Genomic DNA, 55,763 nt, shown 5'->3' with positions numbered 1-55,763 from the left:
CCACGGGGGGATCGAGATCGCGCAGCACCCGGGACGCGGGGCGGCCCCAGGCGAGGTGCCGGCCCTGCTCGCCGGCGCCCCACAGCGCCATCCGGCGGGTGAACCCGCGCAGCGCCGCCCGGCGCCGGCCGGGCACCGGGGCGGGGGGTGCCGGGGTGCGCCAGGCCAGGTTCTGGCCCTGCTCGCCGGCGCCCCACAGCGCCATCCGGCGGGTGAGCCCACGGACCCCGCCCAGGGGCTCGCGGACCCGCTCGGGGACCACGATCACCCGGGGGGTGAACACCGGCGGTGCGGGCACGTGCGCGGCACGGGCGGCAGGTGCCGGCTGGACCGACCGCAGCGGGGCGGGGCGGGCCGCCGCGCGGTGCGTGGCCGGCCGGGGGCGCTGGCGGGGACGGACCTGCTCCGCCCGGTCCAGGACGTCGATGAGACCCATCAGCGTGCTGCCCGGCTCGCGGGGGGATCGGTCGGCGCGCATGGCTGACTCCGCCGGCCCGAGGGCCTGCCGGCTGCTGCTCATGTCGCCTCCTGAAGTCGTGTCCGCAGCAGGGGAAGGTGCCGCGAACAAGGAGAAAGGTAGGGATCGGCGGGCCCGGGAGCCGGCTCCTCCGACGACTCCCCGGAGCCGCGTGACCGAACCGTTGCCCGACCCCTGCGCGCCGGTCGGTGACCCCTCTTCCGGCGCATGCCCTTGTCGATTCGACGGCGCTCCGCGAGCGTGGCAGGGCCGATCCGGGCCGTCGGTCACTTCCGGACGGCTCCGGCACGCCCGGCGTGTCGGGCACCCGCCGGACCGCGGCCGGCTCGTGCGGACCGGCTTGCGAGGATGCGGCGGTGACCGACCGCATCCCGCTGGTGATCGACACCGACCCCGGCATCGACGATGCCCTCGCCATCCTGCTGGCCCTGGCCAGTCCCGAGGTGGACCTGCGGCTGGTCACCACGGTGCACGGCAACGTGGAGCTCGCGCAGGTCACCGAGAACGCCCTGCGGGTGCTGCACCTGGCCGGGCGCTCCGACGTGCCGGTGGCCGCCGGCGCCCGGGCCTCGTTGGTCCACCCGCAGCCGGAGCGGGCCGGGCACGTGCACGGCGACGCCGGGCTCGGCGGCGTCGAGCTGGCGCCCTCCCCCGCGGCCGTCGATCCCCGCCCCGCGGTCGTCGCCCTGGCCGAGACGCTGCTGGCCGAGAGCACGCCGGTGACGGTGGCCGCGATCGGCCCGCTCACCAACATCGCGCTGCTGCTGGCCGTCCACCCGGAGGCCGCCGAGCGCATCGGGCGGCTCGTCGTCATGGGCGGCTCCGCCTCCCGCGGGGGAAACGTCACCGCCGCCGCGGAGTTCAACGTCTGGTCCGATCCCGAGGCGGCGCAGGTCGTGCTCTCCTCCTCGGTGCCCGCCGTCCTGGTCGGCCTGGACGTCACGCTGCTCACCGTGCTCACCGAGGAGGGCATCGCCCGCTTCGCCGCCGCCGGCCCGATCGGCCGCAGCGCGGCGGCGATCCTCCAGCAGTACGTGGACCACGCCCGCGACGCCTACGGCACCGCGGGCGTCGTGGTCCACGACGCCCTCGCGCTCACCGAGGCGATCGCGCCGGGCACCCTGGGCACGGTGCGGCGCGACGTCGTCGTCGACACCACGCCGGGCCCCGGCCGCGGGCAGACCCTGGTCGACCGGCGGGCGGTCTCGCGCGCGGCGAGCGCGGTCGAGGTGGCCGAGACGGTCGACAGCGGCGCCGCCGTGGAGTTCCTGGTCTCCCGGCTGGCGCGGCTGGACGGCTGATCAGCGGGGCGTCCGGGTTCCCGCCACGATGCCGACGGCGATGTCGCGCAGCTTGCGGTTGTAGCGCTGCGATGCCTGGCGCAGCACCTCGAAGGCCCGATCGGCGTCGATCCCCTGCTGGGCCATGAGCACGCCCTTGGCCTGCTCGATGACCGCGCGCGACTCCATGGCGATCCGCATGTTGCGGGCCTGCTCGGTCAGCTGGGCGTGCGCGTCGGCGTTGGCGACCGCGACCGCGATGCTCTCGGCCACCCCGAGAGCGGCGGCCAGCGACTCGGGGCGGGCGAACGCCGCGGGCCGGGACGAGTACACGTTCAGCGCGCCGATGCTCGACCCCTGGTAGGGCAACGGCACCGACAGCGAGCTGCGGACACCGGTCGCGCGCACGCGTGCCATGTAGGCGGGCCACCGCTCCTCGGTACGCACGTCGTCGATCCGCAGGACGACGCCGCCACGGCCGGCGTCCAGGCAGGGACCGCTGCCTTCGGCGTACTGCAGCTCGTCGGCCGCCAGCGCCATGTCGCCGCGGTAGCCGGCCGTGAAGGCCTTGTCACCGCGGACCAGCGTCGTGGACACCGCGTCCGCACCCGGGACGGCCCGGGCCGCGATCGTGGTGATCTCGGTGAGCACCTCGGTCAGCTCCCGGCCGCCCAGGGTCACCCGGGCGAGCTCGCGCAGGACGTCGTCCACCGGCCCAGTCTGCCTGGCGGGGCCCGCACCGTTCGCCCCCCTTCGCGCGCCGCGTCCCCATCGGTCAGGATGGTGCGATCCGGGCCGGGTCCCGGGGTACCCGCGGAGCAGACGCGAGAGGACGAGATGGCCGACGAGCTGGCCCCCGACGCGTGGCCGAGCGCGCCCGTCCCGTCCGTCCCCGGTGATGTCTGGCACTGGCAGCTGGAGGCCATGCACGTGGTGTCCCGCGTGCGCACCGATCTGCGCGCGCGGATCGCCCACCCGTCGGTCTCCGCCGCCTCGACCGAGGACGCCCGCGACGGGCTGCTCCTGGTGTTCGAGGAGCTGGCGTCCAACGCGCTGCGGCACGGCGGGGGGGACGTACGGGCCCTGGTCGTCGCCGGCCCCGCCGGCTGGCTGCTCGACCTCAGCGACGAGGCACCCGACCGCCCGCCCGTGCCGGCCGTCGACCGGGATCCGGCGCTGGGCGGGATGGGCCTGCACCTCGTCGCGCAGCTCTCCACCGCCTACGGCTGGGAGGAGCGGCCGGGCCGCAAGCACGTCTGGGCGCTGCTGCCCTCGGGACGGGAGGCCGTCGAGGGGCTGCGCGACCGGCTGCCCGAACAGCGCTCACCCGGGCTCAACCGGGACTGAGGGAGCCGGCCGGGCCACCACCGCCCTGTCCGACCCACCCGGCTGACCTGCGGAGACTGTCGGTGGTCGGCTCTACCGTGCAGGTGTGTTCCCCGGTGAGCCTCCCCGCGCGCCGGACGAGGGCGTGCCGATCCCCTGGGTGCCCGACACCGACACCCCCGGGCTGAGCGATCTGGAACTGGTCGCCGACATCTGGGCCGCCGATGCCCGCGAAGCCCGGTACGCCGCCCAGCGCGCCGAAGCGATCACCGCGCTCGCCCGCCGCCGTTCCATCGACGGCGACCGCGACTTCGGCCCGCTCGGCGGCCTGGGGCTCGACAGCCGGCTCCACCGCTCCGAGGTGCTCGCCCTGGTCAGCGAGACGTTCGTGACCGAGCTGGCGATGATCCGCGGCTGCACCGAGGCAGAGGCCGAAGCCCTCGCCGTCGAGTCGATCCTGCTCACCACCCTGCTCACCGGCACCTGGGACGCCCTCTACGCCGGCCGCATCGACGTGCGGAAGATGCGGGCCCTGGTCGACCTGCTGGCCACAGCCAAGCCGGCCGTCATCGCCGAGGTCGAACGCCGCGTCCTGCCCGACGCCGGCCGGCTCACCGTCCCCCAGCTGCGCGCCCGGGTACGCCGGACACTGGCCCGCCTCGACGCCGACGCCCTCGACAAACGCCGCACCGAAGCGGCCGAGCGGGCCGACGTCACCACCCGCCGCACCGGCGACGGGATGAGCCAGCTCGTCGCCGACCTGCCCGTCCACCTCGCCGCCGCCTGCGCCGACGCCATCGACCAGTACGCCCAGCTGCTGCGCGCCGACGGCGACTCCCGGCCCATCGGCGTCCTCCGGGCCGCCGTCGCCGCCGACCTGATCCTCCGCCCTGGGACACCTCCCGGCCGCCGGTCACCGCCCAGCTGACCATCCACGCCCCACTGCCCTCCCTGCACGACCCCGACGGCGAGGGAGGCACGCAGCCGGCCGCCGAGGTCGCCGGTGAGGTCGTCACCGCCGCCCACTGCCGGGAGATCCTGCGCGAACTGGACCTGCTCGGCATCGGCGCCGCACCCACCGGCGGATGCGTGCAGGTGGCCATCGGCAACCCCGCCGACGGCCGGCTCATCGCCGTCGCCACCCGCCGTCAACTCCGCCGCGCCGCCGGGCACCAGCGCCCCTCCCGCACGCGCGGCAAGGCCCCGACCAGCCGACCCACCCCAACCGGGCAACAGCCCCGGAGCGGACCGGGCCTCGGCCCACCGGCACCGACCACCACCTACGGCCCCACCGCCGGGCAACGCCGCTTCCTCCACGTCCGCGACCGGCACTGCCGCATGCCCGGCTGCCGACGGCGCCCCGGCCGCTGCGACATCGACCACGGCATCGCACACGCCGACGGCGGCCCGACCGACTGCTGGAACCTCTGCTGCCTGTGCCGCCGGCACCACCGCATCAAAACCTTCGCCCGCGGCTGGCGCTTCCAACTACTCGCCGACGGACGCCTGATCGTGCGAACCCCCAGCGGTATCTCCCGGACCACCCGACCACCGGGCTGGTGCCACGAACCCGAACCCGACCCACCCTGGCTCGACGAGGACGCCCCACCCGATCCACTGCTCCACTGACCGGCGGAACGCACCCGTCACCGGGCCCTGGCCACCGCCGTGCAGAAGCGGGCGGCATCGGCCTGCACCGCGGTCATCGGTGCCAGCAGCTCCTCCTCCGCCACCGCGCGCACGGCCGCGCGCAACCGGCGGTCGGCCGCCCGCCCCCGCCGGCGCGCCCGCATCGCCACGAGCGGCCGGCACACCAGCGCGAGCAGCAGGCCGGCGAGCAGCCCACCCACCAGCAGCAGCGTGGGCAGCGGGATGCCCTCGACCCGGGGCAGCGGGACGACGTCGTCGAGCTGGAGGAACCCGAGCACGACGAGCGCCAGCAGCCACAGCGCCCCGACCAGCGCGGTCGCCAGCAGCAGCCACTGCAGCCCGGCCGCCGCCCGCTGCCAGAGCGGCACCCGGTCGGGCCCCAGGTCGGCACCCCCCACCGCCCGGTCCAGGGCGTCGGCCAGCCGCTCCTCGGACACCTCGGCGGTGCGCCGCAGCTCGTCGCGCCAGGCCGGCGCCAGGCCCTCCCCGACGGCGTCACGCGCCTCCCGGACGGCGGTCGCCATGCGGGCCCGCTCCACCGCACCCGCCGGCGGGAGGGACGTGCGGGCGCGCTCGTCGCCCAGGTGCAGCCGCTCCAGCGGGTCCGCGCGGAGCCGGCGCGTCCACCGGACCGGCGGCCAGCCGGTGCGCCCGGTGCCCTCCCGCCGGGTCGACCGCTCCACCGCGCCGACCACGGTCGGGACGCCGGCCGCCGCGGCGAGGGCGTCGGTGAGGTCGTCGGCCGGCTCCCGAGCCTGGTCGTCGGCGGCACCGGCCCGCCCCCACCACCGCGACCCGCCGGCCGGGGCGGGAGGGCAGTGCGCCGCCAGCTCCGCGGCGCTGCCCCGCACGTCGGCGAGCAACCGCTCGCCGGCCGCCCGGCGGGCGCGGACCCGCCGGGCCAGCTCACCGCGCAGCTCGGCCAGCCCGGCTCCCGTGCGCCCGGACACCGCCAGCAGCGGGGTCGCCGCAAGCCCCTCGCGGTCCAGCAGGCCCCGCAGGTCGGCCAGGCAGGCGCGGGCGGCGGCGTCGTCCAACCTGTCGACCTGGTTGAGCACCACCATCAGCACGCCGGCGTGGCCCGCCAGCGGCGCCAGGTACCGCTCGTGCACGGCGGCGTCGGCGTACTTCTGCGGGTCGAGCACCCAGACGAGGACGTCGACCAGCTCCACCAGCCGGTCGACCTCCAGCCGGTGCTCCAGCCGCACGCTGTCGTGGTCGGGGAGGTCCAGCAGGACCAGCCCGTCGAGCGCCGGCTCGGGCTCGTGGCGGTGCCGCCGCGGCACCTCGAGCCAGTCCAGCAACCGGTCGGCCCCGTCATCGGCCGTGCCCCACACGGTGGCGTGCGCGACGCCGGTCGTGGGGCGACGCACCCCCGGCGTGCTCACCTCGCTCCCCGACAGCGCGTTGAACAGGGTGGACTTGCCGCTGCCCGTCGCCCCGGCCAGCGCGACGACGGTGGCGTCCCCGAGCGCCTCGCGCGCTCCGGCCTTGGCCAGCACCGCCCTCGCCCGCGCCACCTCCGGCACCGCCAGCTGCCCGTCGGCCACCTCGACGGCCTCGCGCAGCGCGGCCAGCCGGTCGGCCAGCGCACCTCCCGCACCCCTCATGCCCGGCGTGCCTCGACGAGGGCACCGGCGGCCACCCGCAGGTCGTCGGCGGCCTGCGGCGCCGGTGCCACCGCGTCCAGGAGCGCGTCGAAACGGTCCTGCTCGTACCGCAGCAGCGCCTCGGCCCGCTCCTCCAGGTCGGCCCGCGCCCGCTCGGCCAGCGACCGCACCGCGGCGTCGCCGAACACCGCCTCCAGCACCCGCTGGCCGACCGCGGTGGTGCCGCCGGCGACCGCGACCTCCCCGCCGAGCAGCCCACCGGTCTGCGCGAAGACCGCCACCATCACCACCGCGCCGGTCCCGCTGACGCCCCAGGACAGCAGCCGGGCCCGCGAGCGCTTGTCGGCGCCTTCGTCGCGCACCAGGTCCAGCACCGCGCCCTGCCAGTCGCGCACCTGCGCCGCAGCGGCCTCCGGGAAGTCGGGCGACGCGGCGGCGAGCTCCTGCTCCCGGCCGCCCAGCAGCCCTGGTCCGGCCGGGAGCGCACGCCACGCCGTGACCGTCCGCTCCGCGGCCCGGTCCGCCTCGGCGCGGAGCAGGTGCTCGACGCTGCTCTCCAGCGCGCCCTGCAGGCTCTCGGCCGGCGCCGGGCGCCCGGTCAGCGCCGCGGCGACGCGGTCACGCACCCGGCCGACGCGGTTCTGCAGCGTGCGCATCCACTCCCCGGTGCCGACGAACTCCTGCCAGCGGGCCAGCACCTCGCCGCGCAGCAGGCTGCCGCTGCGGACCCCCTGGTCGATCCCGTCGCGCGCCCCGTCGTACGCCGCCGCGGCGGCGCCGTGCAGCGCCCCGGCGGCGGCCAGCTGCTCCTCCACGGCCAGGGCCACGGTCGCGGTGCGTTCCTGCAGGCTGTCCAGCGCCCCGGCGAGGGTCTGCCGGACGACGGCCGCGCGCTGCTCCTGGTCGGCAGCCAGCCCGTGCAACCAGCTCCGCAGCGGCGCCACCTGCTCCTCGGGCAGCCGGCCGTCCTGCAGCGGCCGCTCCTCGATCGCGAACAGCCGGGCGGCGGCGAGGCCGGCACCCCGCAGCATCGCCGCGAGGTCGTCGGCGACCTCGCCGGCGGCCTCCGGTGGCACCCGGTCCAGCACGACGGCCAGCGCCGTCCCCCGCTGCTCGGCGGTGCGCAGGAGGTCCCACGGCACCGCGTCGGCGTAGCGGGCGGCGGTGGTGACGAAGACCCACAGGTCGGCGGCGGCCAGCAGCTGGCCGGCGAGGTCGCGGTTGGCGGTCACCACCGAGTCGACGTCGGGCGCGTCGAGCACGGCCAGACCCGCCGGCACGTCGTCGCGGAGGACCAGCTGCAGCGTTCCGGGCCCACCGCTCCCGCCGGTGACCCGTGCCAGGCCGGGCAGCACCCGGTCACCGGAGAAGCTCGCGGCGTCGGCCCGGGCGCAGACGAGCACCGGGGCGCGGGTGGTGGGACGCAGCACGCCGGCGGTGGTGACCGGCGCACCGACCAGGCTGTTGACCAGCGTGGACTTGCCGGCCCCGGTGGAGCCGCCCACGACGACGAGCAGCGGGGCGTCCAGGTCGCGCAACCGGGGCAGCAGGTAGTCGTCGATCTGGTCGGTGACGCCCCGGGCGGTCCGGACGGCCTCGTCGCGGCTCGCCGTCGCCAGGGCCAGCGGTGCGGCGGCCACCTGGTCGCGGAGCGCCGTGAGGGCCTCGGTCAGACGCGGCGGCGACGGGGTCACGCCTGCTGCTCTGCCCCGGGAGGCGGTCGGCTACCCGCCGGTTTCCCCCCGGGTCACTCCGCCATCCGCGCGCGCTCCTCGCGCAGCGCCTGGAACACCCGCCGCCGGACCCGGTCCTGCTCCTTCTCGGCGATGTCGACGAACCGGATGCTCATCACCCAGCGCGCCCCCCGGGTCTGGATGCGGATGATCTCGCCGCGCGCCACCAGCGGGCCGTCCTCGAGGCGGACGGTCAGCCCCATCGTCGTCCCGGCGTCGGGCACCATGCCGAACCCCTCGAAGTGGACGCGCATGCCGGCCTCGCTGAGGTCCAGCGTCTCGCCCTTGAGGTCCACCCCGCCGAGGGAACCCTCCACGGGAACGGTCACGCGGCCGCGGACCGCCGCCCGCCGCTGGCTGTGCTCGGCGGGCCCGGTCGTGGTGAGCCGCCAGCGCACGACCGCGTCCGCCTGGACGTCCAGCACCTCGGCCGGCAGCATGCGGTGGCCGCTCTCGGTGCGCCAGTAGACCTCGACGACGTCGCCGGGGTTCACGACCGAGCCCTCCACGAAGTTGCTCGCGGACGGCCGGACGGAGATCACGCCGGCGTGGACGACCTCCACCCGGGCGCTGACGGCGATGTTGGTGCCGGCCAGCCGCACCTCGGCCTCGCTCTGCTCCGCCGGGTGGTCGACGCCGGGAACGCTGGTCATGGTCCTCTTTCGATCATCCGGTGCTCGGCCGACGACCTCCCGGTCGCCCGTCCGCCCGGGAACGGTAACCGCCGACGGCGGGCGCCGGGCGGCACGGGAGGCCGACGCGCCGGGGTGGACCGGTCCCGCTCAGCGGGCCGGCTGCCCCTCCGGCGCTCCGGGCGGCGCGAGCCCGGCCCCGACCGCGTTCCGGGTGGTCTTGGCCCGGTAGAGCTGCTCGTCGGCCCGGGACATGAGCTCGAGGGGATAGGCGTCGTCGCCGGCCGCCGCGGCCACCCCCAGGGAGAGGCTCAGCTCCGCGGCGCCGAAGCCGGTGGGCCGCAGCAGCTGGGCCTCGCACCGGAGCTGCTCGGCCAGCTCGGTCGCGCGCGCCTCGTCCGCCCCCGGCAGGAGGACGGCGAGCTCGTCGCCACCGAGCCGGGCGACGAGGTCCCCACCTCGCACGCGGGCCGACAGCAGCCCGGCGACCGCGCGCAGCGCGTCGTCCCCTCCGCCGTGCCCGTACCGGTCGTTGACGTCCTTGAAGTGGTCCAGGTCGACCAGCACCACGCTGAGCACGTCTCCCCGCTGGCGGGCACGCGTGCACAGCTCGGCCAGCTCGGCGTCCCACCGGCGGCGGTTGGCCAGGCCGGTGAGGGGGTCCTCGTGGCTGAGGCGCTCCAGCTGGGCCAGCAGCACGCCGGTCCGCTGCTGCTCGCGCTCCAGCCGGACCCTCGTGTGCAGCTCCCGGCTGTCGAGGGCGTAGCGCCGCAGGTGGGCGAGGACCGCGATCACCGATGCCGTGGCGAGGTAGACGGTCACGGCGAGCAGGTCACCGGGCGAGAGCCCGTCCTCGGCGGTGACGGAGGCCAGGCCCAGAGCCGCCCAGGAGACGGCGACCAGCGCGACCGTCCAGCGGGGGCGGGCGACCAGGACGCAGCCGCTGCCGTAGATGGCGAGGGTGAAGCCGAGCAGGTGGTACCGGGGGTCCTCGGAGCGCGTGACCATCCAGGCGACCTCGGCCTGCACGACGGCCAGCACCAGGAAGGTCAGCAGCTCGGGACGCCGACGGCCCAGCGGGAGTCGCCACAGCGCGACCAGGGCGAGCAGCATCGGGATCTCGCAGAGCAGCCGGACCACCAGGAAGGTGGCGGCGTTGCCGCGCTCGGTGACCAGGTCGACCAGCGACCACAGGGGCACGGTGACCAGGGCGACCCAGCCGACGAGGAGCCCGGCCGTGCGGGCCCGTTCGGTCCGCTCCTCGGCCAGCCCGGGCACGGCGCGCGCCAGCCGGCGCGTCTCGGCGACCCGGCCCCGGCGCGGCCCCGCATCATCGGCGGGCGCCGGTGACGGCAGCACGTCGCTGCGGCGGAGCGCGGCCACCAGGCGCTGCGAGAATGAGAACGGCACAGTTCTGCGATCGGCACCGCGCCGGGTTGCCTGAGCGGTTTCCGCGGCTACCACCCGTCCGGGTGATCCGGCCGCGAACACCGAGCTCAGCCGCGAGGTCAGCCGCCGCGGCGCGCGGTGAACCCGGCGACGAAGTCCCGGAGGCTGCGGGTGGGCCGCAGCCAGGCGCCGTCGGGCGGGAGCGCGTCGAGGCGGACCCGGTCGAGGGGCTCGACGAAGGCCCCCGGCACGTCCTCGATGTCGATGAAATCCAGCAGGTCCGAGCCGATCGCGTAACCGGCCACCTCGCTGAAGGCGACGACGACGACCTGCGTCCCCTGGCGGGCGAGATCTTCCAGCGGTTCGGCGAAGTTCCGGCCGTCACCGGAGAAGACCACCAGCCGCCGCAGGTGGTGGCTGTGCCGGCGGACGGCGATGTGGTCGAGCATGTCCTGGTCGATGTCGTCGTCCGGCTGCGTCTTCGGCCGGGCGAACACCGAGTAGCCGAATCCGCGCAGCGCCTCCACCCAGCGCTGCAGGGATCCCGGCTGCGGGGGGATGTTGGCGAAGACGCACGCCTCGACGTCGGACGAGTCGGGTGCGCCCGGATCGCCGGCGCCCTCGACGAACCACGCCGCGATCGCGTCGAACCGCGGTCGCGAGGCCGCCGTCGGCCGGGCCCCGATCACCGTCGACAGGGTCATGTCGATGTTCGGGGCGTCCCAGATGAGCAGGTCCAGGGCGGGGCGCGCCCGGCCGTCGTCGACGGGACCGGCCGGCCGCTCGGCGGGCTCGGGCACGGCCTCGGAGGTGTCCAGCACGGGAACAGTCTGCCCGGGTCCGGCGACGGGCGTCGCCGGGGGCGACGCCACGGACGTTCCGGCGGCGCGCGGCGGACCGGCCGGGGCCGTCGCCCGGCGGCCGGGACGGCGGAGGTTCACCCGGGTGCGGGGGCGGCGTGACCAGCGATCGCCAGGGCGCACAGGTCCCCGCCGGCCTGCTGCACCTCGCGCACCCAGCCGGGCAGCCGGTCGGCGGGCATCGGGTAGCCCAGCAGCCAGCCCTGCGCCAGGTCGCAGCCGGCCTCGCGCACCATCCGCAGGTGCTCGGGGGTCTCGATCCCCTCGGCCACGGAGCTGATGCCGAGCGTGCGGGTGAGCCCGACGATGGCCGCGAGCACCGCACCCGTGTCGCCGGCCGCCACCCGCTCGGCGGCGGCGAGCAGCGAGCGGTCGATCTTGAGCGTGCCGATGGGGAGCGCGAACAGCTGGGCCAGGGAGGACCATCCGGTGCCGAAGTCGTCGATCGCCACGCGGACGCCGAAACCGCGCAGCACCGACAGCTGGTCCTCCGCCCGCGTCGGGTCCTCGGCCACGCTCGTCTCGGTGAGCTCCAGCACCAGCTGGTCGGCCGGGAGGCCGGAGCTCTGCAGGGCCAGCCGCACGTCGCGCACCAGCGTCTCGGCGGAGAAGTGCCGGGCGCTGACGTTCACCGACATGCGCAGGGAGAGGCCCTCGGCGGCCCACTCCGCCGCCTTGCGGGTGGTCTCGCGGAGCAGCCAGCGGGTGATCGGGATGATCTGCCCGGTCTCCTCGGCCACGGACAGGAAGGTGTCCGGCGACAGCAGTCCGCGCTCGGGGTGCTGCCAGCGCACCAGCGCCTCGACGCCCTCGATCTGCCCGGTGTCCAGGCGCACGACGGGCTGGTAGTGCACCACCAGCTGGTCGATGGCGTCGCCCCGCAGCCGGGTGGCCACCTCCAGCCGCCACCGGGCCGCCTCCCGCAACGCGGGGGAGAACAGGTGCACCCGGTCCCGGCCCGAGCTCTTGGCGGCGAACATCGCGGCGTCCGCATCGCTGAGCAGGTGGTGGGCGTCGCGGACCTCCGGCCGGGCGACCGCCACGCCAACGCTGGCGCTGAGCGGCACGGAGATCTCCCCGGCGACGAAGGGGCGGCCGAACGCGGTCTGCAGCCGGAAGGCCAGGGCGGCGGCCTCCGAGGCGTCGCACCCGCGCGCCAGCACCACGAACTGGTCGGCGCCCAGGCGGGCCACGGCGTCACCCGGGCGGAGCTGCTGGGAGAGCCGGCCGCCCACCTGGCGCAGCAGTTCGTCACCGATCTGGTGGCCCAGGGAGTCGTTGACGGTCTTGAAGGCGTCGAGGTCGATGACGAGCAGCGCGACGCCGGCCTGGTGGTCGGCGGCCAGCGCCTCACCGGTGAGCTCGAGCAGCCGGGAGCGGTTGGGGAGCCCGGTGAGGTCGTCGTGCTGCGCCTTCCACACCAGGTCCTGCCGGGCGCGCACCTGGTCGGTGACGTCGTTGTGGGTGATGACGACCCGGCCCTCGCGGTCCACCCGCGTGGCCTGCAGGTGGAACCAGGCGACGCCGCGCGGCGTCTGGCAGGAGTAGTCGTAGGAGAACGTGCGCCCGTCCGACCGCGCGGTGTCGGTCATCAGCGCCCGCAGCCCCTCGACCAGCCCGGCGTGCTCCCCGGGGCCGAGCCCCCGGGTCATGATCGCCAGGTAGTCCTCGCCCTCCCGGCCCGGCCACGAGGCCGCCGGGAGCAGCTCCTCGCTGCTGCGCACCCACGCCCCGTTGGTGGACTGGATCCGCCCGTCCGGCCCGATCAGGACGGTGGGCGAGGGCAGGGCCTCCAGCACCGCGGTGAGGCCGCGGATCTGGGCGTCGCGTTCCTGGTCGGTGCGGCGGCGGACGTCGATGTCGCGGAAGAGGACGGCGGCGCCGGCCCGATCGGGGAACATCCGGACCTCGTACCAGCGCCCCGCCGGCTCGTAGTAGAAGTGGAACTCCCGCGCCCGGCCGTCCGCGAGCAGCTCGCGGTACCGCTCCTCGGCGAGCGAGCCGCGCAGCGCCGGGAAGGCGTCGCGGGCGTCCTTGCCCAGCAGTTCGTCGGCGCTGTGCCCCAGGAGCCGCTCGGCCGCCTGGTTCAGGTAGGCGAAGCAGCCCCGCGCATCCAGGCGGTAGACCGCATCGGGCACACCGCTCAACGGGTCGGGCCGGTCCTCGGGGGACCGGTCGTCGCCTGGTTGCACGCTGCCCGCTCTCGTCCAGTCGTCGTGGGGTCCGCTCACGCAGACGCCGGAGGCACCGACCGCTCGCGAAGAACACGGGCAGCACGTGAGCCGTCCCCGAGCGTAGTAGCCCCGAGCGCTCCTCAGACAGCGGCGACCCCGGACCGCCGGACGATCTCGGCGACGGCGGCGCCGGCGGGCAGGGTGCCGAGCACCGCGCCGGCCTCTCCGCCCAGGCGAGAGGCGCAGAAGGCGTCGGCGACCGGGGCCGGTGCGTGGCGCAGCAGCAGCGAGCCCTGCAGGCAGAGCGCCAGCGATCCGGCGATTCGCCGGGCGCGGAACGGCAGCCCGTCCCGGTCCCCCAGCTCGGCCGACAGCCGCTTGACCGCGTCGTCGTACCGGCGGTCCGCGCCCCGGGCCAGCTCGAGCTCGGCGGTGACGGCGGCCAGCGACTCCGAGGAGCGCCCCAGCGCCCGCAGGACGTCGAGGGCGATGACGTTGCCCGAGCCTTCCCAGATCGAGTTCAGCGGCGCCTGCCGGTAGAGGCGGGGCAACCCGGACTCCTCCACGTAGCCGTTGCCGCCCAGGACCTCCATCGCCTCCGCGACGACCCCGGGTGCGCGCTTGCACACCCAGTACTTGGCGGCCGCCCCCGCCAGCCGGAGGAAGGCCGCCTCACCCGCGTCCACCGCGGCGGCCAGCCGGACGGCCAGCGCCGTGGCGGCCTCGCTCTCGAGCGCGAGGTCGGCGAGCACGTTCTGCATCAGCGGCTGGTCGGCGAGCAGGGCGCCGAACGCGTGCCGGTGCCGGGCGTGGTGGCCCGCCTGCGTCAGCGCCGCCCGGATCGTGGCGGCCGAGCCGAGCACGCAGTCCAGCCGCGTCATGTTGACCATCTCGATGATGGCCGGGACGCCCCTCCCGGGCTCGCCGACCAGCCACCCCGTCGTCCCGTCGAACTCCACCTCGCTGGAGGCGTTGGCGCGGTCGCCCAGCTTGTCCTTGAGCCGCTGCAGCCGGAAGACGTTGCGGGTGCCGTCGGGGAGCACCCGGGGGACGAGGAAGCAGGAGACCCCCTCCTCGAGCCGGGCCAGGACGAGGAACAGGTCGCTCATCGGCGCGCTGGTGAACCACTTGTGCCCGGTGAGCCGGTAGGTGCCGTCGGGCTGCGCGACGGCCCGCGTCGTGTTGGCGCGGACGTCGGAACCGCCCTGCTTCTCGGTCATGCCCATCCCGGCCACGAGCCCCCGCTTGGCGGTGGGCTCGGTGAGCCCGAACTGGTACGCCCGCGCGGTGAGCCCGGGCTCGTAGCGGGCGGCGAGCTCCGGGGAACGGCGCAGCGCGGGGACCACCGCGTAGGTCATGGTCGTGGGGCACCCGTGCCCCATCTCGACCTGCGTCCACCCCAGGTAGCCGACGGCCCGCCGGACGTGGGCGTGCGGGCTCGGATCGGTCCACGGCGCGCCGGCCAGGCCGTGCTCGAACGCCGTGCGCATGAGCTCGTGCCAGGCCGGGTGGAACTCCACCTCGTCGACCCGGTGGCCGTAGCGGTCGTGGGTGCGCAGTCGCGGCGGGTTCTCGTTCGCCAACCGGCCCCACTCCTGGGCCGGCTCGCTGCCCGCGAGCCGGCCCAGCTCCGCCAGGGACGCGAGGGTGGCCTGGTCGGCGTGCCGGCGGCAGGCCTCGGCGAGGGCGGCGTCCCCGGCGATCGGGTCGTGCCCGACCAGCGGCGGGACCTGGTTGGTGACCTCGTGGGTGGCGGGCATGACGGCACGGTAATCCAGCCGGGCGCGCCCTCGTGGCCGGTTCCGCCCGCCGGTGGCGGCTCAGGCGCGCACGAGGCGGGCCAGGGCCAGGCGGGCGGCGGGGGCGTAGGCCAGGACGAGCGGAGCCGGCCCGGAGAGCCGCAACCCGGTGGTCGTCCCGCCGCCGGGACCCTCGGCGACCCAATGCAGCAGCCGCACGTGCAGCGGGCCGACCGCCACCCGCCACGACCACCGCCGGGCGGCCTCGTCGACCTCCTCCACGGTGAAGGGCACCGCCAGCCCGAGGGGGCCGAGGACGCGGCCGGAGACGCCCGCGGCCAGCCGGTCCGCCGGGAGCTCCACGCCGGTGATCTGCGGCGACCACCCCGACCAGCGAGCGGGGACGGCGTACCGCTCCCAGACCTCGGCCGGTGGGGCGGTGCCGGTCGCGTGCAGGGTCAGCGTCGTCACCGCCGGGAGGTGCCCCGGCAGGCTGGAGCGGACACGTGCGGCGTCAGGCCGGGGGGCCGCCCAGCAGCAGCCGGCGGAGCAGGTGCAGCGCCATCGTGACGGAGCGTTCCCGCACGGCCGACCGGCTGCCCGGAAGGGCGAGGGAGCGCGCCGCCGCCCCTTCGGGGCCGACGACGCACAGGTGGACCGTCCCGACGGGCTTGGTCTCCGTGCCACCTCCGGGGCCGGCGATGCCGGTGATGCCCACCCCGATGTCGGCGCCGAAGCGCCCGCGGGCGCCGTCGGCGAGAGCCCGCGCCACCTGCGGGCTGACCGCGCCGTGCTCGGCCAGCAGCGCGCCGGGGACCCCGAGGAGGGCCTCCTTCGCCCCGTCGGCGTAGGCCGTCACCCCGCCCAGCACGGCGGCGGAGGCGCCGGGCCGCTCGGTGAGGCGGGCGACGAGCAGCCCGCCGGTGCAGGACTCGGCGGCGGCGATCGTCAGACCCCGCTCGGTGAGCGCGGTGGCGACCAGCTCGTCGAGGGTGGGGCCGGTGGAGAAGAGCGTGTCGGCGTACCGCTCGCCCAGCCGGGCCGCGAACCGGTCGTAGGCCGGCTGGGCCGCAGCGGGGAAGCGGGTGACGATCTCCAGCTCCCCTTCACGGAGGCACGTGGTGATCTCCAGGCCGCTCAGCTCGGGTTCGAGCTCGCGCAGCGTGGCGGCCAGCTGGGCCTCGAGGGTGCCCCACAGCCGCAGGGTCTCCTGCCGGAGCTCCGCGGCGCCCGCCAGCGCCGCCCGGGTCGGCGCCGCGTCGACGGCCGCCGGCCACATGCCCCGCAGCTCGCCCGGAGGCCCGGGCAGCACGACCACCGGCGGCCCGGTCCGGCCCGGCGCGGGAGGGACGACCAGGCCCGGCGCGGTACCCACCGGCTCCAGCACGGTGGCCCCCTCGGGGACCAGGGCCTGCTTGCGCACCCCCGCCGCGGTGGACGCCGGGTCGGCGCGCCAGCCCCGGCGGGCCATCAGCCGTTCGACGATCCGGCCGATCCGCTGCTCCAGCGCGGCGTCCACCGCCGAGACGCGGCCCTGGAAGCCGCCCACCACCTGGGCGGTCAGGTCGTCGGCGGTGGGCCCCAGCCCACCGGTGGTGATCAGCAGGTCGGCGCCGGTGCCGGCCAGGAAGGACAGCGCGGCCACGAGGTCCTCGGGGCGGTCGCCGACCACGACGACGTGCCCGACGTCGACGCCGAGCCGGCGCAGCTGCTCGGCCAGCCAGGGACCGTTCCGGTCGGCCACCCGGCCGGTGAGGACCTCGGTCCCCGTGACGACGACTCCGGCGCGCGTGACCACGGATCGACCCTAGGCGCGCCGGATCGCTCCGGCAGGTGCGACCCGTCGGCCCCGGGTGGCGCGCGGACGGGCCGGCCCGGCGGCGCTAGCGTGCGGGACGCACCGCACCGACCGGTGGTCCCGCCGGAGCCGACCTGGAGGCACCCCGTGAGCACGCCGTCCGAACCGCAGTCCCCCACCCCGGGCACCGGTCCCGCCCAGTCGTCGACCCAGGAGATCCCGGTGGTCACGCCGGCGTCCGGCACGCCGACGACGGTGCAGCAGCTCCCGCCCCCCTCGGCTCCCGTCCACCCGCCCGCCGCGCCGGGGGGGCCGCCCACCACGCCGACCGCCACGCCGGCCGGGGAGGCCCAGCCCACCGGCCCGGTCGACTTCGTCCCCGGCCTGCCCGGCGCGGGCGCCTCACCCCCTCCCCCGGCGGCGGCCGACGCCGCCACGGAGCGCTCCCGTGCCCCCCGTGACCGGGCGGCGCTGATCGGCGCCGGCCTGGTGGTGCTGTCCCTGGTGCTGCTCCAGCTCGCCCTGTCACTGCGCTTCGGCACGGAGTCGGCGTGGTCCACCATCCCGCTGTGGTCGGCCTTCGCCACGGTCTGCGTCGTGCTGGGGCTGGCCGCGTTCGCGCGTCTGCTGCCCGTCGGCCGGCGGCTGGACCACCGGACCGGGTGGCGGGTGGCCGCCGGCGGGCTGGGCGGCCTGGCGGTCTTCTGGGTGCTGGTCGTGCTGCCCGACGCGGGCACCGACCGCGGTTTCCTGCACACGGCCGCGCTCGGCGCTCTCGGCGGGGCAGTGTGGCTGGCCGCGGGCCGGGCGGACCGGCCGACCGAGGACGCCGCACCCGCCCGCGGCTGATCCGCTAGCCGCGGCCCCGGCCGTTGGCGCCGGGGTTGCCGTTCCCGCCCGCGTTGCCGTTGCCGTTCCCGCCCGCGTTGCCGTTGCCGTTCCCGCCCGCGTTGCCGTTGCCGTTCCCGCCGCCTCCGGCGGGCGCGTCGTCGGCCTCGTCGCCGACCGGCACCGGGGCGGGGACCACCGGGCCAGGGTCGGCGGGCGCCGGGGCGGGCTGCGGCGCGGGGCCCGGCTCGGGTTCCGGCGGTGCGACCGCGTAGGTGACGGTGACGACGGTGCCCGGGGCGACCGCGCCCACCGGCGCGAGGGCCAGCACGTGGTCGGCGGGAACGGCGGCGCTCTCCCGGCCGAGGAGGTCGACGCCGAGGCCCGCGGCGGCCAGCTCCGCCTCCACCTCGGCGACCGGCCGGCCGACGAAGTCGGCGGCGGTGAGCACGACCGGCTCCGCGGCGTCGCTCGTGCCGACGCCGGGATCCGCCGGGGCGTCACCCCACACCTGCAGGGCGGCGATGCCCAGGCCGGCGCCGAGCACCAGCGCGGTCAGGGGGGCGAGGAGGCGCCGCAGCGGCCGTGGTGCGACCCCCGGCGCGGCCAGGGGCCGCGTGCCGGACGGCCGCGCGACCGGCGGCAGCGGCCGGCCGGCCCGCACGTCGTCGACGGCGTCCCGGAAGGCGCCCCCGTCGAGGAACCGCTCGTCCGGGTCCTTCAGCAGCGCACGGTCGATGAGGGTGCGCACCTGGTCGGGGACGTCGGCGGGCAGCGGGGGCGGCTGTTCCCGGAGCTGACGCAGCGCGATCTGCACCGGGTTGTCGCCGTCGAAGGCGCGGTGCCCGGCCAGGCACTCGTACCCGATCATGCCGAGCGCGTAGACGTCGCTGGCCGGGCCGGCCTTGCTGCCACCGGCCTGCTCCGGGGAGAGGTAGTGGGCGGTGCCGACCACCTGTCCGGTCTGGGTGAGCGGCGCGCTGGCCGCGGACCAGGCGATGCCGAAGTCGGTGATCCGCACGATCCCGTCGGTACCGACCAGCACGTTGCCCGGTTTCACGTCCCGGTGCACCAGACCGGCCGCGTGCGCCGCGGCCAGGCCGGCCGCCGCCTGGCGCAGCACGTCGAGCGTGCGGTCGACCCCGAGCCGTCCCTCCCGCGCGAGCACCTGGGCCAGCGACTCGCCCTCGACCAGCTCCATGACGAGGAAGGCCAGCGCCTCGCCGTCGGTTCCGGTGGACTCGCCGTAGTCGAACAGGGCAGCGATGTTGCGGTGGGTCAGCAGGGCGCTGTGCCGGGCCTCCGCGCGGAACCGGGCGAGGAACGTGGGGTCGCCGGTGTACTCGCTGCGCAGCACCTTCACCGCCACGGGCCGGCCGAGGACGACGTCCCGTCCTCGCCAGACCTGACCCATGCCGCCGGTGGCGAGCAGCGAGACCAGTTCGTAGCGGCCACCGAGGAGGCGTGGGGACAGCGGCCGCTGCCGCGGGGTCACGAATCCGGTGCGGGGCTCGTCGGGGTGGCGGTGGGGGACGCGCTCGTCTGGCTGGTCGACGTCGCCGTGGTCGTGGGCGTCGTCGTCGGTGTCGTCGGCGGCGTGCTCGTCTCCTCCGGCTGCCGGGTGGTCGTGGTGGGCGTCGCCGGGAGCGGAGGCGTCGTCGTCGCCGTCGGCGTCGAGGTGCTGGTCGGAGGTGCCGCCGGCTCCGTGCGCGGCGTGCTCGGCGGGACGGCCCGGTCGACGGCGGCGCCGGTCACCACCGGCGCCCGCGGGCCCTCCGGCTGCTCCGGGGCGGTGGCGTACCGCACGACCACCTGGTCACCGGCGCGGAGCGGGCGGCCGGCGGGCTCGACACCGGTCACCCGGCCCGCACGGACGTCGTCGCGCGTCTCGGCCCGGACGGTGACCGTGAGCCCGAGGCCGGCCAGCCGCTCGGCGACCTCACCCACCGGCCGGCCCAGAAAGTCCTCCGAGGCGAGCACGATGCTGCCGGCGATGCGCTCCTCGGCCGCCGCGGCCGTGCTCGGCGAGGTGCCCTGGGTGAGCGTGTGCAGCAGGGTCGCGGTGATGCCCGCGCCGGCCAGCAGCCCGATGAGGGGGAGCAGTACGACCGCCAGCCGGCCGCGCCGCCGCGCCGCCGGCGGGCGGGCGGCCCGCGGGCCGGGGCGCGACCCGGCGTGGCGGGCCGGTGCTGCCCGGTGACGTCGCGGCACCACGCCGACCTCGACCGTGCCCGGGTCCGGCTGCCGACCGGCGCGGACCTGGGCGACGGCGACGGCGAAGCTGGCGCCGTCGGGGAAGCGCGCCCCGGGATCCTTGACCAGCGCCCGGCCGATCAGCGTCCGGAGGCCGGGGGGCAGCGCCCCGGGCAGCGGTTCGGGTTCCTGCTGCACCTGCTTGAGGGCGATGGTGACGGCGTTGTCGCCGTCGAAGGCCGGGTGCCCGGTGAGGCACTCGTAGCCGATGAGGCCGAGGGCGTAGACGTCGCTGGCCGGGGTGGCGTGCCGCCCCTCGGCCTGCTCGGGGGAGAGGTACTGCGGTGTGCCGATGACCTGCCCGGTGCGGGTCAGCGCGACGCTGCGCGCGGACCAGGCGATCCCGAAGTCGGTGATCTTCACCGTCCCGTCGGGGCGGACCAGGATGTTGCCGGGTTTGACGTCACGGTGCACCAGACCCCGCCGGTGCGCCTCGGCCAGCGCCGCCGCGGTCTGCCCCAGCAGAGACAGCGTCGCCTCGGCGTCCAGCGCGCCCTCCCGCCGCAGCAGCGCCGAGAGCGGCTCGCCCTCCACCAGCTCCATCACCAGGTAGGCCAGGGTCTCCCCCGAACCGTCCCGGGCGGTCTCCTCGCCGTAGTCGAAGACGGCGGCGATGTTGGGGTGGTTCAGCGCGGCGGCGTGCTGGGCCTCCGCGCGGAACCGGGCGACGAAGGTGGGGTCCCCGGTGTACTCGCTGCGCAGGACCTTCACGGCGACCGGACGGTGCAGCGCCACGTCGAGACCCCGCCAGACCTGGCCCATCCCGCCGGTGGCGATCAACTGGTGCAGTTCGTAGCGGTCACCCAGGCACCGGCGTCCTGGTTCCACCACGGGGGTCACTCCTCGTCCGTCCGGCCCGTGCGCACGGGCCGTGGCGTCGCCGCACGGGGCCGGCGCGCCGCCCGCGCCTGCCTGTCCGCCCCGCGACCCACCTGACCGTCGCGAAACGGGCACCATCGTCCACCACCCGACCCGGTGCGCCGCGCCCGCCCCTCCCGCACCACCTGTCACGTCGGCGCGCCGGTTGCGTGGCGTGCACGGGGCACCACGGAACCCCCGGCGCCGGTCCGGGGCCGGGGGGCTGCCTCCGCCTGCCCGCGGCCTGGCAAGGTGACCGGCGACAGGGCCGCGCCGCGGCCGACCGCGAACCGGAAGGCGGGCGACGATGTCCGACACCGTGACCCGGGAGGACGCCGACGGCGTCGCCACCCTCACCCTGCTCCGCCCGGGGCTGACCCACGCCTCCCGCCGCGACCTCCTGGCCGCGGTGCAGGACGTCGCGGCGGACGACTCGGTGCGCGCCGTGCTGCTCACCGGCACGGGACGGGCGTTCTGCGTCGGGCAGGACCTCGGGGAGCACCTCGCGGAGATGCAGGGGGGCGCCGAGGCGCCGCTGTCGGTGGTGGAGCGGGAGTACAACCCGCTGGTGCTGGCGCTGGCCGGCCTGCGCGTACCCGTCGTGGTCGGGATCAACGGCGCCTGCGCCGGGGCGGGGCTGGGGCTGGCCCTCGCCGGTGACCTGCGGGTGGCCGCCGCCGGCGCCAAGTTCACCACCGCGTTCACGGGCATCGGGCTGTCCAGCGACTCGGCGCTGGCGGCGCGGCTGGTGCACAGCGTGGGCGGCTCACGCGCCGCGGAGCTGCTGCTGCTGCCGGAGCCGTTCCTGGCCGAGACCGCCGCGCAGTGGGGTCTGGTGCACCGGGTGGTGGCCCCCGAGCAGGTGCTCCCGGAGGCCCAGCAGCTGGCGGCCCGGCTGGCCGCGGGCCCGACCGCCGCCTACCGGGCGGTGAAGACGGTGCTCGCCACGGCCGCGACCGACTCGCTGGAGGAGACGCTGGCCCTGGAGGGGCGGCTGCAGACGCAGGTGGGGCAGTCCGCCGACCACCGCGAGGCCGTCGAGGCGTTCCTGGCCAAGCGCGCGCCCCGGTTCACCGGCCGCTGAGGCCGTTCCGGGAGGGGTGCACCTGCCGCCGGGGGGCGGGTCCGGGCCGGCGGCAGGGCGTCACGGGGTCGCCGTCGCCGGCGACGCGGTCACCGGGCGAGCGCGGCGCAGGTCGGGCAGACGTCGGAGGCCCGCAGCGGCCACTGCTGCTCCGGGGTGACCCGGGCCAGCGAGCCGCAGACGGTGAGCTCGCAGGCGCTGTCGACCTCGGCCGGCGGCCGGTGCAGCTCCACCGCGTGCCACAGCGCAGCGGTGGGGCCGTGCGCGCGGCTGCGGGCGGCGGCGAACGCGGTGGTCTGCAGCATCATGCGAAGGACGTCGGCAGGTCGGCGGGCGCGGGTGACGGGGGCGGGCCGAGCCCTCACCCCGAAGGGTGAGCCGCGGGTGCCGGGTGCAGGATCGGGGTCATGGAGCTCACCAAGTACGGGCACGCCTGCGTGGTCCTCTCCGACGGGGACCGGCGGCTGGTCATCGACCCCGGGGCCTTCACCGACCCGGTGGCCCTCGACGGCGCGACGGCGGTGCTGGTCACGCACGAGCACCCCGACCACTTCGTCGCCGACCGGTTGCGGGCTGCGCTGGAGGCGACCCCGTCGCTCGAGGTGTGGACCAACCGGGCGGTGGCGGCGGCGCTCGAAGGGGCCGGCGACCGCGTGCACGTGGTCGGGGCCGGCGACGCGGTCACGGTCGCCGGGTTCGAGGTGCAGGTGCACGGTGAGCTGCACGCCGAGATCCACCCGGAGCTCCCCCGGGTGGCCAACGTCGGTTTCCTCGTCGACGGGCAGGTCTTCCACCCCGGCGACGCCTTCACCGTGCCGGGGACGCCCGTCCCCACGCTGCTCCTGCCGCTGCACGCGCCCTGGTCGCGCACGGCCGAGGTCATCGACTACCTGCGGGAGGTGCGGGCCGACCAGGCCTACGCCGTGCACGACGGGCTGCTCAACGACACCGGGATCGGCGTGGTGAGCGGGCTGCTCGGGGAGCGGGGTCCGGGGACCCCGACGCCGGTCGCCCGGCTGACCCCCGGGGAGACGGTCGAGGTCTGAGCCCGACCGTCTCCGCCGGGGACGGCGGTCAGGTCAGCGGACGGCGCGGTCGTTGCGCCCGGTGAGCGTGGAGGCCGCCACCACCAGCACCGCCGCCAGGACGATGGAGATGATCCACCGCAGCCAGTCGATGCCGGCGGTGTCCTCCACGCCCAGCAGGCCGCTCACCCAGTACCCCAGGAGCACACCGCCGACGCCGCACAGCAGCGTGAGCCAGATGGGCGTGTTGTCCCGCGTGCTGGGCGCGACGAACTTCCCCAGCAGACCGATGATGAGCCCGGCGATGATCAGTCCGATGATTTCCATGGCAAGCTCCTCGGATCGCTTGACCGGCGGGCACGGTTCCCCCGGCACGGTGCCGAGCGTGCCGCCGGTGCACGACGAGGCTCCGTACCCCGGTCGACCACGACGAAGCGTGATTCCCCCGAACGACCGGCACGGCATCCCCGCTCAGGAGCCTGCGGCCGCCTGAGCCACGTGCGCCGGGACCTTGGCCAGCTCCGCGTCGACCGTCCGCTGCACCAGCCGTCGCACGGCGGTGCGGGTCAGCCGGCGGACCAGCCGGCTGCCGCCGGTGGGCTCGTGACCGATCGTGATCGAGACGCGCGTGCCGCCGGCGGCGGTGTCGGAGAGCTCGATCTCCGTCGTCCACGTCTCCGGGGTGAGCTCCAGGCGGGTGGCCACCCGCCTGCGCGGCTCCCACGCGACGATCTCCCCGCGCGGGGAGCCCTGGCGCGGCGCCGCACCGTCGAGCCGCCCCGGCGAGCAGACGAACGTCGTCCCGACCCCGGGGGCTCCGGCGCCGCCGAGCACGTAGGAGACGTCGCAGACGGCGCAGTAGGGTTCCAGCACCGCCAGCGCGCGCCAGACCTCCGCGCGGCGCTCCGGCACCTCCCGGGTCCCCGTCGCGGTCGTCCGCACGTCAGCGGCCGCCCACGGAGACCTCGAACTCCACCTGGCTGACATCGGGTCGCAGCCGGGAGAAGCTGTGCACCTGGGGGCGCCCCTCGCCGTCCCGCACCGTGGTCCGCACGACCAGCAGCGGGGAGCCGGCGACCACGCCGAGCGCCTCGGCCTCGTCGGGAGCGGCGGTGCCGACGTCCACGACGATGCGGGCGTGCGCCAGGTCGGCCGCGTACTCCCGGCGCAGGTAGTCGTAGAGGGAGCCTTCGCTGAAGTCCGCGTCGACCGCCCCGGGGTACGCGGCAGCCGGCAGGAAGCTGTGCGCGACGTGGTTGGGCGTGCCGTCGACGCTGCGCAGCCGCACCAGCTCCACCACCTCCGACGTCGGCTCCAGCTTCAGCTCGGTCGCCACGGGCGCCGGTACCGGCACGACCCGCTGGACGAGCACCGTCGTGCCGACCTGCGCACCCTGCTCGGTCATGACCGAGTTGAACCCCGCGATGCGGTGCACGAAGCTCTCGCGGTACTCGTGCCGGATGGCCGGGCGGGTCACGTAGGTGCCCCGGCCCTGCTCCCGCACGAGGTGGCCGTCGGCCACGAGCCCGTCGACCGCACGCCGCAGCGTGATGCGGCTGACGCCGTACTCGGCGCAGAGGACCGGCTCGGGCGGCAGCAGCGTGAGCTCGGGCAGCGCGGCGACCCGGCGGCGCAGGTGCTCACGGACCGACAGGTACTTCGGACCTGCTACGGGGCTCACCACGGGACCAAAGGTACTGCCCGAGGAGACGTCTGGTCGTCATGTCGTATGGGACGTCACATCACCCGTGCCGTGCCGCGGGTCACCTGGCCGACCGGGTGGTGCCCGGGACGGCGGCTGGCAGGGACCGCGCGATCGGCCGATGATCATCGCGTGACCGACTCACCCGACTGGCGGAGGCGCAGGTGGGAGGCCACCCACGAGCGCATCTTCGACGCGGCGGTGCGGCTGTTCCAGGCCGAGGGCTTCGACCAGGTGGGGGTCGGCCGCCTGGCCGCCGCCGCGGGTGTCTCGGTGCCCACGTTCTACGCGCACTACCCGAGCAAGGAACACCTCGTCATGCGGCTCATCGCGCCGGAGCAGGTGGCGGCGCTCATCGGCGCCCAGCCGGCCGAGCTGCCCCTCGGGGTGCGCATCCGCCGGGCGGCCATGGAGTCGCTCACCGGGATCGGTGCCGAGGTGCGCGCCCAGCTGCACGCGCGCTGGCAGATCATCGCCGGGAGCCCGTCGCTGCGGCACCGCACCGGAGAGTTCGACCGCATGACGGCCACCATGGTCGCCGAGGCGTGCGCCGACGGCGGTCCGCCCCGGCCGGCCGATCTCGTGGTGGCCAGCGCCTACCTCGCCGCCTACACCACCGGGTTGCTGACCTGGGCCGACAGCGGCGGCGAGCAGGGGCTCGAGGAGTGCATCGAGGCGGCGTTCGACGCCCTCGCCGGTGCCTGACGCCGGTCAGCGGCCCGGAGCGCGGAGCTCCACCACCGTGATCTCCGGACGCGCCCCGACCCGCATCGGCGGACCCCAGTACCCCGCCCCCGAGGTGACGTACAGCTGGGTGTCCCCGTACCGGGACCACCCCTCCACGGAGGGCTGGTCGAGCCGCACGGCGTAGTCGAACGGCCAGAGCTGCCCGCCGTGGGTGTGCCCGGACAGCTGCAGGTCGACGCCGGCCGCGGCCGCCTGCTCCACCATGGCCGGCTGGTGCGCGAGCAGGACCACCGGGGTGCCGTCGTCGCGCCCGTCCAGCGCGGCGTCCAGGTCGGCGCCGTGGCCCGGCACACCCGACGCCGCCGCGATGCGGTCGTCGATCCCGGCCAGGTCGAAGGAGGCGCCGCCCCGGCGGATCGCCACCCGCTCGTTGCGCAGCACGTCCACGCCCAGGGTCGGCAGGTGCCGCATCCAGGCCCGGGTGTCGACGAAGTACTCGTGGTTCCCGGTGACGAAGTAGACGCCCTGCTCGCTGACCAGGTCCGCCAGCGGGGCCACGTCCTCCCGCAGTTCGTCCACGTCGCCGTCGACCAGGTCGCCGACGATGGCCACGACGTCGGGCCGCTGCTCGTTGACCAGCTCCACCACCCGTTCGAACCGCCGGCCGCCGTAGGTGGCCGACAGGTGGCCGTCGGAGAAGGTCACGATCCGCAGCCCGTCCAGCGCCGGGTCCAGCCCCCGCAGGGTGACCGGGACCCGCCGCACCACCGGCGCGGAGTTGGCGAACCAGGCGCCCGTGCCGGCGGTGCCCAGCGCGACCGCGCCGGCGGTCACCGCGAGGCCGCGGGCCAGGAAGAGCCGCCGCCCGATGCCGCCGGCAGGGGCGTCCGCAGGGGCATCGGCGAGCACAACGCCGCCTGCCCGGACGGCACCGCTCTGCCCCTCGCCGTCCTGCCGGACGGCACCGCTCTGCCCCTCGCCGTCCTGCCGGACGGCACCGCGACCCGGTGCCGTCCCCCTGCCGGGCGGAGCCGCTTCGTCGTCCCTGCGGGGCCCGCTCGGGACGAGCATGCCCTCCGTCCGACGTATCCGGAGGTTGCCCACCCAGCGCACGGGTTCCAGGAGGATCAGCGCGAGCACGGAGTAGAGGGCGATGCCGAGCCAGCTGTAGCCGACCCAGCTGAGCGGGGTCGCGGAGTCCCCCGGCAGCACGCCGCGGGAGAGCACCGCCGCCACCGGCAACACCGCCAGGAGGACGGTGAGCAGGGTCAGCCGACGGCGCAGCCGGCCGGGCTCGGTGGTGCCCCGGACCAGCCGGAGCCACAGGTAGGCGTGCAGCAACCCCACGGCCAGCAGGACGACGGTCCCGAAGCCCAGCAGACCGATGAGGGACAGGGCGGACCTCCGGCGGGATCGAGGGGCACGGCGGGACGAGGTCGTCGCGCGCCGGTGCAGAGGATGGACGACGGAGCGCGCCGGTGCGTTCCCGGGGCCGGGTCAGGCGGTGCGGTCGAGCCGGGAGGAGAGCGCGGAGGCCAGCTTCGAGGCCCGCGGGGACGGGCGGGCGCCGGCGGCGACGAGCACGTCGCCCACCGCGGCCAGGACCGGCTCGGCACCGTCGACGAGCTCGACCTCCAGCTCCCGCCAGCGGCGCACCTCGGGCGCGTCACCGGGGGCGGACGCGGGCACCGTCGCCGTGACCGTGTCGTCGGCGAGCTCGGCCAGCACCCGGCCGGTGGCGTCCCGCAGCGCGGTGACCACCCGCCGGGTGCGCATCGTCACGACCGGCGCGGGCACCTCCCCGCCCAGGAGCCCGGCGACCACGTCCAGGAGCTCGGCCGGTGCCACGTCGGTGCCGAGCGCCAGCGGCGCGTGCAGCTCCCGGCGGGCGCCGTCCGCGGGGAGCTTGAGGTGCCAGCCCTCGTCCGGCCCCCCGGTGCGGCGGCGCAGGGTGACCCGGGCGCGCACCAGCCGGAGATCAGGGGTGTCGTGGTAGACCGCCGCCAGCTGGTGGACCACCGGGGGGTCCACGACCGCGACGCCGGGGACCGCGTCCAGGGACGGCGGTGCGAACGCCTCGTCCACGTCGAACTTCCGCTCGATCTCGAGCTGCTCGGCGACCACGGCCCGACCGTAGGGCACCGACCGGGGGGCGGCCCACCGGCGCCCTGGCTAGCGTGACCGCCATGGCCCGGACCGACCCCGATCCCCGGTGGGCCGTCGCGGTCGCCACGCCGTGGGCGGTGTGGGCGGTGCTGCGCCGCACCGGCGCCGAGCGGGGCTTCCCGCTGGTGCCCGCGCTGGCGTTCACCCCCTACGCGGCGGCCGCCGCCGTCGTGCCGCTGGCCGCGGCCGTGCGGGCCCGGTCACGGGCGGGGACCCTGCTCGCCGCGGCGGCGGGCGCCACGCTCGGTGCCGCCGTGCGCTCGCACCGGGGCAGGCCGCCCGCCGGCGCCCCGCCGACGGGGCGGCGGGTGCGCATCGCCACGGTGAGCCTGCGCCGCGGGCTGGTCCCCGCCGAGCCGGTCGTCGAGCTCGTCCGCCGGCACGGGGTCGACGTCCTGGCGGTGCAGGAGCTCACCCCGGAGGCCGAGGGGCGGTTGACCGCCGCCGGGCTGGCGGAGCTGCTGCCGCACGCCCACGTCATCCCTGCCCGGCCGGGCAGCGTCGCCTCGGCGGCCGGTGGCATCTGGAGCCGGTTGCCGGTCGACGGCCGCGGGGCCGTGCCGGGTGGCTTCGAGCAGCCGACGGTGCGGCTGCAGCTCGGCGCCGGGCCCGCGCTCGAGGTCACCGCGGTGCACGCCTTCCCCCCGGCGACGTCACCGGCCGCCGTCCGCGCCTGGACGGCCGACCTCGCCGCCCTGCCGGCGCCCGATCCGGCGGTGCTGCGGGTGCTGGCCGGTGACTTCAACGCCACGCTCGACCACGCGGCGCTGCGCGCAGTCCTGCGCCTGGGTTACCTGCACGCCGCCCGCGCCGTCGGCGTGGGGCACACCTGGACCTGGCGGCCGCTGCGGCTCCCGGCCCCCCGGCTGGGCCTCGACCACGTGCTGGTCGATCCGCGACTCGCCGTCGCCGGCTGCGGCTTCGTCCCGGTCCGGGGCAGCGATCACCGGTCGGTGGTGGTCGACCTGGTGCTGCCGGGCGACTGAGGCCCGGCACAGCCGATGTTCACCGACCCCGCCCGGTGGGCAGCCTTGTACGGCGGGACGCGCGACCGAGCGCGCCGCACGGAGGGGAGCCCGACCCATGTTGAGCGAGCGCGAGGTGTCCGCCGCGATCGGCAGCACCGCCTACGGCGACGGTGGCGACAAGCTGGGCACCGTCGAACACTTCTTCGTCGACGACCGGACCGGTGAGCCGACCTGGGTGGCGGTGACCACCGGCCTGTTCGGCACCCGGCACTCGATCGTGCCCGCCCGCGAGGCCTCCTGGGAGGACGGCCGGCTGCGGCTGCCGGTCACCGCGGAGGCGGTGACGAGCGCCCCGGCCGTCGGCGGCGACCACCTCGACCCGGGGGAGGAGGCCGAGCTGCGGCGCCACTACGGCCTCGACGAGACCCGGGGCGCAGGAACCGGCGGGCGTCACCGGGAGGGCGACGACGCCGCGACCCCGACCGACGGCGCCATGACGCGCAGCGAGGAACGCCTCCGGTTCGACACCGAGCGGGTCGCCATGCGGCGGGTCCGTCTGGTCAAGTACGTCGTCACCGAAGAGGTGCAGGTGACGGTGCCCGTCCGGCGCGAGGAGATCCGCCTGGAGGAGGTGCCGCTGGACGGCGCCGGGGCGACCGGGGACGCGGCTCCCGCCGGGGAGTCTCTGGTGCCCGAGGACACCTCCGCGTCCGGCTTGCCGGACGAGATCGTGCTGCACGCCGAGCGGCCGGTGTTCGACGTCCAGGTGGTCCCCGTGGAGCGGGTGCGGCTGCGCACCGAGGAGGTCGAGGGCGAGGAGACGGTGACCGAGCAGGTGCTGCGCGAGCAGATCACCGTCGACCGGGACGGCACGCCCCGGACCTGACGGCCGCCGGCCTCAGCCGCGCCGGTCGGGGAGGAACCGCAGCCGGTCGCGGGTGGCCGCCACCTCGGCGGCGTCGACGTCGGCCAGCACGAGGGTCTCGGTCCCGGCGGCGGTGGCCAGCAGCTCCCCCATCGGGCTCACGATCCGGCTGTCCCCGGCGTGCTCCGTGCCGTCCCCGGCGGTTCCCACCCGGTTGCACCCCACGACGTAGGCCTGGTTCTCGATGGCCCGGGCCTGCAGCAGCGTCTGCCAGTGCAGGCGCCGGGCGGCCGGCCAGTTGGCCACCACCACGTAGAGGTCAGTCTGCGGCGCCGCGCGCCAGAAGACGTCGGCGAAGCGCAGGTCGTAGCAGACGAACGGGGTGATGCGCAGGCCCCCGATCGCCACGGTGACGGGGCCGTCGCCGGCGCGGAACCGCTCGTGCTCCCCGCCGTGGGTGAACGGGTGCAGCTTGCGGTAGCGGTGGGTCGTCCCGTCCGGGCCGGCCAGGACGAAGGAGTTGTAGGGCAGCTCTGCCTCTCCCCCACCCTGCCCACCGTCCCCCGGCGCGATCTCCGGGCAGCTGCCGCCCACCCACACGCCGTGCTCGGCGGCCTGCGCCGCGAGGAAGCTCGCCGACGGGCCGTCCTCCGGCTCCCCGATGCCCGGCGTCATCGAGAACCCGGTCGAGAACGTCTCGGTGAGCAGCACGAGCTCGGCGCCGGCGGCGGCCGCCCGGGCCACCTGCGGGGCCAGCCGGGCGAAGTTCGCCTCCCGGTCCTCCCAGACGATGTCGTGCTGCACCGCTGCGACCCTCATGCCAGCCTCCTCAACCGCTCGACCGCCTCGCCGAGCACCGCATCGCTCTTGCAGAACGCGAACCGCACCAGGTGCCGACCCAGGGCGGCGTGCTCCGGCGTGTAGAAGACCACGGTGGGGACGGCGACCACGCCCGCACGCTGCGGCAGCGCGCGGCAGAAGGCCAGCCCGTCGCCGTCGGGCTGCACCCCACGGACGTCGACCGTGGCGAAGTAGGTCGCCTGCGGGCTGATCACCGGCAGCCCGGCGTCCCGCAGCCCGGCCACCAGGACGTCGCGCCGGTACTGCAGGTCACGGGCGATGCCGGTGAAGTACGCCTCCGGCAGCCGCAGCCCGGCGGCCACCGCCGGCTGGAACGGGCCGCCGTTGACGTAGGTGAGGAACTGCTTGGCGGTGCGGACGGCGGCCACCAGTGGCGCCGGTCCGCACACCCAGCCGACCTTCCAGCCGGTCACGTTGAACGTCTTGCCCGCGCTGGAGACGACCAGCGTGCGCTCGCGCATCCCGGGCAGCGTGGCGAGCGAGACGTGCCGGGCACCGTCGAAGACCAGATGCTCGTAGACCTCGTCGGTGACCACCGTGAGGTCGTGGGTCGTGGCGAGCTCGGCCAGCACCGCCAGTTCGGCCGCGGTGAGCACCGTGCCGGTCGGGTTGTGCGGGGAGTTGACCAGCAGCAGCCGGGTGCGCGGGGTGATCGCGGCGCGCAGCTCGGCCTCGTCGAAGGTCCACGGCCCGGCGCCGTCCTCCGGCGGGTGCAGCGGCACCGGGCGCACCACGCCGCCGGCCATGGCGACCGAGGCGCTGTAGCTGTCGTAGATCGGCTCGAACAGCACCACCTCGTCGCCGGGCTCCAGCAGGGCGAGCATCGCCGCCGCCAGCGCCTCGGTCGCGCCGGCGGTGACCAGCACCTCGGTGTCGGGGTCGTAGGCCGGGTGCGCGGGGGAGTCGGAGCACCGCTGCCGGTGCTCGGCGACGGCGGCCCGCAGCTCGGGGATGCCGGGGCCGGGCGGGTACTGGTCGGCGCCGGTGCCGATGGCGGCGCGGGCGACGTCCAGCACCTCCGCCGGGCCGGGGTAGTCGGGGAAGCCCTGCCCGAGGTTGATCGACCCGGTCGCGACGGCGAGCGCGCTCATCTCGGCGAAGATCGTCGTCCCGAAACCGCGCAGGCGGGACGCGAGCGGTGCGGTCATGCGGCTCCCTCCCCGGTCGGTTCCACGTGGAACCGGTCAGCTGATCCGGACGTCCTCGTGGCCCTCGATCGCCACCACGTCGCCGGAGCGCAGCTGCCGGCCGCGGCGCTCCTCCGGCTCGCCGTTCACCGTCACCGCGCCCGAGAGCAGCACGTCCTTGACCTGGGCGCCGGTGGGGACGGCGTCGACCAGCTTGAGCAGCTGGCCGAGCCGGATGCTGTCCTCGCCGGGACGCAGGTCGACGGTGCGCACGCGCTCAGTGTGCCGCGCCGCGGAGCTCGTCCCCGACCCGGACCCGCCCGGGGGTGAGGACGGCGGCCCGCACGGCGAGCAGTCCGTCCCGCTCGCGGTGCACCGCCTTCAGCACGGAGGTGTCGCGGGCGATCCCGCCCGGCTGCGGCCGGGTGGTCATCACGCAGCGCGGGATGCCGGTGCCGAACCGCAGCCGCGCGGTGCCCAGGTCGGCCTCCGTGCCGCGCAGCGCGTCCTCCCCGGCGCCGTCCAGGACGACGTTGGCCCGGAACCGGCGGCGCTCCCAGGTGCCCAGCGTGCCGGTGGAGACCAGGGAGAGCCGGATGCGGGGGCTGTCGTGGAACGGGCCGGGGGCACCCTCCCACTGCCGCCACTCGTTCGGATCGGGCTCGTCGTCGCCCACGGCCGACTCGTAGGTCGGGACGGCGTCGTCGTCCCCGGCCGCCCGGAGCTCCACCCGCCGGCCGAGCCAGTCCGAGAGCACGGCCTCGTCGGTGGTGACCGTGCCGTTCGGGAGCACCACCTCGACCCCGCCGTCCGGGCGCACGCGGGCCGCACCGAACAGCAGGTCGGGCACCCGGCGGGCGGTCAGCCCGAAGCCGGTGTCGCGGTCGAACAGCGCCCAGCGCCGGTCGCCGCTGATGCCGAGCGGGCCGAGCTCCGCCTCGGCCAGCCGCTCGCCCTGCAGCGACTTCACCGGGTAGCGCCAGAGCTCCGCGACGCGCATCTCAGCCCGCCGGCGTCCAGGCGAGCGCCCAGCTGCCGGTCCACTCGGCGCCCGGCTCGAGCACGTGCAGGTCGACGTCGTCGGCGAGCGCGTTCGGCGGGCAGGTCATCGGCTCGACGGCGAGGCTGCGCCGCCACTGGCCCTCGGGCAGGGTGTCGCCGCTGTAGACCTGCAGCCACGGCCAGGCGGCGTCGGCCGAGAGCACCAGCTCCCCCGCGCCGCCGCGCAGCCGGACGTGCCACCACCCCTGGTCGTCCCGGTCGAGGTCGGTGAGCGGGACGTCGAGCGCGCGGTCGCCGATCCGGCCGACGGCGCCGTCGAACGGCCGCCGCTCCCCCGTGGGCAGGCCGCCGTCCAGCACCAGCTCCGTGCGGCCCGGGAGCGCCAGCTCCGCGTCGCCGATGCCGCCGTCCTCGCTGGCCCCGACGGAGAGGTAGGGGTGGAAACCGGCCCCGAACGGCGCCGGCCGGTCGCCGGTGTTGCGGACGTGGAGCGTGCAGGTGAGCCGGTCGGCGGTGAGGGCGTGGTCCACCGCGACGGCGAGGCGGAACGGGTAGCCGGGGTGCGGCTCCACCGTCGTCCCGACCGTGACGGACCCGTCCGCCTCCGCCAGCACCGTCCACGGCTGCCAGGCCACCAGCCCGTGGATCGCGTGCGGCTCGTCGGGGGAACGGACGTCGAGCTGGAGCTCCTCGCCCTGCCAGCTCCACCGGCCGTGCCGGAGCCGGTTCGGCCACGGCACGAGGGTCGCGCCGCGCCAGCCGGGCAGCACCTGACCGGCCGGGTACCCGTCGAGGACGTCCCAGCCACCGACCGTCAGCCGGCGCAGGGTGCCGCCGCGGAGGTCGACGGCGAGGGTCGCGTCGCCGGCGGTGAGCTGCACCTCGGTGCGGTCGCTGGGGGGCCAGGTGTCGGGCATGCGCTCAGCTCACCACATCGCCGCCCCGCTGCCCCGGCGAGATCTGCACACCCGCCCCCATCAGGCCGTCGACGGCGGCCGGTGTGCAGATCTCGCGCGCTCAGGGGTGGTAGGTCACCTGCCCCGCGAACTCCAGCACCTGCTCCTGGGTGAACGCGTCGGGCACCTGGAGGGTGAAGGCGGTGCCGTCCTCGAACTGCCCCTGCAGGAACCAGCCGCGGTCCCTCGGCCCGTTGTCGACCCGCACCAGCGCCGCCGGCCGGCCCTGCACCGTCACGTCGAGCTGCGGACCCACGGGGCCCATGAGGTTCTCCCGCACCTGCTCCAGCGGAGCGACGTCGTCGGCCAGGGGCACGTGCACGGTGATCGTCTGCTGCTCGTAGGCGTCGTTGACCAGAGTGAGGACGCGGCCCATCTTGTAGAACTGCACCGACCAGCCGGCCGGGGCGAGCTCGGCGGTCAGCGTCGCCCGCTGCGGCCGGTCGACCAGCGACTCCGCGACGGCGACCAGCTCCGACGTCCGGCTGTACCGGCCCTCACCGGTCAGCGTCACCCACTGGTCGTCCGTGCGTTCCCAGACGAGTTCGGCGAACCGCATGCGCCCGCAGACGGTCAGGCCGTCCTCGCAGTAGACGTCCCGGGATCCGCGGACCACGTCGGCGTCCCTGCCGTCGACGCTGACCTCCGCGCGCTCGGTGACATCGACGTGCTCGGCGGCGCCGTCCGACCACCGGTCGGGCTCGTCCTCGTGGACGCCCACGGTGAAGCGGTCGGCCCCGTCCGCCGAGTCGAACTCCGCGAAGCCGGCCGACTCGCCGTCGCCGGTGAAAGCCGGCCGCATCCCGTCGGGCTCGGGGTCGAGCGACAAGGGGAAGGTCGGCATCTCGAAGTCCACGAGGGTGACGCTCTCGGCCGGGGCGCCGGGACCGTCGGGGGCGGCGATGACGACGGCGGCGGCCCAGGCGGCGGCGACCGTGACGACGGCGATCCCGGCGCGGAGGGCCACCTTCCGGCTCGGCCGGCGTGCCCGCCGGGGAGTCGGGCCCTCGATCTCGGCGAGCAGCGCGGCCCGCGCGGCGGATCGGGCGGCGGGGGACAGCGGCGGCGCCTCGGGGCCCGCCTCGCGGAGCAGCGTGAGGTCGTTCATCGGTACTCCTCCTCGGAGACGGGGTCGAACGGGGAGACGTCGCCGAGCGCGGCGCGGGTCTGGCGGCGGGCGCGGTGCAGGCGGGAGCGCACCGTGCCGACGGGGACGTCGAGGACGGCGGCGATCTCCTCGTAGCCGAGCTGACCCCAGGCGAGCAGCAGGAGGGCGTCGCGGTCGCGCGGCTTCAACGCGGCGAGCGCGGCGGCCAGCGGACCGCGCAACGCCTGGGCGTCGAGCCGGCCGGCGGCGTCCCCGGGGTCGTCGCCGGGCCGCTCGGGCTCGGCGGCCGCGCGCGCCAGGGCCTTGTAACGGCGCTGCTCGGTGCGCACGTGCCCGTGCACGACGTTGGTGGCGATGCCCAGTAGCCAGGGCCGCACCTCGACGTGCTCGGGCCGGTAGGCCGCCCGGCGGCGGAAGGCGATCAGGAACGTCTCGCTGAGCAGGTCGTCGGCCAGCTCCCCGACCCGGCGGCCCAGGTAGCGGTGCACCGTGGCGGCGTGCCGGTCGAACAGCGGGGCGAACTCCGCCGGGTCGTCGACCGACCGCGCGATCAGCTCCGCGTCGCTGGGCAGCGACTCGGGGAGGGCGCGCAGCCGCGGGGGTTCGGCGGGTGGACCGGCGGACCGGTGCAGCGCCGTCTGGGTCACGGCTGGTGATGATCCGGCCGCGATCGGTGAAGTCGTCACATCCCTTGATGTCCGGAGCGGCGGATCCGGTTCACGGTTTCACCGCGGGGACCGTGCACCCGACCAAGCCGGGAGCGCCGACGTTCCCGCAGGAACGCGGCCGACGCTCAGCCCTCGCAGTTCTCGTCGCCGTAGGCGCTGACGGTGTCCGCCGCGGCGAGGAACTCCACCAGTTCCTCCTCGCTCAGCTCGCCCTCCGCGACCGCGCTGTCCAGGTCAGCAGCGGGAGGGAAGTTCTCGGCCATGTACCGGGCCGCTTCCTCGACGTCGTCCGCCTCGTCGGGAACGCTGTCGGCCAGGTCCTCGAGCACCTCCCGGGCGTGTTCGCCGTCCTCCGGCTCGATCTCGGCGGTCGCCAGGTACTGCTCGCAGAAGTCCTCGACGTTCGAGCCGCCGCAGGCGGTGAGGCCGAGCGGGACGGTCGCCACGGCGGCGAGGAGGACGAGCCCGCGGATGCGCATGGGCTCCACCCTCACACACCCCTGCCCGGGCAGCGGCCCGTCCGGTATCCGGACGACTCAGGCCGTGTCGAGGTCCTTCGCGAAGAACAGCGAGTCCACCGCGTCCGGGTCGCCCACGTAGTCCCCGAAGGCCTCGATCGGCCGGTACCCGGTGCCCGAGTAGAGGCCGATCGCCTCCGGCTGGAGCGGGCCGGTCTCCAGCCGCAGCGCGGCCCAGCCCCGCGACCGTGCGGCCTCCTCCAGCCCGGCGAGCACGGCCTTCGACACCCCGCGGCCCCGCGCGGCCGGAACCACGTACATGCGCTTGACCTCGGCCACGCCGTCGCCGAGCGCCCGGAGCGCCCCGCAGCCCAGCGGCGTCCCGTCGTCGTCGCGGGCGAGCAGCACCAGGGCGACGTCGGCCCCGGAGGGGTGGGTGCCCGGCTCCTCCTTGCCGCCGTAGCGGGCGCGGACCTCCGTCTGCTGGTCGGTGGTCAGCCGTCGCACGTCGGCGTCGTCCCACGCCGCCTCCTCCACCCGCACGACGGAGATCATCACAGGGTGATGCCGTGCAGCAGCAGGGCGGCCAGCTCCCGGTAGGCCGTCGCGTCGTCCAGGCCGGTCGCACGCCCGGTGTCGCCGCGGCCGATGCGCAGCATCAACGTGGTCACCGTGTCGGCGACCAGCGCCGGGTGCACCTCGCGGAACCGGCCCTGGGCCACGCCCTCGCTGATCAGCTCGCGCACCCGCCCGGCCGCCAGGGCGGTGTTGCGCTCGTAGATCTCCCGGCCCGGGGCGAAGGCGTCGAGGTCGCGGTGGAAGGCCGGCCCCGCGGGGGCGAGCGCAGCGGCCACCGCGGTCAGGTAGGCGGTCACCCGCCGGGCGGGGTCGGCCTCGGTGACGGTGCGCGCCTCGACCGTCGCCGTCGCCTTGCGGAAGAAGTGCCGGATCACCCGGAGCGCCAGCTGCTCCTTGCTGCCGGCCAGGGCGTAGAGCGTGCTCTTGGAGCAGTGCAGCCGGACGGCGAGGTCCTCGAGCGTGAACCCGGCGAAGCCCTCGGCGAGGAACACCTCCTCGAGCTGGTCGAGCAGCTCGGCCTGGCGGCGGGTCAGCCGCCCCTCAGCGGTCTCCATGGCACCTCCTCCCGGCGGACCGGCATGAACCTGGACGCAGAACAGTACTGCGGTACGGTCAGCAGTACAGTTGCCGACCTTCCGGAGGAGACCCGTGGCCGTCGAGCGCGAACTGCCCACGCCCGAGGCCGAGGACCTGCTGGCCCTCACCCGGGAGATCGCCGACGCCGAGCTCGCACCGAAGGCCGCGACCTACGAGCGGGAGGAGCGCTTCCCCCGCGAGGTCTTCCGGCTGCTGGGCGAGACCGGGCTGATGGGCCTGCCGTTCCCCGAGGAGGTCGGGGGCGGCGGCCAGCCCTACGCCGTCTACCTGCAGGTGCTCGAGGAGCTGGCGGCCCGCTGGGCGAGCGTCGCCCTGGGCATCAGCGTGCACACCCTCGCCTGCTCCCCCATCGCGAACTTCGGCACCGAGGCGCAGCGCCGCGACCTGCTGCCCGAGATGGTGGGCGGCACCCTGATCGGCGCCTACTCGCTCTCCGAGGCACACGCCGGCTCCGACGTCGCCGCGATGCGCGCCACCGCCACCGCCACCGCCGACGGCTGGATCGCCCGCGGCGAGAAGGCGTGGGTCACCCACGGCGGGCACGCCGACTTCTACTCGACGTTCCTGCGCACGCCCGCGGACGGCGACCGGGGCATCTCCTGCTTCCACCTGACCCCCGACCTGCCCGGGTTCAGCGCCGCGAAGCCCGAGGAGAAGATGGGCCTGACCGGCTCGACCACCGCGGCGATCCGGCTCGACGACGTGCCGATCCCGGCGGATCGCCTGGTCGGCGAACCCGGGCGCGGCATGGCGATCGCCCTGGGGGCGCTGGACTCGGGACGGCTGGGCATCAGCGCGGTCGCCGTCGGGCTGGCGCAGTCGGCCCTCGACGTCGCCGTCGCCTACGCCGTCGAGCGGGAGGCGTTCGGCCGGCCCATCGCCGAGCACCAGGGCGTCGCCTTCCTGCTGGCCGACATGGCCGCGGCCGTGGAGTCCGCCCGCGCCACCTACCTGGTCGCCGCCCGGCGCAAGGACGCCGGCAAGCCGTTCTCCCGGCAGGCCAGCATCGCCAAGCTGGTCGCCACCGATGCCGCGATGAAGGTGACCACCGACGCGGTCCAGGTGCTGGGCGGAGCGGGGTACACCCGCGACCACCCGGCCGAGCGGTACATGCGCGAGGCGAAGGTCATGCAGATCTTCGAGGGCACGAACCAGATCCAGCGCATGGTCATCGGCCGCCACCTCACCGCCGAGGCGGTCCCGCCGGCCGGCTGACCCGTGCCTCCGCGCAGCTGACGGGTTCCACGTGGAACCGGTGACAGCTGTCAGTGGTCCGCGCCCGCCCCGCCGGACCAGACTGGGGTCCCCGAGCGAGGAGAGCACCGTGCCCGAGCCCCATCTGCGCGCCGCCGACTCCGACCGCGCCGCCGTCGCCACCACGCTCGGCCACGCCATGTCGGAGGGCCGGCTCACCGTCGCCGAGTACGACGAGCGCCTCGCCCGCGTCTACGCGGCCCGCACCTTCGGCGAGCTCGCCGAGCTCACCGCCGACCTGCCGGCCGCGCCCTCCCGGCCCGCCCCGGCACCGGTTCCCGCGGGCACCAGCTCCTGCCCGGCCGGCGCCACCCGCCACGGGCACGCGTGGGGGTCGTGGTCGAGCACGGCGCTGATCGTGCTCGCCGTCTGGGCGGTGACCTCGATCGCCGCGCGCGAGTTCCTGTACTTCTGGCCGTTCTGGGTGATCGTCCCGTGGGGCGCGGTGCTGCTGCTCGGCCACCTGGGCGAGCGGGGACGCCGCCGGCTCCCCGGCTGACCGGGCGCGCCGGTCGGCGTCACGCCTCGCGGTAGAGCTCCGTGAAGGTCGCCCCGCCGTCGGTGGAGACGAGGACCGCGCCCGCCACGGCGACGTGGATGCGCCCCCCGTCGCCGGTCAGCGCCTCCGGCGGGCCGCCGACGTGCCCGCGCTCCGCCCAGGTCCGCCCACCGTCGGCGCTGGTGAACACCGCCCCGTCGGGTGCGACGCCGACCGCGGAGCCGCCGTCGGCGACGTCGACCAGCGCCAGCAGCGGCGCTCCGGGGACCGCGCCGAAACCTGACCCGCCGTCCTCGGAGACCACGAGGCCGTCCTGCGTGGTGGCCAGGACCCGCCGCGGGTCCGCCGGGTCGACGGCCAGGTCGGCGACCCGCATCGCGCCCCGGTCGGCCCACTCCACGCCGTCCTGGCTGACCAGGAGCCGTCCGCCGCTGTAGCCGTAGACCGTGCCGCCCGCGGCGTCGAGCGCGTGGAAATCGGCCTCGCCGGCCAGCGACAGCGTCGTCCAGGACTCCCCGCCGTCGGTCGTCTCGAGCAGGCCGAGGTCACCGGGACCGTCCTGACCCGGCCCCGGATGGCCGCTGGCCAGGTAGTGGCCGGGCCCCACGACGGTGAAGCCCATGAAGTCCTGCACCCGGTCGGCGATGCGGACCAGCTCGCCGTCGGCGGAGATCCGCACCAGCCCGTGGTGGGTCCCTGCGTACAGCGAGTCGTCGGCCGGGTCGACGCCGAGGCCGTGCACGTGCTCGAGGACGACCTCCGGACCGGCGCCGTGGGCATCGTCCGCGTGGCTGTGGGACGCGCCGGCCGGAGCCGCCCCGTCACCGGTGCCGCCCTCGCTGCCGCAGCCGGCGAGGAGCGCCGGCACGACGGCCAGCGCCGCCCACCGGCTCCCCGCCCGGGTCGGTCGAGACGAGCGCACCGCTACCTCCGCATCCACCCGGCACCACCCGCTGTCGCGCGCGGCGCCCCCCCACCTGGGGCGGGCCACCCGCCACGGTACGACCAGCGACACGGGGCAGTGCTCCGCCGGGCGCGGGCTGCGGTCGGGGCCGGAACGACGACGTCCCGGGCCGCCAGAGGTGGCCCGGGACGTCGCAGTGCTGGTGGGCAAGGGGGGAGTTGAACCCCCACGTCCTTTCGGACACACGGACCTGAACCGTGCGCGTCTGCCATTCCGCCACTTGCCCTGGCGAGGGAAGACAGTATCAGCTGGGCCCTCCACCGCCGCCGGGGGGTTCCGCCACCGGTCCGCCCACGGACGACGTGCGGGGCGTCGCGCCTTCCTGGACGGTCAGGCGAGCGTGGCCCGGCTACGATCACGGGTGGCAGAGTGGGACGTCCGGCGAGCGCAGAGGAGCGACTGTGGGTGTGCTGCAGCGCTTCGAGCGCCGGCTCGAGGGGATGGTCGGCCTCGCCTTCGCGCGCCTCTTCAAGGGCAAGGTCCACCCCGCCGAGATCGCCAAGGCGCTCCAGCGCGAGGCCGACGAGCAGCGCTCCATCCTCGGCGAGGGCCGGGTGCTGGCGCCCAACGTCTACGTGGTCCGCCTCGGGGAGACCGACTTCGCGCACCTGGGCCAGTGGTCCGACCAGCTGGCCGGCGAGCTCGCCGACATGGTCACCGAGCACATCGAGGACGAGGGCTACCAGGTCTTCGACAAGGTCACCGTCGCGCTGGAGCGGGACGACGAGCTGACGACCGGCGTCTTCGAGGTCAGCTCGCAGGTCGCCGACCCCGCGCGCCCCCCGGTCCGGGCCGACGCATCGCCGATGGCCTCCGCCCCGGTCGCCGGCCACCCCCCGCTGCCCCCGCTCCCGCCGCTGCGCGGGCGGATGGCCACCGACACCGGCAAGCAGAACCCCTCGGTGCTCGGCCGCGCGGGCTCCCGCACGACGATGACCCACGTGCTCGTCGTCGACGGCCCGGGCACGCGGCACGAGCTGTCCACCGGCCGCAACGTCATCGGCCGGGGCACCGAGGCCGACATCCGCATCCCCGACACCGGCGTCAGCCGCAAGCACGTCGACGTGGTCCTCGACGGGGACGTCGCGACTGTGGAGGACCTCGGGTCGACCAACGGCACCCTGGTCAACGGCCGGCGCGTCGCCCGCCAGCCGCTCAGCGACGGCGACGTCATCCGCATCGGGCACTCCGTCCTCGTCTACCGGCAGGACGGGGCGTGACCGGCTCCGTGCGGTCAGAGGAATCCGGCATCCGGGAGCAGACGTCCCGCCGCGATGCCGGGCAGGTGTCTGCCGGGGTGCGGCCGTGACCGAACTCGTCGTGCAGATCTTCCGCTTCGGCTTCCTCCTGCTGCTGTGGCTGTTCATCTTCGCCGCGTTCCGCGTGGTGCGGGCCGACCTGTTCGGCAGACGCCCCGGGCGCGTCACCACCGTGCCGCCCCGCTCGGCCACGCCCAAGAAGCGTGGCCACCGCGGCCCCAAGTCCCTGGTGGTCACCGCCGGGCCGCTCACCGGTACCAAGATCACCCTCGGTGACCAACCCATCCTCATCGGCCGGGCCGACGACTCGACCCTGGTCCTCACCGACGACTTCGCCAGCTCCCGGCACGCCCGCCTGACCAACCGGGGCGGCCAGTGGTACGTCGAGGACCTGGGTTCGACCAACGGCACCTACCTCGACCAGCAGCGCGTGCAGGGCCCGCTGCAGGTCGCCCCCGGCCAGCCGATCCGCATCGGCCAGACCGCACTGGAGCTGCGTTCGTGACGCTGGTTCTCCGCTACGCCGCGCGTTCCGACCGCGGCCTCATCCGCGGCAACAACCAGGACTCGGTCTACGCCGGGCCCCGGCTGCTGGCCGTGGCCGACGGCATGGGCGGCCACGCCGCCGGCGACATCGCCAGCAAGGTGGTGATCGCCGCCCTCGAGCACCTCGACGACGACACGCCGACCGGCGACATGCTCCAGTCGCTGCGGGCCGCCGTGCACGAGGGCAGCGAGCACCTGCGCGAGGTCATCCGCGAGTCGCCCCAGCTCGAGGGCATGGGCACCACGCTCACCGCCATCCTCTTCGCCGGCGGCCGGCTCGCCCTGTGCCACGTCGGCGACACCCGGGCCTACCTGCTGCGCGACGGCGAGTTCACCCAGATCACCCACGACGACACGTTCGTGCAGAGCCTGATCGACGACGGCCGGATCACCGAGGAGGAGGCGAGCACGCACCCGCAGCGGTCCCTCCTGCTGCGCGCCCTCAACGGCCAGGACGTCGAACCCGACCTCTCGATGCGCGAGGCGCGCGCCGGCGACCGCTACCTGCTGTGCTCCGACGGTCTGTCCGGTGTCGTCAGCGAGGAGACCCTGGCCGAGGCGCTCAAGGACCCCGACCCCGAGGCCACGGCCGACCGGCTGATCGAACTGGCCCTGCGCAGCGGCGGCCCGGACAACATCACCGTGATCGTCGCCGACGTCCTCGAGGACACCGGTGGCAACGGCCGCTTCGACCCGGTCGTGGACGGCGCGGCCGGCGACAACATCGGCCAGCGCGACGTGGACCCGCGCTCCGCGGCCGGCCGGGCCGCGCTCGCCGACCAGGCCGCTGCTCCCCCGCCGACACCCACACTGCCGACGGGCGGCGGCCCCTCCGCCCGCCGCCGCCCGATGCGCATCCTCCTGGTGGCGGGGGCCCTTCTCACCGTGCTGGTGGCCGGGGCGATCGGTACGTACGTGTGGGCGCTCAACCACTGGTTCGTGGGGGTGAACGGCTCGGGGGACGACCGGCAGGTTGCCGTCTTCCGCGGGCTGGACGCCTCCCTGCTCGGGATGGACTTCTACCGCCTGGACCGGGGCACCGACCTCGCGCTCAGCGACCTGACCCCGGCCGCGCGCAACCGCGTCCTCGACACCATCGCCGCGGACGACTCCGAGGACGCCGAGCGGATCGTCTCCGCGCTGACCGACCAGCGACTGCCCCTGTGCCGCACCGCCGGGAGCGGCACGGCCTCGCCTGAGGAGGAGCCGGCGGTGCCGCCGGCGGCCGCGCCGACGACCGCCCAGGAACCGGCGCCCGGCGAGCCCGCCCTCCCCGAGGCACCCACGGACGAGCCGACGAGCGTGCCCTCGCCGGCACGGACGACGTCGTCGCCCGTGCCGGGGGTGGACTGCCGGGAGGCCGACTGATGGCCGGCCCCGTCACCGACCCGCGTGCCGCCGCGGCCGAGACGCCCACCCGGCGGGGCACCGAGGCGTTGCTGCTCGCCTTCGCCGTCCTCATCACCGTCGCGGCGCAGGCGATCGTCGACCTCACCGTCACCGGCGAGCTGCGCCCGGAGATGGCCGGCTTCAGCGTGTGGATCACCGCGCTGTGGGTGGTCGCGCACCTCGTCGTCCGCCGGTGGGCGGCCTACGCCGATCCGCTGCTGCTCCCGGCCGTCGCGCTGCTGGTCGGGCTCGGCCTGGCCGTGATCCACCGCCTCGACCTGGCGGCCGGGCAGGTCGGCAGCACGGTCACCCGCGAGGACGCCCCCGTGCAGCTGGTGTGGGCCACCCTGGGCGTCGCGCTCTTCGTCACGGTGCTCGTCGTCGTCCGCGACCACCGGATCCTGTCCCGGTTCGCCTACACGCTGGCCCTGATCGGCCTGGTGCTGCTGGCCATCCCGGCCGTGCTGCCGGCGTCCATCTCGGAGGTCAACGGCGCCAAGATCTGGATCCGGGTGGCCGGCTTCTCCATCCAGCCGGGCGAGTTCGCCAAGATCTGCCTGGTCGTCTTCTTCGCCGCCTACCTGGTGGACAAGCGGGACGTGCTGGCGCTGGCGAGCAAGAAGGTGGCCGGCATCGAGCTGCCGCGCGGCCGCGACCTGGGCCCGGTGCTGCTCGCCTGGGTCGTCTCGATCCTGGTGCTCGTCTTCGAGCGCGACCTGGGCAGCTCGCTGCTGCTGTTCGGCATCTTCGTGGTGATGCTGTACGTGGCCACCGAGCGCGCCAGCTGGCTGTTCATCGGCCTGGCCCTCTTCGCCGGTGGCGCGTTCATCGCCTACCAGATCTTCAGCCACGTGCAGACCCGCGTGAACACCTGGCTGGACCCGTCCGCCTACTACGACGGCGCCGGGTACCAGCTGATGCAGTCGTTGTTCGGCCTCGGCACCGGGGGGCTCTTCGGCGCCGGCCTCGGCGGCGGGCGCCCCGACCAGGTGCCGGTCGCCAAGAGCGACTTCATCGCCGCCGCCGTCGGCGAGGAGCTCGGCCTCTTCGGGCTGGTCGCGGTGATCGTGGTGTACCTGATCCTGGTCGAGCGCGGGCTGCGCACCTCGCTCGTCGTCCGCGACGCCTTCGGCAAGCTGCTGGCCACCGGGCTGGCGTTCGCCATCGCGTGGCAGGTGTTCGTGGTGCTGGGCGGGGTCACCGGGCTGCTCCCGCTGACCGGCCTCACCACACCGTTCCTGGCCTACGGCGGATCGTCGCTCGTGGCGAACTTCGTGCTCGTCGCGCTGCTGGTCCGGATCAGCGACGCCGCGCGCCGCCCGGCGACGCAGCACGCCGCCCCCGTGCGTCTCGGGGACGCCCCGACCGAGGTGGTGACGCCGTGAACGCACCCCTGCGGCGGGTGGCGATCAGCGTGCTGGTGCTGTTCACGCTGCTGATCGTCAACGTCAACGTCATCCAGGTCGTCCGCTCGGACGACCTGCGCAGCGACACCCGCAACACCCGCACCATCGCCGAGTCCTACGACCGGGAACGCGGCTCGATCATCGTGGCGGGCACCGAGGTCGCGATGTCGGTCCCCACCGACGGCCGTCTGGAGTACCTGCGCACCTACCCGCAGGGGCCGTTGTACGCGCCGGTCACCGGGTACCACTCGCTGGTGTACGGCAACCGGTACCTCGAGGACGTCATGAACGACGTGCTCTCCGGGGACGACGACCGGCTGTTCGTCCGGCGCATCGCCGACCTGTTCACCGGGCGCGACCCCGCCGGCGGGGACGTCGTCCTCACCCTCGACCCCGCCGTGCAGGCCGCCGCCATGGCCGGCCTCGAGGGTGTCACCGGCGGCGTCGTCGCCCTCGACCCGCGGACCGGCGCGATCCTGGGCATGGCGAGCACGCCCACCTACGACCCCGGCCTGGTCTCCGGCCACGACCCCTCGGCAATCCGCGAGAACATGGAGGCCATCACCTCGCAGGAGCTGGACCCGCGGGTGAACCGCTCGATCGCGGACAACTACCCGCCCGGGTCGCTGTTCAAGGTGATCGTCGCGGCGGCCGCGCTGGAGGAGGGGCTGGCCCCCGACACCGTGGTGCCGGCCCCGCGGGAGCTGCCCCTGCCGAACAGCACCCGGGTGATCCCCAACTTCGGCGGCTCGGCGTGCGACCCCAGCGGCCAGCAGTCGCTCATCGACGCGCTGACCATCTCCTGCAACACCGCCTTCGCCCAGCTCGGCCTCGACCTCGGTGAGGAGCAGGTGCGCGAGATGGCGGAGGCGTTCGGCCTGGACGACGAGGGCCTGCAGATCCCCCTGGAGGTGGCGGCGAGCACCGTGGGCGAGATCCCCGACGAGGCCGCCCTGGCCCAGGCGTCGATCGGCCAGCGCAACGTCCGGATGACCGTGCTGCAGGCGGCCACGGTCGCCGCCACGGTGGCCAACGACGGCGTGCAGATGAAGCCCTACCTGGTCGACGAGCTGCGCGCGCCGGACCTCACCGTCATCGACTCCACCGACCCGGAGGAGCTGCGGGAACCGATCTCCGCGACCGTCGCCGACCAGCTCACCGAGATGATGGTCAGCGTCGTCGCCCGCGGCTCCGGACGGGCCGCCCGGCTCTCCGGCATGGAGGTGGCCGGCAAGACCGGCACCGCCCAGGTCCGGCCCGACGTGCCCGACCACAACTGGTTCATGGGCTTCGCGCCGGCCGACGACCCGCAGATCGCCGTCGCCGTCTTCGTGGCCAACGGTGGCGGTACCGGCGGTGACGTCTCCGCCCCCATCGCCCGCGACGTCATGGCGGCCTGGTTCGAGGGGCGGGGCTGATGGCACTCGGTATCGGGAGCCTGCTGGCCGGCCGCTACAAGATCACCGCGCCCATCGCCACCGGCGGGATGGGGGAGGTGTGGAAGGCCCGCGACCAGGTGCTGGACCGCATCGTCGCGGCCAAGGTGCTCAAGACCGAGTACACCAACGAACCGAGCTTCCTGGCCCGCTTCCGCAACGAGGCGCGGCACACCGCGGCTCTCTCGCACCCCAACATCGCCTCGGTCTACGACTACGGCGAGACCACCGACGACAGCGGCGTGCAGACCCTGGCGTTCCTGGTGATGGAGTACGTCGAGGGCCAGCCGCTGGTGACGATCCTCCACGAGGAGGGCCGGCTGCCGGTCGACTGGACCCTGCACGTGCTCGGCCAGGCCGCGGACGGCCTCTCCGCCGCCCACCGGGCCGGTGTGGTGCACCGCGACATCAAGCCCGGCAACCTCATCGTCCGGCCCGACGGCGTGGTGAAGCTGACCGACTTCGGCATCGCCCAGGCCCGGGACGCCGCGCCGCTCACCCGCACCGGCATGGTGGTCGGCACCGCGCAGTACCTCTCCCCGGAGCAGGCCCAGGGCATGGAGGTCACCGCCGCCTCCGACGTCTACTCGCTCGGCGTCGTCGGCTTCGAGTGCCTCGCCGGCGCCCGGCCGTTCGACGGCGCCTCGCAGGTGGCCATCGCGCTGGCGCACATCAACCGGCCACCGCCCCCGCTGCCGGGGGACATCCCGCCGGCGGTCCGCCTGCTCATCGAGCGCGCCCTGGCGAAGGACCCGGCGGACAGGTTCACCGACGGTGGCGCCTTCGCCGAGGCGGTCCGCCGCGTCGCCGCCGGTGACGCCCTCGCCGCCTCCGTGGTCGCCCCGGCGACCGCCCCGACGCAGATCGTGGACGTCGGCGACGGGCACACGCAGGTCTTCGCCACCCCGGCCGCCGGCATGCCCGCGGTGTCACCGGCCACCGGTGGCCGTCCGATGCCGCCCCTGCACGCTGCTCCGGACGACGACGACGACTGGACGGCCGGCGGCGAGCCGCCCGCCCGGGGCGGCACCCGGCGCTGGGCCTGGCTGGCCGCGGCCGTCGTGGTCCTGCTGCTGGTGGCCGGCATCACGTACTGGCTGCTGTCCGGCACGGGAGCCGATCCCGGCAACGAGGACGCCGCTCCCACCACCGGCGCCCCGACCACCAGCGCCGAGCCGGCCGGGATCCTGCTGGACCCGGCCCGGTTCATCGGCCGGGACGCCGACGAGGTGGAGGAGGAGCTGCGGGACGCCGGTTTCACGTCGATCTCGCAGCAGGAGGCCAGCACGGGGCTGCTGACCGCCCTGGGCCAGCCCCTGGACGAGGGCGACGTCGCGGCCATCGACCCGGCCGGCGTCGAGGCGACCCCGGACACCCCGATCACGCTGTACTACTCCCCCGACGACTACGACCCCGACGCCGGCCAGGGCGACGAGGGCAACGAGGGCGACGAGGGCGGTGACGACGAGGAGGCGCCGGCCCCGACGACCGCGCCCCCGCCGACGACCGCCGCCCCGACGGGGACGACGCAGCCGACCACGCCCGCGGCCACCACCACGGCGCCGACGACGACCTCCCCGTCGACGTCGGCCGAGGGGAACCCCGCACCGACCACCACCGCGCCGGTCGAGCCGACGGTCACCGAGCCCGAGGTCGATTCGAACGCGGCGACGACGCGGGGTAACGGACAGTGACCGGCTCGACACCCGGATCCCGGGTTGCGGGGCGTTCTGCGGTTAGGCTCGCCGACGGCCAGCAGTCCGCGGCGCAGATCGCCGCTGGCACGCTCCGCACCGCCGGGCCGCGCAGCCCGTACGGAACCGCCCGAGAGGACCGTCGATGACCACGCCGCAGGTGCTCGGTGAGCGCTACGAGATCGGCGGAGTCCTGGGCCGCGGTGGCATGGCCGAGGTGCACCACGGCCGCGACCTGCGCCTCGGCCGCGAGGTCGCGGTCAAGGTGCTGCGCCACGACCTGGCCCGCGACCCCTCGTTCCAGGTGCGGTTCCGCCGCGAGGCCCAGGCCTCGGCCTCGCTCAACCACCCGGCGATCGTCGCCGTCTACGACACCGGTGAGGACCGCACACCCAGCGGCGCCACCCCGTACATCGTCATGGAGTACGTCGAGGGCGAGACGCTGCGCGACGTCCTCCGACGGGAGGGCCGGCTGCCGATCGAGCGGGCCATGAGCCTGGCCGCGGACATCTCCGGCGCCCTGGACTTCAGCCACCGCAACGGCATCGTGCACCGGGACGTGAAGCCCGGGAACGTCATGATCACGCCGCAGGGCACCGTCAAGGTCATGGACTTCGGCATCGCCCGGGCGGTGTCGGACTCCGCGGCCACGATGACCTCCACGGCTGCGGTGATAGGGACGGCCCAGTACCTCTCCCCCGAGCAGGCACGCGGCGAGGGCGTGGACGCCCGGTCCGACGTCTACTCGCTGGGCTGCCTGCTCTACGAGCTCGTCACCGGGGCACCGCCGTTCACCGGTGACTCGCCGGTGTCGGTGGCCTACCAGCACGTGCGCGAGGACCCGCGCCTGCCGTCGTCCATCAACCCCGACGTGCCGCCGGAGCTGGATGCGATCCTGCTCAAGGCGATGAGCAAGAACCCGGCCAACCGGTACCAGTCGGCCGCCGACATGCGCAGCGACCTCCTCCGGGCGCTGGCCGGGCAGCGGGTCGAGGCGACGCCGGTCATGGGCGACGCCGAGAAGACCGCGATCATCGGCGCACCCGTGGGCAGCTACGCCAGCGGCTACGGCGACGACGACTGGGGCGACGAGGACCAGGCCAGGCGCCGCAAGCGCCGGATCATCGCGATCGTCTCGGTGCTCGCGGTGCTGCTGCTCGGTGGCGCGATCGCCGCTGCCGTGGCCCTGACCCGGGACGACGGTCCGCCTCCGGTCGCGCAGGTGACCGTGCCCGCGTTCGCCGGGCTCGACCAGGCGACGGCCGAGCAGCGGATCACCGAGGCCGGGCTCGCCGTCGGCGACGTCACGACCGAGGCGAGCACCACCGCTCCCGAAGGGCAGGTCGTGTCGAGCACCCCGCCCAGCGGCGCCCGGGTGGAGGCGGAGACGGAGGTCGACCTGGTGGTCAGCGCCGGGCCCGACACCATCCTCGTGCCGAACGTGGTCGGCCTCACCGAGGACCAGGCGCGCGCCAACCTGGAGCAGGCCGGCTTCACCAACATCTCCAGCCGGCAGGTCGACTCCATCGAGTACGACGAGGGCCGGGTGGCCGCGGTGAGCCCCGCCGAGTCCAGCCAGGCGGGCCCGGACGCCGTCATCACGCTGAGCGTCTCCACCGGCACCATCGAGCTGCCCGACGTCGTCAACCGGACCGAGGCGCAGGCACGGGCCGCCCTGCAGGAGGCCGGTTTCAGCGCGGGGCAGATCGAGATCCAGAACGTCGAGCGCGACGACGTCGCGCCGGGCACCGTCGTCGAGACCGACCCGTCGGCCGGGCAGGACGTCGGCTCGGGGGACACCATCACGCTCCGCGTGGCCGTCCCCACGCCGCCGGAGGAGCCGGCCACGCCCACCGGTCCCGGCACGGACACCGGGAACGAGGACGAGGGCACGGGCACCGGGGGCACCGGAAACGGATCCGGCGGCACGGGCACGGGCGGCACGGGCACCGGCGGCACCGGCACCGGCGGCACCGGCACCGGAACCGGCGGCACGGGCAGCGGCTGATCGGCCGCACACACGCGACTGGCCCCTCCCCTCCCGGGGAGGGGCCAGTCGCGTCTCGCGGCTCAGACGGTGGCGGAGGTCAGCCGCTCGGCGCTGGCCGTGGCGGCGGCCACCACGCCCTCGTCGGGCGCCAGCCCGCAGGCGGCGAGCCAGGTCGCGAGCATCCGGTGACCGCCCTCGGTGAGCACCGACTCGGGGTGGAACTGGACGCCCTCGATGGGCAGCTCCCGGTGCCGCAGCGCCATCACCAGGCCCGAGGGCGTGTGGCCGGTGACCTCCAGCTCGTCGGGCACCGTGGCGGGGTCGACGGCCAGGGAGTGGTACCGGGTCGCGGTGAACGGCGACGGCAGGCCGGCGAGGACGCCGTGGCCCTCGTGCACCACCTGGCTGGTCTTGCCGTGCAGCAGCTCCGGGGCCCGCACGACCTCCGCACCGAACGCCTCGGCGATGGCCTGGTGCCCCAGGCAGACCCCGAGGACGGGGGTGCCCTGCTCGGCGGCGGCCCGGACCATCGGCACGGTCACGCCGGCATCGGCCGGGGCGCCCGGCCCGGGGGAGAGGAGCACACCGGCGACGTCCAGCTCGGGCAGCTCGTCGACGGCCACCGCGTCGTTGCGCCGCACCACGCAGCGCACACCGAGCTGCCCGAGGTACTGCACGAGGTTGTAGACGAAGCTGTCGAAGTTGTCGACGACGAGGACCGGACGGTCGGCGGCGGTCATCGCGGTCGGACTCCTCGCTGGGGGTCGGCGGCACGGGGCGGCCGCGGCGCGGCAGCCGGTTCAGCCGGCGGTGGCGTACTGCAGGGTGAGGCCGCCATCGTAGGCGGGCACCGTCACCTGGGGCCGCTCGCGTACCTCGAACGTGAGGCCGAAGGCCGCCACCGCCTGCTCGAAGACCGCGACCTGCGGCGAGGCGTCCAGCGCCGCCTCGACGGCGGTGGCGTCGACGACGGCGGTGACCACGAACGGCGGCGAGTAGGTGCGCCCGCGCAGCAGCAGGGTGTTGCCCACGCAGCGCACGGCGCTCGTGGAGATCAGCCGCTGGTCCATGATCGCCACCCCGTCCGCGCCGGCCGCCCACACGGCGTTCACGACCGCCTGGACGTCGCTCTGGTGGATGACCAGGTCGTCGGGCCGGGCCCCGCTGGGCAGGGTGCCGTCCGATCGCTGCGGCGCGTCGTCGAGGGTGATGACCACCCCGGCGCCCGCGACGGGGGTCAGGCCCGCCGCGTCGGCGCCGGCCTCGCCGCGGGCCTGCGCCTCGGCGACGGCGCCGTCCCGGCTCGCGACCTGCTCGGTGAGCCGCTGCACCTGCTCCTGCAGCTCGGCCAGCTGGCGTTCCTGCCGGGCCACCGCGGCGTCGCGCTCCTCCACCAGCTGGGAGAGCTGGGTGACCTCGCCGGCGCGCAGATCGCTGCCCTGGGCGGTCCGGCCCGACGTGGCGAACAGCAGGCCGGCGGCGAGGGCGACGACGGGCACGAGCACGCCCCAGGGCGACACGCGGTGTCCGGACGACGACCAGCGGGCCACGGGCACCTCCTCCGGCCGGGGACCGACGTCGGCGCGTACGGGTGAGGCACCGGTGCCGACGTCGTTCCGAAGTTTAGTCTGGGTGACAGTTTCCGGTCGGGGAGGACGAGCCCGGCCCCCGGGAGGGAGTACGCACGTGCCCAAGTCGAAGGTGCGCAAGAAGTCGGTGTACACGCCGCCGGAGGACGTGCTCCGGTCACGGGGCACGCAATCGAAGGCCCTGCAGCCCAGCCCGCGCTGGTATGCGCCCGTGATGGTGGCGCTGATGCTGATCGGTCTGCTCTGGATCGTCGTCTTCTACATCGCCAACGACAGGATCCCTCTGATGGCCTCACTGGGCCCGTGGAACTTCGCGATCGGCTTCGGCGCCATGGTGGCCGGGCTCATCATGTCGATGCGCTGGCGCTGACCGGACCGATCGGTCCCGCTCCCGCGAGGCCCTGTGTCGAGGCCCCCGTCCCCACCAGGGACGGGGGCCTCGGTCGTCGTGGAGCCCTGCCGGCCGCGCATGTGGACGCTGTGCACAGCCATCGGCTCCGTCCACAGGTCGACATGGCGCCCCACCCCCAGGGTTGTCCACCGAGTGTGGAGGGAGCGAGCCGGGGTGCACCCGCATGACCTGCGGTTTCTTCGCAGATGGTGCGTGTGTGACAGGACGTCCAACGGCGTAACTACAGCCGTGTGAGTCTGTCCCCAGCTGTGTACTCAGCTGTGGACGAGTCGACATGTCCGTGGGTCGCCGACGCTGACCGTGCGGCGGTCGTACCCACCCTGACCTGCGCATACACCCGGTCGGGACGTCCTGCGGACGGACCCGTCCAGGTCACTGGACGTCACCGGCCGGGCACGGACGGCGCTCCCGGGCGGTGGACGGGGTGGGCCCGGACGACGCCAGCCCCCGGCCGGAGGGCCGGGGGCTGGCGGGGAGGCGCCGCGACCGGCGCCGGTGGATCGGTCCGGTCAGGCGTCGAGGAGCTCCAGGATCGTCGCGTTGGCCGTGCCGCCGCCCTCGCACATCGTCTGCAGGCCGTAGCGGGTGCCGGTGGCCTGCATGTGGTGGACGAGCGTGGTCATGATGCGGGCGCCCGAGCCGCCCAGCGGGTGGCCCAGGGCGATCGCCCCACCGAGCGGGTTCAGCCGGCCGGCATCGGCGCCGGTGTCCGCCACCCAGGCCAGGGGGACCGGTGCGAACGCCTCGTTGACCTCGAAGACGCCGATGTCGTCGATCGACAGCCCCGAGCGCTCCAGCACCTTCTGGGTGGCGGGGATCGGCGCGGTCAGCATGATGACCGGGTCGTCGCCGGCCATGACCGTGGTGTGGATGCGCACGATCGGGCGCAGCCCCAGCTCGCGGGCCTTCTCGCTGGTGGTCACCAGCAGGGCGGCCGAGCCGTCGGAGATCTGGCTGGCGTTGCCGGCGCTGATCACGCCGTCCTCCTTGAAGGGCGTCTTCAGGGAGGCGAGCTTCTCCAGGCTGCCGCCGGGGCGGATGCCCTCGTCGGCGCTGACCACCGTGCCGTCCTCGAGGGTCACCGGGGCGATCTCCTCGTCGAACGCGCCGTCGGCCTGCGCCTTGGCCGCCTTCTCGTGCGAGGCGAGCGCGAACTCGTCGAGCTGGGTGCGGGAGAAGCCCCAGCGCTCGGCGATCATCTCGGCGCCGATGCCCTGGTTGGGGTAGACGCCGTCGTAGCGCTCGAGGAAGCGCGGGCCCAGCGGCTTCCCCGCGATGCCGTCGGCCCGGGCCGAGCCCATGGGCACCCGGCTCATCGACTCCACGCCACCGGCGACGACGACGTCGGCCTGGCCGCTGATGACCGTGGCGGCGGCGAAGGCGACGGCCTGCTGGGACGATCCGCACTGCCGGTCGATGGTGGTGCCGGGCACCGACTCCGGCCAGCCGGCGGCCAGCGGCGCGTTGCGCCCGATGTTGAAGGTCTGCTCACCGACCTGGCTGACGCAGCCCCAGAAGACGTCCTCCACGACGGCGGGGTCGATGCCGGAGCGCTCGGCGAGGGCGTTCAGGACGTGCGCGGAGAGGTCGACCGCGTGCACGCCGGAGAGGCCCCCTCCCCGCTTCCCCACCGGCGTACGGACGGCGGCACAGATGACGGCATCACGCATGGATCCACTCCTCGTGGACGACGGTCGGGTGCGCCGGCCGGCCACCCTGCCCGCGATCGTATGTTCCGCGCCACAGCTGGCAGGCTGAGGGCGTGCAGTGGTCCCCTCCGGCAGCCCTGCCGGCCGGTCTCGCCGCCGGTGCCGCCGCCCTCGGCGCGGTCACCCTCCTGCTGGACGCGGCGGGCCGGATCCTCGTCGGCGGGGCGGCCCTGCTGCTGCTCGGGCTGGCTGCGCGCGAGGCGCTGCTGCGGCCCCGGCTGGCCACCGGCCCCGACGGGGTGGCGGTTCGGACGCTGACCGGGACCCGGGTGCTGCCCTGGGGGCTGCTGCGGGTGCACGTGCGCAGCGCGCGGCGCTGGGGGACGACGGTGCGCACCCTGGAGCTGGAGGCGCCGAGCGCGGGGGACGACAACGGGCTGCTCCTCGTCCTGGGCCGGTGGGACCTCGGCGCCGACCCCGCGGCCGTGGCCGGCGAGCTCGCGCGGCTGCACCCGCGGGGCGGCCCGGCGCGGTGACCGCGGTCGGGCCGTCCCCTCAGAGCGCGCCGACGTGGGAGACGCCGAGGGCGAGCACCAGCAGCAGCACCGCCAGCGCGCCGATGCCGGCCGCCTGGACGACCGCGCGGCGGCGCGTGGCGACCAGCAGCCCCGCGACCGCGGCGCCGGTGACCAGCCCGCCCAGGTGACCCAGCAGGGAGACCCCGGGCAGGAAGCTGATGAAGATGTTGATCCCCAGGAGCACGAGGATCCCCCGCACGTCCTGCCGGCGGAGCACCATGAGCACGCCCAGGGCGCCCAGGAGGCCGTAGATGGCCGTGGAGGCGCCGGCGACGGGCCGGGCGAAGTCGCCGAACAGCTGGATGGCCGTGGAACCGCCCAGGGCCGAGACGAGGTAGAGGGCGAGGAACCGGGCCCGGCCCAGCTGCCGCTCGAGCTCGGAGCCGAAGATCAGCAGCGCCAGCATGTTGAGCAGCAGGTGCAGGAGGCCGATGTGCAGGAACGCCGCGGTCAGCAGCCGCCACGGCTCCCCGAGCTCGACCAGGAGCGGGTACTGGGCCAGGTCGACGAAGACCGGGGAGCGGTAGTTCTCCAGCGGGGCGTTGCCCACCAGGCCGGCCGACACCGCCGTCACCAGGAACATGACGACGTTGATCGCGATCAGGGTCACCGTGACACCGCCCCAGCGCGACGCAGCGACCTTGAGGCCGGAGGTGCGCTTGGGCGCCCGCACCGACGCCGCGCCCTGCCGGACGCACTCCGGGCACTGGAAGCCCACCGACGCCGGGATCATGCAGTCGGGGCAGATGGGGCGGCCGCACCGCGCGCACGAGATGCCCGTGGGCCGCTCGGGGTGGCGGTAGCAGGCCCGAGGCGGGGGCGGCGGCTGGTCGGCCGCGCCCCCGCCGTGCGGTTCCGTGCTCAGCTGCGCTGCACCTCGACGGACTCGATCACCACGTCCTCGACGGGGCGGTCGTTGCGGCCGGTGGAGACGGCGGCGATGCGGTCGACGACGTCGCGGCTGGGCTGGTCGGCGACCTCACCGAAGATGGTGTGCTTGCCGGTCAGCCACGTGGTGGGGGCGACGGTGATGAAGAACTGCGACCCGTTCGTGCCCGGGCCGGCGTTGGCCATGGCCAGCAGGTAGGGCTTGGTGAAGGCCAGGTCGGGGTGGATCTCGTCGCCGAACTGGTAGCCGGGGCCGCCGATGCCCTGACCGAGCGGGTCGCCGCCCTGGATCATGAAGCCCGGGATGATCCGGTGGAAGATGGTGCCGTCGTAGAGCTTGTCCGTCGTCTTCTCGCGGGTCGCGGGGTGCGTCCACTCGCGGGCGCCCTCGGCGAGGTCGGCGAAGTTGGCGACCGTCTTGGGCGCGTGGTCGGGGAACAGGTCCACGGTGATGTCGCCGTGGTTGGTGTGCAGGACCGCGCGGCGGGCGGGAGTCGATTCAGTCACGGCTCCACTCTCCCACCGCCGTGCCGGCCGGGTGTCGCGGGGCCGGTTTCACGTGGAGCGGGGACGCCGGGCGGGCGCCGAGGGTGGAGACGAGGGGAATCGAACCCCTAACCCCCGCCTTGCAAAGGCGGTGCTCTGCCAATTGAGCTACGTCCCCGGGTGGCCGTGGTCGGCCGGTGGTTCAGCGAGTGGGCGTGCTGACCGCTTCCGGCCCGCTCGTGGCCTCGCGCCAGAGGTCGGCCTCGGTGCGGCCGGCCGACCGCTTCCGGACGGCGGCGAGTGCACCGGCCGCAGCGGCGGCGAGCGCCAGCTTCTTCAGCACGCGGAGAACCTCCTCGGGCGCTTCGCTCGCCGCGGGGGCGACGTGCGGGTCACTCGGAGCCGTGAGGCTCCGGTGCACGGGTGGGCCTGGGAGGACTTGAACCTCCGGCCTCATCCTTATCAGGGATGCGCTCTAACCGCCTGAGCTACAGGCCCGTGAACCTCGAAAAGCGTACCTGACCCCCGAACCCGTCCCGCACCGGGGTGCCCGCTGGGCGGACTCCCACCGAGCGGGCCCGGAGGACGACGGAGCGCAGGGCTCAGTCACGCTCGGAGAGCGTCACCTCGAGACCGCCGACCAGGTCGGAGCAGAGGTTGTAGATGAACGCGCCGACCGTGCAGAGCGCGGTGAGCAGGACGACGTTGATGGCCCCGATGAGCGCCGCGCCCCAGAACACCACCCCGAGGGTGACGACGTCCCCGGTGGATTCGTTGCCGGAGGCGCTGCCGATCTGCCCGAAGAGGTCGTTCACCGCATCGAAGACGCCCAGCCCGCCGAGCACCATGTAGAGGACTCCGACCGCCACCATCCAGATGAAGAAGAGGGCGATCGACAGCATCAGCGAGATCTTCAGCGCCGACCATGTGTCGATGTGGCGGACCTGCAGGCGGGCCCGGCGGGGGCCACGGCCGGCCTTGCCCCGACCGGAGCGGGCGCCGCCGACGCTGACGCCCACGGGACCAGCGGCGCCGTCCGGGGTACCCGTGGGGGCGTCCCCGCCGGACGCCTGCGCCTGCGGCGTCGAGCCCTCCGGCGGCGCAGCCTTCGCCGTCGCACCCTGCTGCGCCGAGCCCTGCTGCGTCACAGCCTGCGGCGTCGAGCCCTTCGGCGGCGCAGCCTTCGGTGTCGCAGCCTGCTGCGTCGAGGCGGGCTGCGCCGGAGTGGCACCGGTCTCCGGGGCCGGCGGCTGCGGGGCCACC

The 55,763-nt window shown here is 75.5% G+C and carries 58 protein-coding genes and 3 tRNA genes (2 of these 61 cut by a window edge); 21 read left to right on the top strand and 40 right to left on the bottom strand.

From position 1 onward, the window contains the following. Positions 1–520, bottom strand: the 5' portion of a protein-coding gene (locus tag ACI79S_RS01640; protein WP_456591694.1) for a hypothetical protein. 485 nt of this gene lie to the left of the window's left edge; 520 of the gene's 1,005 nt are visible here — the first part of the coding sequence; it begins with the start codon at positions 518–520; its stop codon lies off the left edge, out of view. Between the two features lie 314 nt (positions 521–834). On the opposite strand from ACI79S_RS01640, the gene ACI79S_RS01635 reads away from it, so the two are divergent. Beyond that, entirely contained in the window at positions 835–1,779 is a 945-nt protein-coding gene (locus ACI79S_RS01635) for a nucleoside hydrolase (protein WP_456591693.1), read from the top strand. On the opposite strand, the gene ACI79S_RS01630 is transcribed toward ACI79S_RS01635, so the two are convergent. Next, a complete protein-coding gene (locus ACI79S_RS01630) occupies positions 1,780–2,469 on the bottom strand; it encodes an ANTAR domain-containing protein (RefSeq protein ID WP_456591692.1) in 690 nt (229 codons plus the stop codon). A gap of 126 nt (positions 2,470–2,595) precedes the next feature. Between ACI79S_RS01630 and ACI79S_RS01625 the strand changes: the two genes are divergently transcribed. From ACI79S_RS01625 to ACI79S_RS01615, 3 genes are all read left to right on the top strand, one after another. Then, positions 2,596–3,105, top strand: a complete 510-nt coding sequence (locus ACI79S_RS01625; RefSeq protein ID WP_456591691.1) for an ATP-binding protein — start codon at positions 2,596–2,598, stop codon at positions 3,103–3,105. Between the two features lie 85 nt (positions 3,106–3,190). Continuing rightward, on the top strand, positions 3,191–4,012 hold the full coding sequence (locus ACI79S_RS01620) for a DUF222 domain-containing protein (RefSeq protein WP_456591690.1): 822 nt from the start codon (positions 3,191–3,193) through the stop codon (positions 4,010–4,012). 161 nt (positions 4,013–4,173) lie between these two features. Next, positions 4,174–4,713 (top strand): HNH endonuclease signature motif containing protein, encoded by a 540-nt coding sequence (locus ACI79S_RS01615; RefSeq protein WP_456591689.1) that lies wholly within the window; start codon positions 4,174–4,176, stop codon positions 4,711–4,713. A gap of 17 nt (positions 4,714–4,730) precedes the next feature. Here the strand turns inward: ACI79S_RS01615 and ACI79S_RS01610 are convergent, their stop codons facing one another. The 9 genes from ACI79S_RS01610 to ACI79S_RS01570 form a co-directional block, all read right to left on the bottom strand. Beyond that, positions 4,731–6,344: a GTPase gene (locus tag ACI79S_RS01610; RefSeq protein ID WP_456591688.1), complete on the bottom strand. Its 1,614-nt coding sequence runs from the start codon at positions 6,342–6,344 to the stop codon at positions 4,731–4,733. After that, on the bottom strand, positions 6,341–8,038 hold the full coding sequence (locus ACI79S_RS01605) for an ABC transporter (RefSeq protein WP_456591687.1): 1,698 nt from the start codon (positions 8,036–8,038) through the stop codon (positions 6,341–6,343). The genes ACI79S_RS01610 and ACI79S_RS01605 overlap by 4 nt, the downstream gene beginning before the upstream one ends. Before the next feature lie 53 nt (positions 8,039–8,091). Beyond that, positions 8,092–8,730, bottom strand: coding sequence for a flagellar brake protein (locus tag ACI79S_RS01600; protein WP_456591686.1), 639 nt, complete (start codon positions 8,728–8,730; stop codon positions 8,092–8,094). Positions 8,731–8,859: 129 nt separating this feature from the next. Beyond that, positions 8,860–10,119 (bottom strand): diguanylate cyclase, encoded by a 1,260-nt coding sequence (locus tag ACI79S_RS01595; protein WP_456591685.1) that lies wholly within the window; start codon positions 10,117–10,119, stop codon positions 8,860–8,862. A 98-nt stretch (positions 10,120–10,217) separates the two neighbouring features. After that, the gene (locus ACI79S_RS01590; protein ID WP_456591684.1) at positions 10,218–10,919 is read right to left on the bottom strand and encodes an NYN domain-containing protein; all 702 of its coding nucleotides are present in this window, start codon (positions 10,917–10,919) and stop codon (positions 10,218–10,220) included. Between the two features lie 116 nt (positions 10,920–11,035). Beyond that, the gene (locus ACI79S_RS01585; RefSeq protein ID WP_456591683.1) at positions 11,036–13,189 is read right to left on the bottom strand and encodes a putative bifunctional diguanylate cyclase/phosphodiesterase; all 2,154 of its coding nucleotides are present in this window, start codon (positions 13,187–13,189) and stop codon (positions 11,036–11,038) included. An 83-nt stretch (positions 13,190–13,272) separates the two neighbouring features. Further along, positions 13,273–14,892 carry an acyl-CoA dehydrogenase family protein gene (locus ACI79S_RS01580; protein ID WP_456591682.1) on the bottom strand — a complete coding sequence of 540 codons (1,620 nt, stop codon included), beginning with the start codon at positions 14,890–14,892 and terminating at the stop codon, positions 13,273–13,275. A 60-nt stretch (positions 14,893–14,952) separates the two neighbouring features. Continuing rightward, positions 14,953–15,342 carry an SRPBCC family protein gene (locus ACI79S_RS01575; protein ID WP_456591681.1) on the bottom strand — a complete coding sequence of 130 codons (390 nt, stop codon included), beginning with the start codon at positions 15,340–15,342 and terminating at the stop codon, positions 14,953–14,955. 43 nt (positions 15,343–15,385) lie between these two features. Continuing rightward, complete coding sequence (locus tag ACI79S_RS01570) at positions 15,386–16,669, bottom strand: competence/damage-inducible protein A (protein ID WP_456591680.1); 1,284 nt, start codon at positions 16,667–16,669, stop codon at positions 15,386–15,388. A gap of 147 nt (positions 16,670–16,816) precedes the next feature. On the opposite strand from ACI79S_RS01570, the gene ACI79S_RS01565 reads away from it, so the two are divergent. Further along, entirely contained in the window at positions 16,817–17,518 is a 702-nt protein-coding gene (locus tag ACI79S_RS01565) for a hypothetical protein (protein ID WP_456591679.1), read from the top strand. Between the two features lie 4 nt (positions 17,519–17,522). Here ACI79S_RS01565 and ACI79S_RS01560 read toward each other — a convergent pair whose 3' ends face one another. Both ACI79S_RS01560 and ACI79S_RS01555 read right to left on the bottom strand, forming a co-directional pair. Beyond that, positions 17,523–18,992, bottom strand: coding sequence for a protein kinase domain-containing protein (locus ACI79S_RS01560; RefSeq protein WP_456591678.1), 1,470 nt, complete (start codon positions 18,990–18,992; stop codon positions 17,523–17,525). Next, entirely contained in the window at positions 18,989–20,581 is a 1,593-nt protein-coding gene (locus ACI79S_RS01555) for a protein kinase domain-containing protein (protein ID WP_456591677.1), read from the bottom strand. Before ACI79S_RS01555 ends, ACI79S_RS01560 begins: the two co-directional genes overlap by 4 nt. A gap of 334 nt (positions 20,582–20,915) precedes the next feature. Between ACI79S_RS01555 and ACI79S_RS01550 the strand changes: the two genes are divergently transcribed. Continuing rightward, on the top strand, positions 20,916–21,692 hold the full coding sequence (locus ACI79S_RS01550; protein WP_456591676.1) for an enoyl-CoA hydratase-related protein: 777 nt from the start codon (positions 20,916–20,918) through the stop codon (positions 21,690–21,692). Positions 21,693–21,781: 89 nt separating this feature from the next. Here ACI79S_RS01550 and ACI79S_RS01545 read toward each other — a convergent pair whose 3' ends face one another. Further along, a complete protein-coding gene (locus tag ACI79S_RS01545) occupies positions 21,782–22,000 on the bottom strand; it encodes a hypothetical protein (protein WP_456591675.1) in 219 nt (72 codons plus the stop codon). Between the two features lie 99 nt (positions 22,001–22,099). Between ACI79S_RS01545 and ACI79S_RS01540 the strand changes: the two genes are divergently transcribed. Continuing rightward, positions 22,100–22,738: an MBL fold metallo-hydrolase gene (locus ACI79S_RS01540; protein WP_456591674.1), complete on the top strand. Its 639-nt coding sequence runs from the start codon at positions 22,100–22,102 to the stop codon at positions 22,736–22,738. 33 nt (positions 22,739–22,771) lie between these two features. Here the strand turns inward: ACI79S_RS01540 and ACI79S_RS01535 are convergent, their stop codons facing one another. From ACI79S_RS01535 to ACI79S_RS01525, 3 genes are all read right to left on the bottom strand, one after another. Further along, positions 22,772–23,044 (bottom strand): GlsB/YeaQ/YmgE family stress response membrane protein, encoded by a 273-nt coding sequence (locus ACI79S_RS01535; protein WP_347058774.1) that lies wholly within the window; start codon positions 23,042–23,044, stop codon positions 22,772–22,774. Positions 23,045–23,188: 144 nt separating this feature from the next. Continuing rightward, on the bottom strand, positions 23,189–23,629 hold the full coding sequence (locus ACI79S_RS01530) for an SRPBCC family protein (RefSeq protein ID WP_456591673.1): 441 nt from the start codon (positions 23,627–23,629) through the stop codon (positions 23,189–23,191). A 31-nt stretch (positions 23,630–23,660) separates the two neighbouring features. Further along, the gene (locus tag ACI79S_RS01525; protein WP_456591672.1) at positions 23,661–24,398 is read right to left on the bottom strand and encodes a GntR family transcriptional regulator; all 738 of its coding nucleotides are present in this window, start codon (positions 24,396–24,398) and stop codon (positions 23,661–23,663) included. Between the two features lie 153 nt (positions 24,399–24,551). On the opposite strand from ACI79S_RS01525, the gene ACI79S_RS01520 reads away from it, so the two are divergent. Further along, a complete protein-coding gene (locus tag ACI79S_RS01520; RefSeq protein WP_456591671.1) occupies positions 24,552–25,124 on the top strand; it encodes a TetR/AcrR family transcriptional regulator in 573 nt (190 codons plus the stop codon). A 6-nt stretch (positions 25,125–25,130) separates the two neighbouring features. On the opposite strand, the gene ACI79S_RS01515 is transcribed toward ACI79S_RS01520, so the two are convergent. After that, on the bottom strand, positions 25,131–26,453 hold the full coding sequence (locus tag ACI79S_RS01515) for a metallophosphoesterase (protein WP_456591670.1): 1,323 nt from the start codon (positions 26,451–26,453) through the stop codon (positions 25,131–25,133). A gap of 150 nt (positions 26,454–26,603) precedes the next feature. Next, a complete protein-coding gene (locus tag ACI79S_RS01510; protein WP_456591669.1) occupies positions 26,604–27,230 on the bottom strand; it encodes a CYTH domain-containing protein in 627 nt (208 codons plus the stop codon). Positions 27,231–27,292: 62 nt separating this feature from the next. On the opposite strand from ACI79S_RS01510, the gene ACI79S_RS01505 reads away from it, so the two are divergent. Both ACI79S_RS01505 and ACI79S_RS01500 read left to right on the top strand, forming a co-directional pair. Next, positions 27,293–28,258: an endonuclease/exonuclease/phosphatase family protein gene (locus ACI79S_RS01505; protein ID WP_456591668.1), complete on the top strand. Its 966-nt coding sequence runs from the start codon at positions 27,293–27,295 to the stop codon at positions 28,256–28,258. 97 nt (positions 28,259–28,355) lie between these two features. Continuing rightward, positions 28,356–29,126: a DUF2382 domain-containing protein gene (locus ACI79S_RS01500; protein ID WP_456591667.1), complete on the top strand. Its 771-nt coding sequence runs from the start codon at positions 28,356–28,358 to the stop codon at positions 29,124–29,126. Between the two features lie 12 nt (positions 29,127–29,138). On the opposite strand, the gene ACI79S_RS01495 is transcribed toward ACI79S_RS01500, so the two are convergent. The 10 genes from ACI79S_RS01495 to ACI79S_RS01450 all read right to left on the bottom strand — a co-directional run bounded on the left by ACI79S_RS01495 (position 29,139) and on the right by ACI79S_RS01450 (position 36,418). Further along, entirely contained in the window at positions 29,139–29,924 is a 786-nt protein-coding gene (locus tag ACI79S_RS01495; protein WP_456591666.1) for a nitrilase-related carbon-nitrogen hydrolase, read from the bottom strand. Next, positions 29,921–31,114 (bottom strand): pyridoxal phosphate-dependent aminotransferase, encoded by a 1,194-nt coding sequence (locus ACI79S_RS01490; protein WP_456591665.1) that lies wholly within the window; start codon positions 31,112–31,114, stop codon positions 29,921–29,923. Before ACI79S_RS01490 ends, ACI79S_RS01495 begins: the two co-directional genes overlap by 4 nt. 36 nt (positions 31,115–31,150) lie before the next feature. Beyond that, a complete protein-coding gene (locus ACI79S_RS01485; RefSeq protein ID WP_456591664.1) occupies positions 31,151–31,366 on the bottom strand; it encodes an RNA-binding S4 domain-containing protein in 216 nt (71 codons plus the stop codon). A gap of 4 nt (positions 31,367–31,370) precedes the next feature. Beyond that, positions 31,371–32,093, bottom strand: coding sequence for an MOSC domain-containing protein (locus tag ACI79S_RS01480; protein ID WP_456591663.1), 723 nt, complete (start codon positions 32,091–32,093; stop codon positions 31,371–31,373). A 1-nt stretch (position 32,094) separates the two neighbouring features. Next, positions 32,095–33,012: an aldose 1-epimerase family protein gene (locus ACI79S_RS01475; protein WP_456591662.1), complete on the bottom strand. Its 918-nt coding sequence runs from the start codon at positions 33,010–33,012 to the stop codon at positions 32,095–32,097. Between the two features lie 100 nt (positions 33,013–33,112). Beyond that, on the bottom strand, positions 33,113–34,159 hold the full coding sequence (locus ACI79S_RS01470; RefSeq protein WP_456591661.1) for a hypothetical protein: 1,047 nt from the start codon (positions 34,157–34,159) through the stop codon (positions 33,113–33,115). Then, complete coding sequence (locus ACI79S_RS01465) at positions 34,156–34,806, bottom strand: RNA polymerase sigma factor (RefSeq protein WP_456591660.1); 651 nt, start codon at positions 34,804–34,806, stop codon at positions 34,156–34,158. The genes ACI79S_RS01470 and ACI79S_RS01465 overlap by 4 nt, the downstream gene beginning before the upstream one ends. Before the next feature lie 146 nt (positions 34,807–34,952). Next, complete coding sequence (locus ACI79S_RS01460) at positions 34,953–35,306, bottom strand: hypothetical protein (protein WP_456591659.1); 354 nt, start codon at positions 35,304–35,306, stop codon at positions 34,953–34,955. A 57-nt stretch (positions 35,307–35,363) separates the two neighbouring features. Further along, a complete protein-coding gene (locus ACI79S_RS01455; protein WP_456591658.1) occupies positions 35,364–35,840 on the bottom strand; it encodes a GNAT family N-acetyltransferase in 477 nt (158 codons plus the stop codon). Continuing rightward, complete coding sequence (locus ACI79S_RS01450; protein WP_456591657.1) at positions 35,840–36,418, bottom strand: TetR/AcrR family transcriptional regulator; 579 nt, start codon at positions 36,416–36,418, stop codon at positions 35,840–35,842. Before ACI79S_RS01450 ends, ACI79S_RS01455 begins: the two co-directional genes overlap by 1 nt. Before the next feature lie 94 nt (positions 36,419–36,512). On the opposite strand from ACI79S_RS01450, the gene ACI79S_RS01445 reads away from it, so the two are divergent. Further along, complete coding sequence (locus ACI79S_RS01445) at positions 36,513–37,676, top strand: acyl-CoA dehydrogenase family protein (RefSeq protein ID WP_456591656.1); 1,164 nt, start codon at positions 36,513–36,515, stop codon at positions 37,674–37,676. 109 nt (positions 37,677–37,785) lie between these two features. Next, complete coding sequence (locus tag ACI79S_RS01440) at positions 37,786–38,214, top strand: DUF1707 SHOCT-like domain-containing protein (RefSeq protein ID WP_456591655.1); 429 nt, start codon at positions 37,786–37,788, stop codon at positions 38,212–38,214. A gap of 19 nt (positions 38,215–38,233) precedes the next feature. Here the strand turns inward: ACI79S_RS01440 and ACI79S_RS01435 are convergent, their stop codons facing one another. After that, complete coding sequence (locus ACI79S_RS01435; protein WP_456591654.1) at positions 38,234–39,136, bottom strand: F510_1955 family glycosylhydrolase; 903 nt, start codon at positions 39,134–39,136, stop codon at positions 38,234–38,236. Positions 39,137–39,318: 182 nt separating this feature from the next. Further along, positions 39,319–39,404: transfer RNA gene (locus ACI79S_RS01430), tRNA-Leu, on the bottom strand. Between the two features lie 175 nt (positions 39,405–39,579). On the opposite strand from ACI79S_RS01430, the gene ACI79S_RS01425 reads away from it, so the two are divergent. The 7 genes from ACI79S_RS01425 (at position 39,580) to pknB (ending at position 48,916) form a co-directional block, all read left to right on the top strand. Then, positions 39,580–40,398, top strand: a complete 819-nt coding sequence (locus tag ACI79S_RS01425; protein ID WP_456591653.1) for an FhaA domain-containing protein — start codon at positions 39,580–39,582, stop codon at positions 40,396–40,398. Between the two features lie 85 nt (positions 40,399–40,483). Then, positions 40,484–40,942, top strand: a complete 459-nt coding sequence (locus ACI79S_RS01420; protein ID WP_456591652.1) for an FHA domain-containing protein FhaB/FipA — start codon at positions 40,484–40,486, stop codon at positions 40,940–40,942. Continuing rightward, positions 40,939–42,351 carry a PP2C family protein-serine/threonine phosphatase gene (locus ACI79S_RS01415; protein WP_456591651.1) on the top strand — a complete coding sequence of 471 codons (1,413 nt, stop codon included), beginning with the start codon at positions 40,939–40,941 and terminating at the stop codon, positions 42,349–42,351. Before ACI79S_RS01420 ends, ACI79S_RS01415 begins: the two co-directional genes overlap by 4 nt. Further along, entirely contained in the window at positions 42,351–43,757 is a 1,407-nt protein-coding gene (locus ACI79S_RS01410; RefSeq protein ID WP_456591650.1) for an FtsW/RodA/SpoVE family cell cycle protein, read from the top strand. The genes ACI79S_RS01415 and ACI79S_RS01410 overlap by 1 nt, the downstream gene beginning before the upstream one ends. Continuing rightward, positions 43,754–45,196 (top strand): peptidoglycan D,D-transpeptidase FtsI family protein, encoded by a 1,443-nt coding sequence (locus tag ACI79S_RS01405; RefSeq protein ID WP_456591649.1) that lies wholly within the window; start codon positions 43,754–43,756, stop codon positions 45,194–45,196. Before ACI79S_RS01410 ends, ACI79S_RS01405 begins: the two co-directional genes overlap by 4 nt. Beyond that, positions 45,196–46,908: a protein kinase domain-containing protein gene (locus ACI79S_RS01400; RefSeq protein ID WP_456591648.1), complete on the top strand. Its 1,713-nt coding sequence runs from the start codon at positions 45,196–45,198 to the stop codon at positions 46,906–46,908. The genes ACI79S_RS01405 and ACI79S_RS01400 overlap by 1 nt, the downstream gene beginning before the upstream one ends. A 145-nt stretch (positions 46,909–47,053) precedes the next feature. Further along, positions 47,054–48,916, top strand: coding sequence for a Stk1 family PASTA domain-containing Ser/Thr kinase (gene pknB, locus ACI79S_RS01395; RefSeq protein WP_456591647.1), 1,863 nt, complete (start codon positions 47,054–47,056; stop codon positions 48,914–48,916). A 62-nt stretch (positions 48,917–48,978) separates the two neighbouring features. Here pknB and ACI79S_RS01390 read toward each other — a convergent pair whose 3' ends face one another. Both ACI79S_RS01390 and ACI79S_RS01385 read right to left on the bottom strand, forming a co-directional pair. Continuing rightward, entirely contained in the window at positions 48,979–49,638 is a 660-nt protein-coding gene (locus ACI79S_RS01390; RefSeq protein ID WP_456591646.1) for an aminodeoxychorismate/anthranilate synthase component II, read from the bottom strand. 60 nt (positions 49,639–49,698) lie between these two features. After that, positions 49,699–50,448 carry a DUF881 domain-containing protein gene (locus tag ACI79S_RS01385; RefSeq protein ID WP_456591645.1) on the bottom strand — a complete coding sequence of 250 codons (750 nt, stop codon included), beginning with the start codon at positions 50,446–50,448 and terminating at the stop codon, positions 49,699–49,701. A 136-nt stretch (positions 50,449–50,584) separates the two neighbouring features. Here ACI79S_RS01385 and crgA point away from each other — a divergent pair, with 136 nt between their 5' ends. Continuing rightward, on the top strand, positions 50,585–50,857 hold the full coding sequence (gene crgA, locus ACI79S_RS01380; protein ID WP_456591644.1) for a cell division protein CrgA: 273 nt from the start codon (positions 50,585–50,587) through the stop codon (positions 50,855–50,857). A gap of 551 nt (positions 50,858–51,408) precedes the next feature. Here crgA and ACI79S_RS01375 read toward each other — a convergent pair. Continuing rightward, positions 51,409–52,569: a thiolase family protein gene (locus tag ACI79S_RS01375; protein ID WP_456591643.1), complete on the bottom strand. Its 1,161-nt coding sequence runs from the start codon at positions 52,567–52,569 to the stop codon at positions 51,409–51,411. Positions 52,570–52,661: 92 nt separating this feature from the next. Between ACI79S_RS01375 and ACI79S_RS01370 the strand changes: the two genes are divergently transcribed. Then, entirely contained in the window at positions 52,662–53,084 is a 423-nt protein-coding gene (locus ACI79S_RS01370) for a PH domain-containing protein (protein WP_456591642.1), read from the top strand. Positions 53,085–53,103: 19 nt separating this feature from the next. Here ACI79S_RS01370 and ACI79S_RS01365 read toward each other — a convergent pair whose 3' ends face one another. The 6 genes from ACI79S_RS01365 to ACI79S_RS01340 all read right to left on the bottom strand — a co-directional run. Then, positions 53,104–53,859 (bottom strand): rhomboid family intramembrane serine protease, encoded by a 756-nt coding sequence (locus ACI79S_RS01365; RefSeq protein WP_456591641.1) that lies wholly within the window; start codon positions 53,857–53,859, stop codon positions 53,104–53,106. Between the two features lie 128 nt (positions 53,860–53,987). Continuing rightward, positions 53,988–54,521 (bottom strand): peptidylprolyl isomerase, encoded by a 534-nt coding sequence (locus ACI79S_RS01360; RefSeq protein ID WP_456591640.1) that lies wholly within the window; start codon positions 54,519–54,521, stop codon positions 53,988–53,990. A gap of 84 nt (positions 54,522–54,605) precedes the next feature. After that, a tRNA-Ala gene (locus ACI79S_RS01355) sits at positions 54,606–54,678 on the bottom strand. Positions 54,679–54,702: 24 nt separating this feature from the next. After that, entirely contained in the window at positions 54,703–54,843 is a 141-nt protein-coding gene (locus ACI79S_RS01350; protein ID WP_456591639.1) for a DLW-39 family protein, read from the bottom strand. 81 nt (positions 54,844–54,924) lie between these two features. Continuing rightward, positions 54,925–54,998 (bottom strand) — tRNA-Ile (locus tag ACI79S_RS01345). Between the two features lie 104 nt (positions 54,999–55,102). Then, a protein-coding gene (locus tag ACI79S_RS01340; protein WP_456591638.1) for a DUF3566 domain-containing protein crosses the window boundary here: on the bottom strand, positions 55,103–55,763 show its 3' portion. The gene runs 158 nt beyond the window's last position; only the last 661 of its 819 coding nucleotides appear in the window; its start codon lies off the right edge, out of view; its stop codon occupies positions 55,103–55,105.

The sequence above is a fragment of the Blastococcus sp. SYSU DS1024 genome (assembly GCF_054050795.1).
The sequence above is the reverse complement of the archived record's forward strand: the minus strand, read 5'-3'. Positions and strand labels throughout refer to the sequence as shown.

Excerpts from the sequence above, each read along its gene's own strand:
- ACI79S_RS01460 (WP_456591659.1), bottom strand. The coding sequence starts at position 35,306 with ATGCGCATCCGCGGGCTCGTCCTCCTCGCCGCCGTGGCGACCGTCCCG.
- ACI79S_RS01480 (WP_456591663.1), bottom strand. The coding sequence starts at position 32,093 with ATGCGCGTCGCGGAGCTCTGGCGCTACCCGGTGAAGTCGCTGCAGGGC.
- ACI79S_RS01600 (WP_456591686.1), bottom strand. The coding sequence starts at position 8,730 with ATGACCAGCGTTCCCGGCGTCGACCACCCGGCGGAGCAGAGCGAGGCC.
- ACI79S_RS01400 (WP_456591648.1), top strand. The coding sequence starts at position 45,196 with ATGGCACTCGGTATCGGGAGCCTGCTGGCCGGCCGCTACAAGATCACC.
- ACI79S_RS01490 (WP_456591665.1), bottom strand. The coding sequence starts at position 31,114 with ATGACCGCACCGCTCGCGTCCCGCCTGCGCGGTTTCGGGACGACGATC.
- ACI79S_RS01455 (WP_456591658.1), bottom strand. The coding sequence starts at position 35,840 with ATGATCTCCGTCGTGCGGGTGGAGGAGGCGGCGTGGGACGACGCCGAC.
- ACI79S_RS01550 (WP_456591676.1), top strand. The coding sequence starts at position 20,916 with ATGTCCGACACCGTGACCCGGGAGGACGCCGACGGCGTCGCCACCCTC.
- pknB (WP_456591647.1), top strand. The coding sequence starts at position 47,054 with ATGACCACGCCGCAGGTGCTCGGTGAGCGCTACGAGATCGGCGGAGTC.
- ACI79S_RS01500 (WP_456591667.1), top strand. The coding sequence starts at position 28,356 with ATGTTGAGCGAGCGCGAGGTGTCCGCCGCGATCGGCAGCACCGCCTAC.
- ACI79S_RS01410 (WP_456591650.1), top strand. The coding sequence starts at position 42,351 with ATGGCCGGCCCCGTCACCGACCCGCGTGCCGCCGCGGCCGAGACGCCC.
- ACI79S_RS01365 (WP_456591641.1), bottom strand. The coding sequence starts at position 53,859 with ATGATCCCGGCGTCGGTGGGCTTCCAGTGCCCGGAGTGCGTCCGGCAG.
- ACI79S_RS01540 (WP_456591674.1), top strand. The coding sequence starts at position 22,100 with ATGGAGCTCACCAAGTACGGGCACGCCTGCGTGGTCCTCTCCGACGGG.
- ACI79S_RS01495 (WP_456591666.1), bottom strand. The coding sequence starts at position 29,924 with ATGAGGGTCGCAGCGGTGCAGCACGACATCGTCTGGGAGGACCGGGAG.
- ACI79S_RS01475 (WP_456591662.1), bottom strand. The coding sequence starts at position 33,012 with ATGCCCGACACCTGGCCCCCCAGCGACCGCACCGAGGTGCAGCTCACC.
- ACI79S_RS01580 (WP_456591682.1), bottom strand. The coding sequence starts at position 14,892 with ATGCCCGCCACCCACGAGGTCACCAACCAGGTCCCGCCGCTGGTCGGG.
- ACI79S_RS01375 (WP_456591643.1), bottom strand. The coding sequence starts at position 52,569 with ATGCGTGATGCCGTCATCTGTGCCGCCGTCCGTACGCCGGTGGGGAAG.
- ACI79S_RS01390 (WP_456591646.1), bottom strand. The coding sequence starts at position 49,638 with ATGACCGCCGCCGACCGTCCGGTCCTCGTCGTCGACAACTTCGACAGC.
- ACI79S_RS01450 (WP_456591657.1), bottom strand. The coding sequence starts at position 36,418 with ATGGAGACCGCTGAGGGGCGGCTGACCCGCCGCCAGGCCGAGCTGCTC.
- ACI79S_RS01470 (WP_456591661.1), bottom strand. The coding sequence starts at position 34,159 with ATGAACGACCTCACGCTGCTCCGCGAGGCGGGCCCCGAGGCGCCGCCG.
- ACI79S_RS01625 (WP_456591691.1), top strand. The coding sequence starts at position 2,596 with ATGGCCGACGAGCTGGCCCCCGACGCGTGGCCGAGCGCGCCCGTCCCG.
- ACI79S_RS01505 (WP_456591668.1), top strand. The coding sequence starts at position 27,293 with ATGGCCCGGACCGACCCCGATCCCCGGTGGGCCGTCGCGGTCGCCACG.
- ACI79S_RS01545 (WP_456591675.1), bottom strand. The coding sequence starts at position 22,000 with ATGATGCTGCAGACCACCGCGTTCGCCGCCGCCCGCAGCCGCGCGCAC.
- ACI79S_RS01610 (WP_456591688.1), bottom strand. The coding sequence starts at position 6,344 with ATGAGGGGTGCGGGAGGTGCGCTGGCCGACCGGCTGGCCGCGCTGCGC.
- ACI79S_RS01535 (WP_347058774.1), bottom strand. The coding sequence starts at position 23,044 with ATGGAAATCATCGGACTGATCATCGCCGGGCTCATCATCGGTCTGCTG.